This is a genomic window from Vibrio sp. ArtGut-C1 (assembly GCF_002105475.1).
GTDB classification, from domain to species: domain Bacteria; phylum Pseudomonadota; class Gammaproteobacteria; order Enterobacterales; family Vibrionaceae; genus Vibrio; species Vibrio diabolicus.
In genome coordinates this window covers 1-55,127 of sequence record NZ_NCTH01000029.1, presented here as the reverse complement: position 1 = coordinate 55,127, position 55,127 = coordinate 1, and the positions used below count along the sequence as shown (strand labels likewise).

The following is a 55,127-nucleotide window of genomic DNA, read 5'->3' as shown; positions in this document are numbered from 1 at the left end:
GTTCCTATAAGAACCATGCTTTCTTTCAGTTCACCCACATAATCTTAGATATTAACCATTATAATGGGTGTTACACCTTTAGGGATTCATAACAAATTGTATTGTCCTGATATTGCTGCGATCGAAGATATGTTGGCAGATGGCGTAAAATTTAAGTTTCAGTCTGCACAGGAAAGTCCTTACTTTGACTCTGAGCGCGATAACGAATTGTTTCGTCTTCAGTCAGGGTCTGATCTCCATCGAAGTTACGCGTTCAATCAAATTCAGAATAAGATTCTGATTGCTAATCAGTCACCTAATCGATTAGAGCGAAACTCTGTAGAGTTGTTCCGAAAAGCAAAAAATGATCTGGAAGAGGGTGGTTCGAATACGCTTTTTCTAGCGCTTGGCTTTTTGAAATGGAAAGAGAACCCAGAAGATACAAGAAGTTATAAAGCTCCTCTATTATTAATTCCCGTAAAGCTTACCCGTCGTAGTGCTCGTGCGTCTGTTTACGTCGAGCAACTTCAAGAAGAAGAACCAATTTTTAATCTTACTCTTATTGAGTTTCTGCAATCCGAGCATGATATCAACCTAAGTGAATTTCGAGATGAATTACCGATGGATGATAGTGGTATAGATGTACCATATGTATGGCACAGAGTAAGAGACGCCGTTAAGGAACAAGCTGGTTTTGAGTTAGTGGAAGAGCTAGTTTTAGGTTCTTTCTCTTTCGCTAAATATCTGATGTGGAAAGATCTTAAAGATCGGTTAGATGATCTCAAGGAAAATTTATTTGTTAAGCATTTAGTTGATAACCCTAGGGACCCATACCCTCAAGAGAGCTCGTTTATCGAACGAGAAGAAATTGATGAGAAATTAGATCCTGCCTCGATTTATACTCCTTTGAACTGCGACAGTTCTCAGTTGGTTGCAGTGGATGCTTCTGCTCGTGCACAAGATTTCGTTCTGGAAGGGCCACCAGGAACCGGAAAGTCAGAGACTATCGCTAATATCATTGCTCATAATATCGGGCTCGGGCGAAAAGTACTCTTTGTCGCGGAGAAAATGGCTGCACTGAATGTGGTATATCGCCGTTTACAGAAAGTAGGTTTGGATCATCTTTGCTTGGAACTACATAGCAATAAAGCGAACAAACGAGCAGTTCTTGAACAATTAAATAAGGCATGGCAGAAAAGAGAGGGTTTAAGCTCTGAAGAATGGGAAGCGAATATTATAGAGCTCAAGTCGAGGAGAGATGAGCTTAACAATTATGTTCGTGCTTTACATGGAAAGTCAGCATTTGGAATCTCAGCCAGAGACGCTATCTCTACCGTTGCTCTAAATGGTGAAACCTTAAAAGTCAAGCTAGATTGGCTCCCTGACATAACAGCAGCTCCTATTTCTACAAAAGAGGATTTAGTTAGGCTTAAAGAGTTAGTCGGGAGGCTAACACTAGCATTCTCTGATATTAAGAGCTTGAACATCAACGCATTTATGCCAGTTTTTGCTACTGAGTGGTCGAATGTTTGGCAGTCTAATTTACTTGCTGTTATTGATGACTGGTTAAAAAACTACGATGTCTTAATAGATTGGACACAACAGGTTCAATCGAGTTTTTCGCTTACCTCGATACGCCAAACGCTTAAAAATGTTGAAGCACTAGAAAGTGCTTATGAGTTGGCAATGATCGCAACGTATGAAGATATTGCATTCGCTGTAGATTCTGGTTCAAAAGAACGAATTGCAGCCATTCAAGAGTTGTCGGTATTAAAAGCAGATTACGACCAGCAGCTTAAAGACATATCGCATGGCGTGATTAGCGACAACTTGTCTAAGTTACCCACAGAGAGATGGCTGCAATTGGCTGAAGAAGCTAAAACAAGTTGGTTTAAAGCAATATTTCGCAAGCGTAAGATAAATCGCGAAGCGAAAGAGTTTGGCCTGTCTCAAATTGAAGATTTGTTACTTCTTGAAAAAATTGCGACGGTTCAGAAGCTCAAGAGCTCAATAGAAGAACATATCAACATTATTGGGGATTACTCGGTCTGGAAAGGTTGGGATACGTCTCACGAAATATTAGAAAGCACTGCAGTAACAGGGAAAAAAATTCGTGAGATTGTATCTAACCTGGTTAGCTTGACTGATGAACCCTCTGAAATATTGATTCCGATAAGAAAATGGTTTGTAGATGGGAGAGAGTTTTTAGAAGAGTCGAAAGTATATTCAAGCCTAAATAACTTTTCCAAGGCGGTAAAAGAATTCAAAAACTCGAATTCGATTGTTGCGGAACTTGGAGTCAGTATACCCGAGCAAGCTGAACTTGAATCACTATCTCGGAATTTTAATGATATAAAGACTCAGTCAAACAAGTTGAAAAACTGGTGTGAGTGGCAATCAGCCAAGCAAAAGGCGTATGACAATAAGCTTGATGTAATGGTTAAAGCTCTGGAATCAGGAGTAAGTAACCCTGAAGAGTTAAATGAACAATTTCGAGTTGCTTTTTCTTATTGGCTCGCCCCACTTCTTATTGATGCCAGCGATGAGCTTCGAAAGTTCAAAGCTTCAACGCATGAACAAACAATAAAAGAGTTTCAAGTGGTAGACGAACGTGTTGCTAAGATTACAAGCGATTACGTGGTTGCACTTGCTTCGAAGAGTGCTCCTACACAACAATCTACGGAGCAGAGTTCGAAACAATTTGGTGTATTAGCTAAAGAGCTTCAGAAAAAAACTCGGCATATACCAATCCGAAGTTTGATTAGTGAGCTAGGTCATTCGTTATTGGATTTGTGTCCATGTTTAATGATGTCACCACTGTCCGTTGCTCAGTTTTTGCCCTCTGATTTCAGAGGATTTGACTTGGTTGTTTTTGACGAAGCATCACAAATGACCACTTGGGATTCTGTAGGTGCTATAGCGAGAGGGAAAAACGCAATCATTGTCGGTGATCCAAAACAGATGCCCCCAACAAACTTTTTCTCTGCTCGAGGGAATTCTGATGATCCAGATGAAGAAGATCTAGAGTCTATTCTTGACCAAGCGCTTGCTGCGAGGTTACCGCTTATAAGGTTGATGGGGCATTATCGAAGTAGGCATGAAACCCTTATTGCTTTTTCAAATAATAAATATTATGAAAATTCATTAGTAACTTATCCTTCTTCAGAAACAAAAGATTCAGCAGTTTCTTTGCATCGAGTTAACGGAATTTATGCTAAAGGAGCGGGTCGCAACAATACGGCTGAAGCAAAAGCAGTCGTAAATGAAATTGTTCGAAGATTACTGGATAAATATGAACAAGATAAGTCTATAGGTGTAGTAACTTTAAATACTGATCAGCAAAGAACGATTGAAGATCTGTTAGACGACGCAAGAAGACAAAACCCTGCTATCGAAAAGTACTTTCAAGAGGGGTCAGGAAGAGATCCTGTTTTTGTTAAGAACCTAGAGTCAGTTCAGGGTGATGAGAGAGACGTAATCATGCTCAGTCTCGCGTATGGTCCTACGGAACCAGGAGCCAAAACGATGAGTATGAATTTTGGGCCACTCAACAAAAGCGGGGGAGAGCGCCGCTTAAATGTTGCGATTACTCGCGCAACCACGGAGGTTGTTGTCTTTAGTAGTTTTGACTCTTCAATGATTGATTTAAGCAGAACGAACTCGGTTGCCGTTGAGCACTTAAAACACTTCCTTGAATTTGCAGAAAAGGGGCCAATTGCTTTATCTGAGATTGCTTCTGCAGAGCATGGAGTCGATCAATTTGATAGTGATTTTGAAGAAGCGGTAGCTCAAGCTTTAAGAATTAAAGGTTGGAAAATACAAACACAAGTAGGAGTAAGTAAGTTTAGAGTTGATCTCGGAGTACTTCATCCAGACAAGCCTGGCAAGTACATAGCTGGTGTTGAGTGTGATGGGGCTACGTACCACTCTTCTCCTGCAGCCCGAGATAGAGATCGGGTAAGACAGATAGTTTTGGAAGGTCTAGGATGGAATATTGTTAGGTTATGGTCGACGGATTACTTTATTGATCCTGAATATGCAATTGAAAACATTGACTCAAAACTTAGAGAAATACTTGAAGTGGAAAGGGAGCGAGACATACTGGCAGAAGCAGAAGCAGAAGCAGAAGCAGAAGCAGAAGCAGAAGCAGAAGCAGAAGCAGAAGCAGAAGCAGAAGCAGAAGCAGAAGCAGAAGCAGAAGCAGAAGCAGAAGCAGAAGCAGAAGCAGAAGCAGAAGCAGAAGCAGAAGCAGAAGCAGAAGCAGAAGCAGAAGCAGAAGCAGAAGCAGAGGGAAAAGTAGTGTTAGCGAAAGGTCCTTCAACTTTAAACTCAGGCACAGGTTTTTGTCTTGAACAAACTGGGATCTCTGGTAAAGAATTTGATGAAATCGAGAACGCTTCATCGATTACATTGGATGCCGCAAATTATTTTAAACCTGAATACGTTGATAGGCTCACTCAACTTGCTAAAGACATCCTTATCGAACGCCCTGGTATTACGCTGCATGCACTTACCCTCGAAATAGCCAACCTACATGGCTTAACACGTACAAGCAAAAAGCAACTCGAGTATATGAGAAAAATACTTGATACTTTCGCTGGTATCAAAGAGAGCGATGGGTACTCTCCAACACTCTGGGTTTCGCCGAGTAATATGGTCGATTTGATTGAGTGGCGGGGTGTAGAGGCATTCGGTTATGAACGAAAGTGGAATGAGCTGTCGTATGAGGAGGCTTTGGGGCTTGCTAAGTTTGCGATTCAGAAGAACCCAGAAGCGCCAATAGATGTTATTTGCGATGAGTTAAATATTAAGAGACGTCATGAGACATCCTTGAACCAATTTGCTATTTGGCTAAAAACCGTTAATGAATTTGACGATCAGAAATAGCTAATACATATGCTTGTCAGGCCTGATGCCTCAAAGCTTAGGAACTGACAAGCTTTTCTCGAATACTTTATATACGCCGTTAGATTAAATCATTAACAAGGATGTGTAATGAGAAATAGAAAATGGATATTTGCGGCTATTTTGCTTATTGGAGGACCTTCATTATTGCCCTTTAGTTTGGAAGTGATCTCAATAATTGAGCTGTTTGGTCTTTTGGGCTTGTGGACAATTTATTCATCTTACGCTGAATATTTGGTGAATCACCCTTGGTTTAAAAGAGGTCTGCGTTTAGCAACCTGCTGGGAATTTCAGCCTCAAATGCTGTTCTCGCTGAGAGAGCTTAGGGCATGTCCACAGTTAGTTTTCCACATGCTTCCTGTTCAAAGTGTGATGATCTGGACTTTGATCATTATTTTTTGGGCGAGTGTGGCTTGGTGCTACAGAATTTAAGCGAACAAATTGTTCAAGAGGGGTTCGCAACGCATGGCATTTTTACTGTGCGTTGGTTTTAGTGATTAAGGCGGTATGCAGTGGTATCAGTATTGAGTCGCTCACCCGTTAACAAGACGCCAAACCGCAAGGATGATGGATGATTAAAGCGCAGATATATGATGTATTTTGTGATGAGTTGGCTCAAGGTAACCCTTGTGGCGTTGTCGAACTAAATCACTGGCTGAGTGATTCTGAGTTACTTCAAATCACTCATCAGGTCGCTCAACCTGTCACATCATTTGTGGTTCAGTCTGGCAGTGACTACCACATTCGCTGGTTTAGCCTAGCAGGAGAGCTCAACCTATGCGGACACGGAAGTTTGGGCGCAGGCGCTGCAATCATTTCCAACTATCATCAGAATGAGGTCATTCTAAAAAGCCAGTATGGTCATATTACCGTTACGGAACTGGGTGGAATGTACAGGATCGTGATGCCAAGTTGGCAAGCTAAGCCTCATGCCATCCCCTTGGATATTTCAGGCTTTTCCAATCGCCCCGTAGATGCTTTTACAACGCGTGATTTGGTTGTTGTTCTCGAATCCGAAGATGATGTTGTTCGCTATCAACCTAACTTTGATGAGCTGATTAAAATTGATGAGTTTCATGCGGTCATCCTGACGGCTCAAAGTTCTGATAGTGGCTATGTGCTGCGTTACTTTGCACCTAAAATCGGTATTTCAGAAGATCTTGCCACAGGCTCAGCTCAGTGCTCATTAGCGCCTTATTGGTTTGAAAAGCTGGGCAAAGAAAAATTGACGGCTCGCCAGCTATCTCGCGCTGGTGGCTATTTTGAAGTGGCTCGCGGTTCTGAATCTACTATCGTATTGTCTGCACACGTGAAAAGTCGGACTTGAATGTAAACGCCTCTAGCTCCTAACGCAAGAGCTAGAGGTCCCCATTTTTTATTGACTAAAAAGTACCGAGCTAAGATTTTAATCCTGCAGCGGTCATCATGGCGCGAAACAGCATTGATACGAACCCCAGAGCTAGCACACTGGCCGACCAGATCCCAATCATCCATGCCCACTGGCGACACCAATTTTTGATTTTCATAATCACTCCTCATTAACTCGTTAATGGTACGCTTCGCCTTCTTTCACTTTTCCAGAAAAGACGTAATAACTCCAAAAGGTGTAAGCCAGAATGATCGGGATGATGATCACCGCTCCAACGAGCATAAAGCGCTGACTGCTTGCAGGAGCCGCTGCTTCCCATATCGATATGCTAGGAGGAATGATATTTGGCCAGATACTGATGCCAAGCCCAGCGAACCCGAGAATCACGATCACCAATGCCATCACGAAAGGGCTGCGCTCTTTACGCTTTTTAACGGAGTCGGCAATCTTCAAACATACCAGCCCAGTAATGACAGGTACGGGCAGTAAGTAGAACAAATTAGGCAGAGAAAACCATCTTTCCGCAATGGCAGGGTAAGCAAGTGGAGTCCAAGCGCTCACAATGACTAATGCGGAGATCATCGCCAGTAGTGTTTTGTTAGTGAAGCGGTACATCGTGTTTTGCAGTTCACCTTCCGTCTTCATGATGAGCCATGTGCTACCAAGCAGCGCGTAGGTTGCGACTAAACCCAAACCACAAAAGATGGGAAAAGGGCTGAGCCAGTCGAGTTGGCTACCTACGAAGACGCGGTTTTCCACTGCAAAGCCCTGAATTACCGCGCCAACAACGATGCCTTGGAAAAACGTGGTTAAAATCGAGCCGACCATAAAAGAGCGGTCCCAGAACTTTAAGTGGTTTTCCAATGCTTTAAAGCGAAACTCAAATGCTACGCCACGAAAGATCAAAGCAATCAACATCAACGTTAAAGGGATGGTTAGCGCTTCAATAATCACCGCGTAAGCCATGGGAAAAGCGCCAAATAGAGATGCGCCTCCAAGCACAATCCAAGTTTCGTTGCCGTCCCAAACTGGCGCGACACTGTTGACCATGACGTCTTTTTGTTTTTCATCCTTGATGAATGGCATCAGTATTCCAATACCCAAATCAAAGCCATCCATGATGATGTACATCAAAGTGGCAAAAACGATGATCGCGAACCAAATCACGGATAAATCAAAATGCATATTCTTTACCTTCACTTTGTGACAAATTCTAGATGCGGCCTGAAACGGTCGTCATGTCGTGCTCATTGTGCTCGATTGCATCGGGGCCTTTCTTGATTTGGTGGATCATGTAGTAATACCCAAAACCAAACACCAAGCTGTACACAACAAGGAAACACAGCAGGCTGATGCTCATTTGTAGGTCTCCATGTGCAGAAACCGCATCACGCGTTTTTTGTACGCCATACACGACCCAAGGTTGCCGCCCAACCTCAGTCGTAAACCAGCCAGCGAGTACCGCGATAAGACCAGATGGCCCCATAAATAATGAAAATTTGAGGAACCAACGCGAGGTATAAAGCGTATTCTTTTTTCGTAACCACATGCTGTAGAAGCTTTGAAAAATCATCAGAAGTCCTAACCCGACCATGATTCGAAATGACCAAAAGACGATAGGTGAGTTCGGTCGTTCCTCTTTCGGGAAGTCTTTCAGCGCCGGGATTGGCTCAGTTAAACTGTGGCGTAGGATCAAACTTCCTAGAACAGGAATTTCTAAGGCATAGTCTGTGCGTTCTTGTTCCATGTTTGGCATGCCGAACAATATCAATGGGGTTGGTTTGCCATCGCTGTTATCCCAATGTCCTTCGATGGCAGCGATTTTGGCGGGCTGGTGTTCGAGAGTGTTTAACCCGTGTACATCGCCAATCACGGCTTGGAGTGGCGCAAGGAACACTAAGATCCCGAGCGACATCGAAAACATCGTTTTTACCGCAGTCGTTTGATTGCCTCTCAATAAATGCCAAGCGGCTGACGCGCCTACAAAGAGTGCTGAACTGACGAAAGCCGCGACGCTCATGTGCGCCAAACGATAAGGAAATGAAGGATTGAAAACGATAGCAAACCAGTCGATTGGCACCACACGTCCGTCGACAATTTCATAGCCTTGTGGCGTTTGCATCCAACTGTTGGAGGCGAGAATCCAGAACGTCGAAATGATCGTGCCTAACGCCACCATCGAGGTTGCCAAAAAGTGCAGCTTTTCGCCGACGCGACGCCACCCAAACAGCATTACGCCAAGAAATCCGGCTTCGAGAAAGAAAGCCGTTAACACTTCATAAGTCAGCAATGGGCCCGTGATAGAGCCAGCAAAGTCGGAGAAACCACTCCAGTTGGTGCCGAATTGATAGGCCATGACAAGACCAGATACAACACCCATTCCAAAGTTAACCGCAAAAATTTTCGACCAGAAGTGATAGAGCTTTTGGTAATCGGGATTACGTGTTTTTAGCCATAAGCCTTCCAGCACGGCGAGATAGGTGGCCAAACCTATGGTGATAGCGGGGAAAATAATATGAAAGGATACCGTAAAGGCGAACTGTATCCGTGCAAGCATAAATGCGTCGAGGCCAAACATTAAACTTCCTTTGATCTTTTAAGTTTTATGAGAGAGCTATTTTAAAAGGAGCGGAGTAGGGGAAGTAGGTACAGACAGTGACTATAAACCTATAACAGATTAAATGTTGAAGTGTTATTATTTTGAGTTCAGCTTTATGGAGGGGGATTTGCGTTTGGCGAAGTACCAAGAGTTAGTGGAACAGCTTAAAAGGCAGATAAAATCGGGGATATGGCATCCGGGTGACAAGCTGCCTTCTCTGCGTCGCCAATCTGAACATTCGGGTTTGAGCTTGATGACGGTATTGCACGCTTATCAAATTCTGGAATCTCAAGGCTGGGTAACGTCCCAGCCGCGCTCTGGTTATCGAGTCGCTCCCAATATTAAGAGTTCAAATGAACCTCAAGCACCAGCAGCGGTTTCGTGGACAGAGCAGGTAGACATCAATGAGTTTATCTTTGATGTGCTGCAGGCGAGTAAAAATCCATCCATGATCAATTTTGGCTTTGCCTATCCAGATCCAAGTTTATACCCACGCTATCACGTGAATCGGGCGATGAGCGCAGCCGCTCGCAATATGCCGATTTCCACCACCTTTGATAACTTACCGCCGGGAAACGAACAATTACGCACCATCATCGCGAAGCGTTATGCTGCGAAAGGCATTGAAATTTCACCCGATGAAATTGTCATTACGGCAGGCGCGCTGGAGGCGTTAACGCTCAGTTTGCAAGCCTGCACAAGACCGGGAGATTGGGTGGTTGTGGAGTCGCCTGCATTCTATGGCGCATTGCAATCCTTAGAGCGGTTAGGTTTGAAAGCGCTCTCAGTAAGAACAGACCCAGTCACGGGTATTGACCTAGACTCATTGGAACGAGCGCTGCAAACACACGATGTGAAAGCATGTTGGCTGATGTCGAACTTCCAAAATCCTCTGGGTTTTACGCTCTCCAACGAGAAAAAACAAAAGCTGATTGAGCTGACACAGCGATATAACGTGCCAGTGATTGAAGATGATGTGTACAGCGAACTGCATGCAGGGAATGACTCGGTTTACCCACTAAGAATGTTTGATGACACGGGCAATACCATGTTGTGCTCCTCATTTTCAAAATCATTAATCGCAGGGCTACGTATTGGGTGGGTTGCGGCGGGAAAGCGGGCGCTAGAGGTACAAAAGTTACAGCTAATGAGTACATTAGCGACGAGTGCACCAGTGCAAATGACATTGGTGCACTATTTAACAAGCCGCAATTATGAATCGCATTTGAAGCAGTTACGGAAAAAGCTGTTTGAACGCAAAAGTAAGATGACGGATCGGCTTAGTGAGCTGTTACCTGAAGAAGTCAAAGTGTTAAGCCAAAGCGGCGGGTACTTTATTTGGTTAGAGCTTCCCAAGCATATCGACGCCTTGCCGATATATCGAAAAGCGCTAAAAGATAATATCAGCATCGCACCGGGAAAGATGTTCAGCCTGACAGAACAATACGATCACTGTATTCGTCTTAACGCTTCTTTTGAGCTCAATGACAAATACGTCCATGCTCTCAATCTGCTTGCCAACATTATTCGCGATCATTTGGCGAAATAGCGACTTTCTTCAGTTTTTTGGTTTAATGGAGCGCGCCGGATTTCCAGCAACTCGATCGCCTGGCGCAACATCTTTGGTTACGACAGAGCCAGCGCCGACGACGGCCTCATCACCAATGGTCACGCCTGGCAGTATGATTGCGCCCCCACCAATCCAAGCGTTATTGCCGATTTTTACCGGTTTAGCGATCTCATCTCCGGCTAAGCGTCTTTGTGTATCCAGTGAATGAGCGGCTGTGTAAATTTGCACTCTAGGCCCAATCATGACGTTCGCGCCAATCTCAACCTGCCCATTGTCCAGAATAATGGCATCCCAGTTGATGTAGGTGTTTTCCCCGATGGACAAGTGGCAACCGTAGGTAAGTTGAAGCGGTGGCTCTATACAGGCGCTGTTTTCTAATTGGACGCCCATCTCCGCCAATAGTTGTCTACGGATACCTGGGTTTGGCTCGTGGTTAAATTGGAAGACAAGCTGCGCAGTTTTGGCGCGCATTAGCTTTAGTTCTTCATCCAGGCAATTATAGGTTTCTCCAGAGCGCATCCGAGTCAGTTCTGACATAACAATCATTCCATTAATGGTTTGCAGTTGAGGCCACAATGATAAGTGAGTGTTTCAGTCAATAGGAGGTTTTTGTTATGAAATCAGATGTTTATCACTGATTTATATTCAATAGGTTAGTTTTGAGTAAGCACTCGTTAAGAGTCATTCAAATAGAGAAGTGAATTGGGTAAGTTCCTTTTAGCAGGGGAGGAAAGTATAGATTGGATGTTGCTTTCCTCTCCACAGCTTGATTTGGAGCATTTATTGGCTGTCCCACATCACTTCGCACTCTTCTTTAATAGCCGATTTTAAAAGCTCAATAAGTGGAAATGCTCTGCGTCCTAAACTGACCGTTTGTTCCTCTTGCTCTTCATCTTCTTCCATTGCTTGACTGTTGTTCTTCTCTATCGCTTCTTGTGCTGCGAGAGCGGAGGTCAATCTAGATAGAGCATCAGGGATGTCTTGAGCGGAAATTGACCCTGGTACTGAGCCACTATGCCCCATCATTTTGATCATCTTTATCGCAATATCGCCAAACATAGTGACGTTCGAGTGGCTATGGCAACGAAATGTAATAAGCATTTACCTGCTCCTGTTGTAGGTGTTCATTTGAGTATAAATGGTATCTGAGACACGAGGCAATTTAATCCGATAATTCGCAATCTTTCAGATAGCTATCTATCTTTAACGAGAGACAAACATAAGGAGATGATTTTGTTGAACTCCCAATTAAAGACGTTGATTTGGCGGCTTCACAAGCGAATATTTACGTTGCTTATGGTGTTATGCATATGGTCACCTTCTGTCGTTGCTCAACCTTCCATTGTTTTTGGTGTCGTACCGCAACAGTCGGCGACCAAACTAGTGCAACAATGGCAGCCATTACTGCAACGCTGGGGAGATCTTGCTGGCGTTGAGATTAAGTTTGCCACGGCACGTGATATTCCCACATTCGAAGCTCGCTTGATGGCTGGAGCCTACGACATTGCATACATGAACCCATATCACTTTACGTTGGTGAATCAAAACCCAGGTTATATGGCTATAGCAAGAGCGAAAAATAAGCGCATCACAGGCATTATTGTAGCAAGGCGAGGGAAGCCGGTTTCCCTTGATGAGCTGCAAGACAAGACCATCGCTTTTCCTGCCCCACGAGCATTTGCTGCTTCTATCATCACACAATCAGAGTTGGCGCAGAAAGGCATCAAGTTTACGCCTAAATACGTCGGTTCGCACGACTCAGTCTATTTGGGGGTACTTAAAGGTTTGTACATTGCTGGTGGTGGCGTGAAGCGTACCTTTGAGAGCTTACCGAGTGAAATAAAAGACCAACTTAGCATCATTTATACAACTGCTGGTTATACGCCTCATGCTATTGCGGTTTCAAATAATGTCGATGAAGAGATTACTCTTGCCTTACGAAAGGCAATTTCGCAACTTAATGATGATCCAAAAGCACAGGAGAGTTTTACTTTACTCAACATTGACGGGTTACAGCTTGCACAAGACTAAGATTGGCAAGATGTTGTTCAATTGGGAATCTCAAGATAAATGGTTGTCCTATGACGCTGCGTTCGAAAACGATACTTGGCATTGCTCTTATTGAGGCCCTTGCGCTCGGTGTACTCATCATTAGTGGGCTTAATTGGTTGGAAAGTTCCAACGAGACTAGCCTCGAGGTTGGGAGCCAACACTTGGTGAGTGTATTTGCTCAGGCGTCGAGAGATGCGGTGATTGCGACGGACTTAGCCTATCTAGACAGTTTTGCTCGTTCTGTAGTGAGTGAGCACGAGCTGGCTTATATTCGTATTGTTAATCAAGATGGCGTCGAGCTGACGCTACAGGGGGATTACAGCGGTGTTGATACTGGTGTGAGACCGTTTGATGTGACCGATGGAGTTTACGATGTTGCGCAAGAGATTACTCTTGGAGAGCAGACTTTCGGTAAGGTTGAAATGGGTGTGAATGTTGAACATGTACATCAAGTACTTTCATTTGCGACTCATGCAAGTTTGGTTATCGCCTTTATTGAAATGTCGCTGGTGGCCATGTTTTCGTATGCTCTCGGTAGCTATTTGATGAAGCGGCTCGATCTTCTTCGTACTGGGGTAATCAAGGTTTCACAGCAAGGTTCGGGTTCGCAAATTTCGATTTCAGGCAATGACGAAGTTACACGTGTTGGCGAAGCGTTTAACCAAATGTCACGCTCTTTAGCACAAGCGCAAACTAAACTTCAGCAAGAGCATCAAACCCAGCAACAGTTATCGGCCAAAATATCGCAGCTTGCTGAGGTTGCTGAACATGCGCGTGATACCATCATCATTACTCACCCTGACGGCACTATTGCATGGGTAAACCCTGCGTTTGAACAGCTAACCGAATATACGTTGGAAGAAGTTATTGGCAAATCGCCGGGCGAGTTACTCCAAGGGCCAGACACAGACCCAAATACGGTGGCATTGCTCTCAAAAAGTGTCCGTAAGCACTCTCCTATTAGGGTTGAAATACTCAACTATACCAAGTCGAAGCACCCGTATTGGGTCGAGTTGGAGCTCTCTCCTGTGTTTGATGAAGATGGCGGGCTGTTACGTTTTATTGCGGTAGAGCGTGACATCACCGACAGGCGCAGGATGGAGAGGCGTCTGTCGTCTGCTTTAGATAAATCGAAAAAGGCGATGCAAGCCAAATCGGAATTTTTGGCGAACATGAGCCATGAGATTCGCACCCCAATGAACGCGATCATGGGGATCAGCGAGATATTGCTTGAGAACGAAAACCGTCGAGAGCCAAGGGAGTTATTACTCTTGCTGCACAAATCTGCCAACAATCTTGTGACCATCATTAATGACATCCTCGACTACAGCAAAGTAGAAGCGGGCAAGTTGACGTTAGTTGAAGAGGAGTTTGACTTGCGTTCACTCGTCGAGAGCTGCACCGCTTTGTGTGCCTATCAGGCGGATAAAAAGAACCTTAAGTTGTTGGTTGATATGCCATTGGCCATGAATACGATCGTGGTCGGTGATAAAGGTCGGATTAATCAAATCTTGCTTAACTTGATCGGTAATGCGGTGAAATTCACGGATGAAGGCCATGTGCTACTCAAAGTCAGAGAAAGTGAGCACGGTTTTGATTTTTCCGTGAGTGATACGGGCATTGGTATTCCCGAAGATCGATTGGCTCATATTATGGATAAGTTTGAGCAGGTCGATACCTCCGCGACAAGACGCCATGAAGGTACAGGCTTGGGGTTGGCAATCTCAAAACGTTTGATCAGCATGTACAACGGCGAACTTTGTGTGCATTCAGATTTTGGAAAAGGGTCGTGTTTTAGCTTTAGTTTGCAGTTGCCTAAGCAAAGTCAGCTTCTTTCCGATCCGATAGAGCTGAGTGCAAATCGACTATTGTTGATTGATGATTATCAACCGCGCGTGCAACACTTGATACATTTGGCTCAAGAGATTGGCATTGAAGTTACTCATGCCAACGATTGGTCAACTGCGCAGTCTTTGGGTAAAAATTTGGATGGTTTTGATCGTATCCTCGCGAGTGTAAACAATGCTCAAGATAGAGATGCGCTCTATGAGCTTGATGCGACAGAATCCGCCGTCAAACGGGTACTGTTCCTTGCACCTTGCGTGATGGAGGAAGGGCAGGCATGGTCGTGCGAGCGGGATCGTTTATTGCCGCAACCGGTCACGCAGCATAAACTGCAAGCTCTGTTTTCTACTAAGACACAAAAGCGTCGAGAACTTTCCTCAGATGAGAACCCTGACTTTTCTAGCCTGCACCTATTAGTCGCAGAAGACAGCCATATCAATCGAATATTGATTGAAAAAATGTTGCAAGACACTGGTGTTAAACTGACGTTGGCGGAAGATGGTGTTGAAGCCGTTGAACTTTATAAACAGCTTTCTCCGGACTTGGTGATTACCGATATTTCTATGCCAAACAAAGATGGTTTTGGCGTGACAAAAGACATTCGTGAGTTACAGGAAAGTGGTGCGTTTCCTTGGTGTCCAATCGTTGCGTTTTCCGCACATGCGATGCAAGAGCAGCAACAAAAAAGTATCGCATTAGGTATGGATGATTACCTGACAAAACCAGTTCAGAAAAGTGATTTGCTTAATATGATCGCGAAGTGGGGATGCCACACCCTTGCAGAGGAAAAGCACGCTTCTGTTTAGTGTTTCGGTTAGATTAAATCGGCTCAAAGAAAACGAGCATGTTATTAAACATGCTCGTTTGTAGTTGTTTATAGTAGGTTGAGCAATTTACAAGCTGTTTGGATCACCCAATGCTAACGCCACTTTCGACATCGGCCGTTTACCTAAGGCTCGGCAAATTTGCCAACCTGCTTGGTTGATGATTTTAAGATCAATGCCTGTTTCAATCCCAAGTTGCTCACACAGATAAAGCACATCTTCCGTTGCAACATTGCCACTGGCTCCTTTGGCGTAAGGGCAGCCGCCCAAACCAGCAACCGCACTATCAATGGTGTTGATGCCCATTAACAAGGCTTGGTAAATATTGGCTAGTGCTTGCCCGTAGGTATCGTGGAAGTGCACGGCTAACGCGTCTTTCGGCAGTTGCGTTAACAGCGAATCCAGCATGGCAATGACACGATTAGGCGTTGCTTTGCCGACCGTGTCACCGAGCGAAATTTCATAACATCCCATATCAAACAGCGCATTCGCTACCGCGGTGGTTTGCTCTGGTTTTATTTCTCCCTCGTAGGGACAAACCATAGTGCAAGACAAGTACCCGCGCACAGGTATGTTGTGCTGGTTCGCTAGTTCGATAACGGGCTCAAAGCGGGCTAGGCTTTCCGCAATACTGCAGTTGATGTTTTTTTGGCTGAACGCCTCCGAAGCCGAACCAAACACCGCAATTTGTTTTACGCCACTTTCTAGTGCTCGCTCCAAGCCGGCTAAGTTGGGCGTGAGCGCACTGTAAACAACGTCTGGTTGCTGAGTGATCCCTGCAAATACCTGATCAGAATCGGCCATTTGTGGTACCCATTTCGGCGAAACGAAAGAACCCGCTTCAATGTGTTTTAACCCGCTGAGGCTCAATTGATCGATCAAGCGGACTTTATCCACCAACGTCACTGCGGTTTCATTTTGCAGGCCGTCGCGAGCACCAACTTCGACGATATTAACCTTCGCTGGTAGCATATTCGTGCTCCTTATCTTCACAGACATTATCGGGTGCAGAAATTAAATGCAGCAGGATGGAACCGTGCTGTACTTGGTCTCCATGTTGATAAAACACTTCATCAACGGTCGCTGCTACCGGAGTGGTAATGGTGTATTCCATCTTCATCGCTTCGAGCACTAACAACGGATCACCAGCCGCTACTTTGTCTCCCTTATTCACCATGACCGCCGAGATCACGCCGTTCAGTGGCGCGGTTGGGCTAAGCTCATCGTCTTTGCCTTTTGGTGATTCAAAACTTGGTTGATGAGCGAACGTACGTTGCTGACCAAGATAAAACACGGTTGTCTTTTGTTCGTCGTTGAGCGCGTTAAAGGTGTAACGCACATTATCGATATCGACGATAAACGGGTTGTCACTTTCAAGCAGAGTGACCTGATGCAACTCCTCACCACATCGGACAGTGAAGTGAGCTTCTGTATCTTGCGATGATTGTTGCAAGCGTACTTGATGATTGGTATTGGCATCCGTGAAGTTAAATCGATAAACGTTGTCAACTGACAGCCTAAAACCTTGTTTGGCTGGAGAGGGTAACGTTGAGCTGCCTGATTTTGAAGTGAGAACATTCCAGCGAGCAACCGCTGCCAACGTTAGCCAGATAGAATCCGACACGTTTTGCTGAGCGCTAATGCCTTGCTGATGTTTAACTAGGAAACCAGTATCGAGCTCAATGTCGGCAAAGGCTGGCTGCGAAACAATGCTGTGCAGGTAACCGATGTTTGTCGTCACTCCACGGACGTGATATTGAGTTAACGCCTGTTTAAGCTGTTTTAGGGCGATGTCACGTGTTTGGCCCCAGACGATCAGTTTGCTGATCATCGGATCATAGTATTCGCTGATGGTATTGCCTTGGGTAACACCGCTATCAACACGCACATGAGCTAGGCGCACATTGTTGTCTGAAACGGGTTCATGCAAGTAATCAATTCGGCCAGTCGATGGCATAAAGTCATTGTCCGCATCTTCGGCGTAAATTCGTAGCTCGATTGAGTGTCCGTTATGAGTGATTTCAGATTGCGAGATCGGTAAATGCTCGCCAGCCGCAACTTTGAATTGCCATTCAACCAAATCAACGCCGGTGATCAATTCAGTGACAGGGTGTTCAACTTGCAGACGGGTATTCATCTCCATGAAGTAGAATTGACCGCGGCTATCGAGCAAGAATTCAACCGTACCAGCGCCAACATAATCGATCGCTTGAGCGGCCTGAACTGCGGCTTCACCCATTTGTTTACGCTGTTCATCACTAAGACCGGGTGCAGGTGCTTCTTCGACCACCTTTTGGTGACGACGTTGAATGGAACAGTCACGATCAGACAGATAAACACAGTTGCCATGTTGGTCAGCAAATACCTGAACTTCAACGTGGCGCGGTTGCAATATGCATTTTTCGACAAGAAGCTGCTTATCGCCAAAGCTTGAAAGCGCTTCACGCTGCGCACCGTCGATGGCCAACGGCATTTCGGCTGCGCTATTGACCACTCGCATGCCTTTACCGCCGCCACCTTGGGTTGCTTTAAGCATCACTGGGTAACCGATTTTTTCCGCTTCTGCTAATAAATGCTCTACGCTGTTGTCTGTGCCGTGATAGCCCGGAACCAAGGGCACGTTCGCCTCTGACATGATTGCTTTGGCTTGAGATTTAGAACCCATTGCCTCAATTGCGCTGGTGGAAGGGCCAATAAAGACGATGCCATTTTCGCTGCACGCTTTGGCTAGTTTCGGGTTCTCAGAAAGAAAACCATACCCAGGGTGGATAGCATCGGCTTGCCATTTTTTCGCTGCGCTGATAATCGCATCGATATCGAGATACGATTCACTTGCCGGAGCCGGGCCGATAAATTCAGCGAAATCTGCTTGTTTAACATGTAAGCTGCTGCGATCCGCTTCGGAATAGACGGCAACCGTCTCTATAGCCATGCTTTTTGCGGTTTTAATAATTCGGCATGCAATTTCACCGCGGTTTGCGATCAGTATTCTTTTAAACATGATTCCTCCAATTGGCGGCGCGCTTTTCAAAAAATGCACTCAGTCCTTCCTGTCCTTCGCTGGACACGCGGGCGGTTGCAATCGCTTGGCTGGTGTATTCAATTAATGAGTGATCGATAGGTTGGTTGTCACAACGTAAGCAGAGCGTTTTTGCTGCCTGCATGGCTTGTGGACCGTTGTTGAGCAGGTGATCAATGGTGCGATTGACGGCTTCACGTGGCTGAGCGTCTATCTGATGAAGAATACTCATCGATAGCGCGGTTTCGGCATCAATCAGTTCGGCGGTTAAAAAGTAGCGTCGGCTTTGTCGTTGTCCAATCGCTCGGATTACGTAAGGACCGATGGTCGCGGGCAATAAGCCGAGTTTCACTTCACTCAAACAGAAGCGACTTTCAGGTGTACCGATTGCGATATCGCAGCAGCAGATAAGCCCAAGTGCGCCGCCAAATGCAGCGCCGTGTACCATAGCAATGGTTGGTTTGCTAAAGGTATCCAGCGTATGCAAAAGTTTTGCTAGTTGCTTTGCATCTTGAAGGTTTTCACTCTCGGTTTTGGTGGCCATTGACTGCATCCAGCCAAGATCCGCACCCGCAGAAAAGTGTTTTCCCTGTGCAGTTAACACCAGTGCACGGAGAGAATCTTCCTTTTCGAGTTGTTCTAGTGTCTCAATCAGTGAGGCAATCAATTCGTTATTAAACGCGTTGTTTTTTTCTGGCCGATTCAGGCTCAACCAGGCAACGCCATTGCTGTCTTTTTCAAGCAGTAGTCCGGTCATGTGACTTCCTTTGTCTGACATTTCAGTCTGATATTCCAATACTCGCTAACCAGTACTCGGATAAACATCGGTGGATAGCGAGGAGTTAAGGCTTGCATTGCATCTGACTACATACGGAAGATGCCAAATTTGCTGTCTGGTATTGGTGCATTAAGCGCAGCAGACAGAGCAATACCCACAACATCACGGGTTTTCGCAGGGTCAATAATGCCGTCGTCCCACAAACGAGCACTGGCGTAATACGCATGGCTTTGAGTTTGGTACTGTTCAGCTATCGGACGCTTAAATGTTTCTTCTTCTTCAGTGCTCCAGTTTTCACCTTTGCGCGTCTTTATATCGCGGGTCACTTGAGCCATTACGCCTGCTGCTTGCTCACCACCCATTACGGAAATACGTGCGTTTGGCCACATCCACATCATGGTTGGATCATAAGCGCGACCACACATGCCGTAGTTGCCTGCGCCATACGAACCACCAATAACCACGGTAAACTTTGGTACGTCTGCACACGCCACCGCGGTCACCATTTTCGCGCCATGTTTGGCGATGCCTTCGGCTTCGTACTTCTGACCGACCATAAAGCCAGTGATGTTTTGCAAGAAAAGCAGAGGAATTTTGCGTTGTGCGCACAGCTCAATAAAATGCGCGCCTTTCTGCGCCGACTCAGAGAATAGAATCCCGTTGTTGGCGACGATACCAATCGGCATACCGTGAATATGGGCAAAGCCACAGACTAAAGTTTCACCAAATAGCGCTTTAAATTCATCGAACTGCGAATCATCAACAATTCGGGCAATGACTTCTTTTACATCAAACGGCTTTTTAAGATCGGTTCCGACGATGCCGTACAGCTCTCGCGCAGGAAAGCGTGGTTCCTGTGGCGTTTTTTGCTTGAGTTGGACGGGTTTCAAGTGGTTGATTTGAGAAACGGCCTGTCTTGCCAACTCTAACGCGTGGTGATCATTTTCTGCGTAATAGTCCGCCACGCCAGAGGTGCGGCAGTGAACGTCTGCGCCACCAAGATCTTCCGCGCTGACTTCTTCGCCTGTTGCTGCTTTTACCAGAGGAGGGCCAGCTAAGAAGATCGTACCTTGTTCTTTGACGATGATGGAAACGTCACACATGGCAGGAACATAAGCGCCGCCAGCGGTACAGAGCCCCATGACTACCGCAATTTGTGGAATGCCTTTGGCCGACATACGGGCTTGGTTGTAGAAAATACGGCCGAAGTGGTCTTTGTCTGGGAAGACTTCATCTTGGCGGGGTAGGTTTGCACCGCCAGAGTCGACTAAGTAAACGCACGGCAGTTGGCATTTCTCTGCGATTTCCTGTGCGCGTAAGTGTTTTTTCACCGTAAGTGGGTAGTAACTGCCGCCTTTTACCGTCACGTCGTTGGCAACGATCATACACTCGGTGCCGTCAATCACACCAACCCCCGCTACTACGCCCGCGCATGGAACGTAATCTGGATACACATCCCAGCCAGCAAACTGACCGACTTCTAAAAAGGATGAGCCAGGGTCGAGTAGGGCAAGAATACGCTCACGAACCGGAAGTTTGCCTTTCTTCTGCTGATGCTCGCGGGCTTTCTCACCGCCGCCATCTTCGATTTGAGTAGTCACGGTATAAAGTTGATCTACAAGCGACGCCATAGAGCGGTAGTTTTCCTGATACTGCTCTGAATGGGTATTAATATTGGTCGTCAAACAAGCCATAAATAGCCGATCTCCATTCGGTAGACGGGTGACACCACCCGTCTTTATCTATGTTGAATAAGATTTAGGTTGAATAAGGAAGTTATTTAGAGTCAGAGCGCCTAGGTATGATGATTAGGCGCTTTCGTTAAACAATTCGCGACCAATAAGCATGCGGCGAATTTCTGAAGTGCCCGCACCAATTTCATACAGCTTGGCATCACGCAACAAACGACCAGTATCAAACTCGTTGATGTAACCATTACCGCCAAGTAACTGAATCGCATCCAACGCCATTTTGGTTGCCAGTTCCGCACTGTAGAGGATCGCGCCAGCAGAATCTTTACGTGTGGTTTCACCGCGATCACAAGCAGCAGCAACGGCGTAAACATACGCTTTAGCGGCATTCATTTGCGTGTACATATCGGCGATTTTTGCTTGAACAAGCTGGAATTCACCGATGGATTTGCCAAACTGTTTGCGGTCGTGGATATAGGGCACAACGATGTCCATGCAGGCCTGCATGATGCCAAGCGGGCCTCCAGCAAGTACCACGCGTTCGTAGTCGAGGCCGCTCATCAATACTTTCACGCCTTGGTTTTCTTCGCCAAGAATATTTTCCGCAGGGACTTCGCAGTTTTGGAAGACCAGCTCACACGTATTCGAGCCGCGCATACCCAACTTGTCGAGTTTTTGTGCTTGAGTGAATCCAGGAAAGCCGCGTTCTACAATAAATGCCGTGATGCCTTTGGAGTGCTGGCTTGGGTCGGTTTTTGCGTAGACAACATAGGTGTGTGCATCTGGGCCGTTGGTGATCCACATTTTGTTGCCATTTAACAGGAATATATCGCCTTTACGTTCCGCTTTAAGCTGCATTGAAACCACATCGGAACCTGCGCCGGGCTCACTCATCGCTAGTGCGCCAATATGTTCGCCAGAGATGAGCTTTGGTAGGTATTTCTCTTTTTGTGCTTGTGTGCCGTTGCGGTGGATTTGGTTGACACAAAGGTTGGAGTGAGCGCCGTAACTTAACGCAACCGAAGCGGAAGCTCGGCTGATCTCTTCCATAGCGACAACGTGGGCGAGATAGCCCATGTCTGCACCACCAAACTCTTCGCTGGTGGTCACGCCTAAAAGACCCATGTCACCCAGTTTGGACCAAAGATGGTTTGGAAAGTCGTTAGATTGGTCGATAGATTGCGCTAGCGGCGCAATTTCTCTTGCAGCAAAACTATTGATTTGCTCGCGAAGCAAATCGGTATTTTCGTCATAAACAAAGTTCAGGGAAGAGTAGGTAGATTTCATTGCGTGTCCTTGCCTTTACGTCACCTACATCCCAGTGCTGAGGTGTCAGGTGACTTTTTCGCCTTTCATGGATCTCAGTGTGTTTTGGCATCGCAACTGTGCCGCGTTTAACTCCATCATTACCGCTTGAATGTCGTTTGCTTGCTGTTGCAATGCTGCCTTCTTCTCTTCGATCAACCGAATCATATAGTTCAACTGCTCAGTACTTTGATCGGTATCGTAGAGTTCAAATAACTCTTTGATATCTGCAAGAGAAAAGCCCAATCGCTTACCTCGCAAAATCAGTTTTAGTCGAATTCGATCGCGACCATTGTAGATTCGAGTGTTGCCTTTACGTTCTGGAGTTAGGAGACCTAAATCTTCGTAGAAGCGAATACTTCGGGTAGTAATGTCGAACTCTTTCGCGAGCTCGCTGATCTTAAATGTGTTCATTCCTTAACCTTACGACTTTCGTATAACATTCATACGAATATACAATTCGTTAACGTTAAAGTAAATAAACAACATCCACTCTTGAGCCTTGATATCACTCGCATTTACTCGAAATAAAAGAATCACTCGAACAAACAATAACCGCAAACTTGACGTTAACGTAAATGTTAGTATAGTTATGACATAAACGTCAACAAAAGGTTAATGGAATGAAAAATGAAACATGGATTGTTGCCGCCAAGCGAACGCCTATCGGCTCTTTTCAAGGTGCATTAGCTTCAACAGATGTCACGGAACTCGGTGCGAAGGCCATCCAAGGGGCACTAGCCGAAAGCCAACTCGATGTGCAAAAAATAGACGAAGTGTTAATGGGATGCGTTTTACCCGCTGGCGTGGGGCAAGCGCCAGCAAGACAAGCAAGTCTTAAAGCAGAAATGCCACAATCGATCGGTTGTACGACACTGAATAAAGTCTGTGGTTCGGGTATGAAAACCGTCATGCTGGCACATGATCTTATTCAATCTGGTAACGCGCACGCGGTTATCGCTGGCGGTATGGAAAACATGTCCTCTTCTCCTTATCTACTTAAGAAAGCGCGTGATGGTTTCCGCTTAGGCCATGAGCAAGTGCTTGATCATATGTTTTATGACGGTTTGCAGGATGCCTACCAAGGCGAATTGATGGGTGTCTTTGCCGAACAAACCGCGCAAAAGTATCAGTTCAACCGTGAAAGTATGGATATCTGGGCGCAGCAGTCGGTGACTCGTGCGCAGCAAGCGATTGAGCAAGGTTTGTTCAAAGAAGAGATCGTGCCTGTTAACGTAAAAAGTCGACGTGGTGACACCTTGGTTGTAGACGATGAGCAACCGAGCAAACTCGACATCACTAAAATTCCCACCTTACGACCTGCGTTTGCCAAAGATGGCGGTGTAACGGCAGCAAATTCCAGTTCTATTTCTGATGGTGCATCGGCAATGGTATTGGTTGATAGTGAATTTGGCCGTCAGGAAAACCTTCAACCTCTAGCCAAAATTGTCGCGTACAGCACGCATGCAAGACTGCCTGATGAGTTCACCATCGCACCCGTATTCGCGATTGAAACGCTGCTGGAAAAAACGGGCTGGGACAAATTAGACGTGGACCTTTGGGAAATCAATGAAGCCTTTGCCGTCGTGACACAATACGCGGTGAAAGCACTCGAACTGGACGCGAGCAAAGTAAACCCTCGAGGCGGTGCATGTGCTTTAGGCCACCCAATTGGTGCAAGTGGTAACCGAATCCTCGTTACTTTGATTCACGCTCTTAAACAAACAGGCGGTAAACGTGGCGTTGCATCGCTTTGTATTGGTGGCGGCGAGGCAACCGCCATCGCGATTGAAATCTGCTAAATCATTCTCAACAAAGTTTCACTTACATAACAGTAGTCAGTAACAAGCTGAAAAATACAAGGATGTCATCATGACAGAACAAGTAAAGCAGTATATCGGTGGTGAATTTGCCATCTCCGACTCAAAACAATGGCTAGATGTAACTAACCCGGCAACCAACGAAGTGATTGCGCAAGTACCTTGTGCCACGGAATCAGAAATGAATGCGGCGATTGCTAGCGCAACGGAAACGTTCAAGCGTTGGAAAGAAGTTGCCGCTCCGGAGCGTGCGAGATTGATGCTACGCTACCAACACTTGCTAAAAGAGCAACACGATGAGTTGGCGATACTGCTTTCAAGTGAGACAGGCAAAACTCTTGCGGATGCAAAGGGTGACATTTGGCGCGGGATTGAAGTCGTAGAACAAGCGGCGAACATTTGTAGCTCAATGATGGGCGAAACGGTGGAAAACGTCGCAACCAATATTGATGGTTACTCTTACATTCAACCGCTCGGTGTTTGTGCGGGTATTACTCCGTTTAACTTCCCTGCTATGATCCCTCTATGGATGTTCCCAATGGCGATCGCTTGTGGCAACACCTTTATTTTGAAGCCGTCGGAACAAGTTCCGCTGACTGCAATGAAATTGGCGGAGCTGTTTGAACAAGCAGGCGCACCAAAAGGCGTGCTGCAAATTGTCCACGGCACCAAAGAGCAAGTCGACCGCATTCTGACTGATCCAGTCGTTCGTGCGATCTCTTTTGTTGGTTCTGTGCCAGTTGGTGAGTACATCTACAAAACGGGTACGGACAACTTAAAACGCGTGCAGTCATTTGCGGGTGCGAAGAATCACATGGTCATCATGCCAGATGCAAACAAACAGCAAGTCATCAATAACCTAGTTGGCGCGTCAGTGGGTGCCGCAGGCCAACGCTGTATGGCGATTTCGGTGGCGGTATTTGTCGGCGAAACCAAAGAATGGATTCCAGAGCTTAAAGAGGCGTTAGCTCAGGTTCAACCTGGCGCGTGGGACGATGAAACCGCAGGTTATGGCCCACTGATTAGCCCTCAAGCGAAGCAGCGAGTGGTGAATCTGATTAATGAAGGCAAAGCGTCAGGCGCGAATTGTGTTCTGGACGGGACAGATTGCCAAGTACCTGGCTTCCCGAACGGTAACTGGGTGGGGCCAACACTGTTTACCAACGTGACCACAGACATGTCGATTTATCAGGAAGAAATTTTCGGGCCTGTACTGTTAACTATGGAAGTGGATGACCTAGATGAAGCGATTGAACTGATCAATGCAAACCGCTTTGGTAATGGTACGTCTATTTTCACGGCGAACGGCGCTGCCGCGAGAAAGTATCAACACAATATCGAAGTAGGTAACGTAGGCATCAACGTGCCGATTCCGGTGCCATTGCCGTTCTTCTCATTTACGGGGTGGAAAGGCAGCTTCTACGGCGACCTGCATGCTTACGGTAAACAAGCGGTTCGCTTCTACACCGAGACGAAAACTGTCACTGCGCGTTGGTTTGAAGATGACATTCCAAGCGGTCCAAATATGACCATTCAATTGAGCTAGTCACAGAAGTAGCGATACCTCTAGCCAAGCCTTTCAAACCTTTAGATGGCTTGGCTTCAAGTGCAACGAATTAGACCTTAGGACTTCAAGATGGATTTTGAATTAAACGAAGATCAACTCGCGTTTGCCGAAGTAGCAAAGCAGTTTGCAGACCAAATGTTAGCGCCGCACGCGGCCGAGTGGGATGAAAACCATCATTTCCCTAAAGATGTACTGCGTCAAGCAGGTGAACTTGGCTTTCTGAGCATCTATACGCCGCCAGAGCATGGTGGTTTGGGATTGTCTCGTTTGGATGCGGCGATCATTTTCGAGCAGTTGGCTATGGGTTGTACCGCGACTACTGCGTTTATGACCATTCACAACATGGCGACGTGGATGATCACCAGCTTTGCCAAAGCCGAAGTGGCGCAGCAGTTTAGCGCGGATCTAATTTCGGGTGAAAAGCTCGCTTCCTACTGTTTAACCGAACCCAATGCAGGCTCTGACGCCGCTTCACTGACGACCAGTGCAGTGCGTGACTGCGATGAGTTTGTCCTGAATGGCGCAAAAGTGTTTATCTCTGGTGCGGGTGATACGGACGTTCTTGTCGTGATGGCGCGTTCGTGCGGCGAAGGAGCGGGTGGCGTTTCTGCATTCGTTGTTCCTGCTGATTGCGAAGGCATTAGCTACGGTAAAAAAGAAGCCAAAATGGGTTGGAACTGCCAGCCAACTCGCATGATTACCTTCGAAAATGTTCGTATTCCGGCTGACTATCTGTTGGGTGAAGAGGGAGAAGGCTTTAAGTTCGCCATGCTTGGCCTTGATGGTGGTCGAATCAATATCGCTACTTGTTCCGTCGGTACTGCGCAACAAGCACTGAACGAAGCCAAGCAATACATGAACGAACGCAAACAGTTCGGCCGTTCACTGGCGCAATTTCAAGCGTTGCAGTTCAAGCTTGCTGATATGGCGACTGAGCTGGTCGCTGCGCGTCAAATGGTGCGACTCGCTGCCGCTAAACTCGATGCCCAGCACGCAGAAAAAAGTGCGTACTGTGCCATGGCAAAACGCTTTGCTACTGATGTGGGCTTTAAAGTCTGCGATCAGGCGCTGCAAATTCACGGTGGCTATGGCTACATCAAAGAATATCCAGTCGAGCGCCATTTCCGAGACGTTCGTGTTCACCAAATCCTTGAAGGTACCAACGAAATCATGCGTCTGATCGTCGCAAGACGATTACTAACGGAAGGCGTTGAGCTGCTTTAGTCAGCGAGACACAGCCTTACCTAAAGAAAATAAAAAGGACTGAAAGATTATGACGGCACAAATCAAATTGGAGCGCGAAGCGCATATCGCCAAACTCACGATTAGTAATCCGCCAGCGAACACTTGGACGCTTGAATCCCTAAATCAGCTCAAAGAGTTGGCGATTGAACTCAGTAATGATCGCTCTATTTATGCGTTGGTACTGACGGGCGAAGGCGAGAAATTCTTTTCTGCTGGAGCGGATCTCAACAACTTTGCATCCGGCGATAAATCGCAAGCAGCAGATATGGCATTCGCATTTGGTGAAGCCTTTGAAGCGCTGTCTGCGTTCGATGGCGTTTCCATCGCGGCAATTAATGGTTACGCGATGGGTGGCGGTTTGGAAGTGGCGATGGCGTGTGATATTCGCATCGCAGAAGAACAAGTACAAATGGCATTGCCAGAAGCATCGGTAGGCTTATTACCGTGTGCGGGCGGAACGCAAAACCTGACCGCGTTGGTTGGCGAAGGTTGGGCGAAACGCATGATCTTGTGTGGTGAGCGTGTGACGGCCGAGCGAGCGGAAAAAATTGGTTTAGTCGAAGAAGTGGTGGCGAAAGGCCAAGCACTGGAAGCGGCTATGGAACTTGCACAGCGTGTTGCGAGCCAATCGCCGAAATCCGTGTCTGCATGCAAAACGCTTATTCAAGGCCGACGCAGCCAAACTCACGCGGCCGGATTGGTCTCGGAGCGTGAACTGTTCTTACAGCTGTTCAATACACAAGATCAGACTGAGGGTGTGAATGCCTTCTTGCAGAAGCGTAAGCCACAATGGACAAACAGCTAGCGGAGGCCAAATGACAGGTACAGTAAATGTTTCACAGATAGAATGTGCTGACGGTTCTGCCATTGGTGTGTTGGAGCTTGATAATCCAACCGCCCTTAACGCGCTGAGTTACGTAATGATTGAGCAGTTGTACAAACAGCTTAATGAATGGCAAATGGACGACAGTATCGTCGCGGTCTTTTTGCATGCCAAGGGTGACAAAGCGTTTTGTGCTGGCGGCGACATTCAAGCGATCTACCGTGCACTTGAAAACAAAGAAGAAGATTTTGATTCTGCGTTTTCAGCGATGGAGACCTTCTTTGACCTCGAATATCGCTGTGATCATCTTATTCACACTTATCCAAAACCGATCATCGCGTGGGGGCATGGTTACCTGATGGGCGGCGGTGTGGGCTTATTTATGGGCGCAAGTCATCGCGTAGCAGAAACCACCACACGCTTTGCGATGCCAGAGATTAAAATCGGCCTTTACCCAGACGTAGGCGCGACGTACTTCCTAAATCAGTTGCCAAAACACTTGGCACTTTTTCTGAGTTTGACGGCTTGCCAAATCAACGCGACAGACATGAAAGCGTTGGGATTAAGCCAATGGATTGCAAAGCCAGGAAGCAAACAAGCACTGTTGGATCTGCTCGCATCGGTAAGTTGGAAAGGTGAAGTGAACATCAACGAAAAAATCGCCACTACGCTACGTTCGGTACAAGTGGACGAGTCAAGCGAAGGGATGTTGATGCCATATGCGGGATTGATTGAGCAGCTTTGTTCGGGTGATTTAGATTCGATTGTTCGCGCAATCAGCAGTGCCGACGTTGATGATAAGTGGTTCATCAATGCGCAAAAAGCATTGAATTATGGCAGTCCGTTGTCGCTCAGTATCACTTATCAGCAGTTAACGCAGTATCAAAACCTCTCTTTGAAAGCGTGTTTTGATATGGAATTTAACCTAACACTACGTTGTGGCTTAGAAGGTGATTTTAGAGAAGGGGTTCGTGCGCTGATTATTGATAAAACCAATCAACCGACTTGGCAACATCGCACGGTTTCTGACGTAACGCCACAAGTTTTGGAGCGCTTCTTCTCGCCAATTGACTCAGCAGAATACCCACTGACCGCATCGTCGGTTGCTATAGCGGCACTTTAGTACAAGGAAGAAATACGATATGGACAAAATTGCATTTATTGGCCTTGGCAACATGGGCGCGCCTATGGCTAAGAACCTACTCACAGCGGGCTTGAACGTCGAAGTGTTTGATTTGAATCCAAACGCTGTGGCAGAACTTACCGCACTTGGTGCGTCGAGTGCAGATTCGGTAAAACAAGCCGTTCAAGGTGCGAGCGTGGTGGTCACCATGCTACCTGCTAGCCAACACGTTCAAAGTGTTTATCTTGGTCAAGACGGGATCTTAGATAGCGTAGATTCTGGAACGCTGCTAATCGACTCTTCAACTATCGATCCAGCGACCGCTCGTTTGGTTGGCGAAAAGGCGCTGCAGCTTGGCATCAGCTTTGTTGATGCACCGGTATCTGGTGGCGTTGCGGGCGCAGCGGCAGGTACGTTGACTTTCATTGTTGGCGGCTCACAAGAGAACTTTGTTCAAGCCAAGGTGGTGCTTAGCCACATGGGCAAAAACATTTTCCATGCAGGTGATGCCGGAGCCGGTCAGGTGGCGAAGATCTGCAATAACATGATGTTGGGCATTTTGATGAGCGGCACTTGTGAAGCACTCAATTTAGGCATGGAAAACGGACTCGATCCCAAAGTGCTGTCTGACATCATGCTGCAAAGTTCAGGCCGTAACTGGGCGCTAGAGCTTTACAACCCGTGCCCAGGTGTGATGGAAAACACGCCTGCAAGCAATGGTTATCAGGGCGGCTTTATGAGTCAGTTAATGGCGAAAGATCTCGGTCTTGCGATGGAAGCGGCGGTTACCAGTCAAACATCAACACCAATGGGCAGCTTGGCTCGTAACCTGTTTAATTTTCACAACGGTCAGGGCAACGGACAAAAAGATTTTTCAAGCTTGTTTGAGTTCTACCAAAAGCAAAATCAGGCCTAAGGAGTGCTTATGGATCTAGCAAATAAGGTTATTGCGATCACGGGGGCCGGGCAGGGGCTTGGTAAACAGATGGCGCTGTCGCTAGCGGAAAGCGGTGTTCACCTTGCGCTTATCGACCTCAATTCAGACCAACTGGCTGAAACGAAAGCGGAGTGTGAATCTTTCGGCGTCACCACTCGTTTTTATGTAGCGAACGTGACGGAAGAACAAGAAGTGTGCGCTGCTTTTGAGCAAATTGAAGCGGATTTCAAACAGCTCAATGGCGTGATCAATAACGCAGGCATTATGCGCGATGGCATGTTCATCAAAGTTAAAGATGGTCAGGTTAACGCGATGTCGCTGGAACAATTTCGGTCTGTTATGGATGTGAATGTGACAGGCACTTTTCTGTGTGGCCGTGAAGCAAGCAAGGTAATGCTGAACACCGACAGTAAAGGCGTGTTGATCAACATATCGAGCGTCGCGCGTGCGGGGAATATTGGTCAAACTAACTATTCTGCATCCAAAGCGGCGGTAGCCACCATGGCGACGGTGTGGGCGAAAGAGTTAGGGCGTTTCGGAATTCGCTCAGTAGCGATTGCTCCGGGTGTCATCAAGACTGCCATGACGGACCAAATAAAACCTGAAGCGATGGAGCGTTTAGTTAAAATGATTCCTGTCGGACGCTTAGGTCTTGCTGATGAAATTTCTTCGACCATCAAATACGTGTTAACCAATGAGTTCGTGACTGGAAGAGTATTCGAAGTCGATGGCGGAATGCGAATGTAGCCCCTCTTCATATTAAAAAGGGGAGCGAGCTTGATTGTCCGCTTCCTTCCTCCTTTCTTATATTGTTTCTATCGATAATTTTTAATGGATGTTTTAGCAACGGCTGCTGTACCGATTACATTTACAACTCTTTTGTATTTTTGGTATGAATAAGTGCTCTCGTGTTAATTTTTATGGAAATACATTAATTCACAATCAAGACAATTATTTGTCTCATTGATGAGATTTTGCTTCTTGGGGTATGAAAAACACTCTTATTGATTATATTGTGACCGAAAACCATTTCGACATCTAAAGATGGTGATTTATTATTCAGCGCAAAATACATGGGAATATGAGGCTGGCTGAATAACCTTCAGCTACCTTAATAATAAAATAACCAGAATTCTCTATTACACTGAAGTAACTACCCATTAGGGAAGAGCAATAATGTCACTATTTCATTCGCTTAGGACGATGCCACTACTATTGGGGTGTCTGTGTCTTTCTATTCAGGCATCCGCAGAAAAGGTTGAACAAGAAGGTAAGTTTTTACAGTCGCTAGAAGGCATTGAAAATCAAATTTACGCATTACCTCAGAGCTCTTTGGCTTTGATTGAGGCGTTAGAAGAAGACTCTCTACTACAAAATCAACCAACAGAGCTACTGGTACGTTATTGGCTTGCAAAGTCCACGGTTCTAGAGCTACTTGGGCGCGCGGAAGAGAGCCAAAACGTCGCACAAAAAGGGTTGGAACTTGTGCGTCCACAAAGCCATGAGTATCTCTTATTTAAGTTGATTCAGATGCGAACTATGGTCGGAAAGAGCGATATCGATACCGCGCTTTCTTCGTTGGATAGTTTGTTGGAAACATCGCGTGAAAATGGCGATAAGCAGCTCGAGTCGGAGATCCTGTTGCTAAAAGGACGTTACTACGATGAGCAGGGCGAGTTTAAAAAATCCTATGCCGCAATTATGTCGTCAATGGATGCGGCTGAGTCCTCTGGCGTTCAAGGATTGGTCGAACGGGCGGCGCTAGAGCTTGGTGACGTACTGGTCAAAATTCAGGGCTATGACCGTTCAGAAGCATTGTTGGAACAAGCGTACCGTTATTTTAGGGATAGACGCATGTCGTTCAATGAGCTGCTGAGCGTCTTAACGATAGCAAAGCTTCATAAGGCACAGTTCCAATACGAAGAGGCGATTGTATCGTATCAGAGAGCGCTAAAGCTCGCGCAAATCATTGGTGACGGGCGCTTTAGGTTTCGAGTTAACCTTGAGCTTGCTGCGTTATACCGTGAGACGAACCAAGAAAATAAGATGGTTCGCCACTTAAAGTTGGCGGAGAACTTACAGTATAGAGAAACCTCTAGCGCCTACTTAGCTACATTTAAGCTGTTGCAAGCCGAATATATGCTAGAACAGAAGCAGTTTGAGACACTTCTAGCGATGATCGCGCCTATGTTGCCGGAAATTATCGAGAGCCGATATGTTAAGCAACAGCAAATGGAACTACTAAAAGTGGCTGCCATGGCCTACGCGGGAAGCAATGACTTTAAATTAGCGTATAAAACTTACGGCAACTATCACGATAAATTCATCCAATTTAGCAACCAAAGAGAAGTTGAAAATCTTGAGCGTCAGCAGACGCTATTTGAGCTAGAAAGACTTGAATATGAGAACGAAGATCTCAACTGGAACAACGTGTTGCAGCGTATGGAACTGGAAAATAACCGTCGTACCTTTTATCTATTGGGTGAAGCGCTACTAGCACTCATTGGTGTTCTCTTTTTGATGGCAGTGGTATTCCTTGTTGTGAATCGATCACGTTTAAGAATGCGCCGCCTAGCAAAGACAGATACGTTGACAGGCTTATTCAATCGCCGTTTTTTAGAAGATTGGTTCACTAAACCCGTAGAGACGAAACGTGAACGCAAAGAAAAGCCGACGCCTCAATCTAAGCAAGAAAAGGTGCAGTATTTTGTGTCTGAGCAAGTCGAGCAAGTTAAGTACGGCTACCTAGCTTTAAACAAATGGGTGGATAGCAAACTCGATAAACAGAAAATGGTGCCAAAGAAGCCGCAGTCGGGGCCGGTAAGTTTAGCGCTAATCGATGTAGATTATTTTAAACAGGTAAATGATACCTATGGACATGTGTTCGGTGATGCCGTACTAACAGGCGTTGCCAAAGTGCTAGAAGAGACGGTGCGTGAAAATGACATTGTTGCACGCTTTGGTGGTGAGGAGTTTGTTGTTGTGATGCCCAATACCGATCATGAAGACTCTCTCATTACCGCTGAACGATTACGTAGCGCTTTATCCTTACATGGGTTCGTCACGGAACAGAATGAAGAAGTGAGAGTGACCTGTAGTTTTGGTGTTGTGACGATTGAAGATAGTGAGATGAATTTTAAATCACTCTGTGATCAGGCAGATAAATTACTTTATCAAGCTAAAGCGGATGGACGTAACTGCGTGAAAGGGCGCAAGCTGACCTAATAAAATCAAGAATGCAGGCTCATCAAACGGTGAGCCTGAACTCATCCTTCCTACTGATTACTTCAAAATCGCTTAAGAGTATCGAATTACATACTCATAGCGTTCAGTATTATCTACTCGTTTTATCTCCCACATTTTCAAAGTACTAATGTCACTTGTGTATACGAAGCTATAACACACGAGTATGTCTGTTTTTTATACAAACAAAGCCGATACAGGTGAAATGATTAGTGGTCGATGTAAAATTTTTCTGGTGTGGATTTTTGTGGCACGAAAAACAATTCTCTGAAAGGTGTGTTAAAAATTGACACTTAAATAAGTTATTGGTTTGTTTGTGTTTTTATTTGGATTTTTAAACGCATCTTTGACTTTTACGACAAGTTATCGCATAGAAATTTTGCGTACACCATCAACTTTCCTTCCTTTGTTAATAACCCTTTTCTTAAAAAATGATTTGAGTTCGAACTAATTTTAAGGCATTTTATATTTAACTAACCGTTCAATTAAAAATAACAAGGACGCAAAATGCCAAAGGTGGGGATGCCTGAAATCAGAAAACCACAGCTGGTGAAAGCGACAATGTCAGTGATTGATAGAGTCGGTTTACACGCTGCGAGTATTTCGTTAATCAGCAAAGAAGCCGGAGTATCAACGGGGATTATCAACCACTATTTCGGTGGTAAGCACGGATTGCTGGAGGAAACGATGCGCGAAATCTTGCGTCAGCTTTCGTCTACTATCACACAGAAGTTACGTGAGCTGCCAAGTGATGCTCATCACCAAAGAATTAATGCCATCATTGACGGTAACTTTGTCGGCTATCAGGCAGAAAACCAAGTTGCTAAGACTTGGCTAGCGTTCTGGTCGTACTCAATGCATGACGAGCAGCTTAAGCGTTTGCAGCGTGTCAATGAACGACGTTTATTGTCCCACCTAAGAAAAGAACTCAAAGCATTATTAAATGCAGAGCAGGCCGAACTGGTTGCTCATGGTATTGCGTCACTTATTGATGGTATTTGGCTGCGCGGAACGCTCAACCCGCAAGGTATTGATGCCGAAAGAGCGAGAATCATCATCAACGACTATCTCGACAAACAACTTACGTTTTATTCTGAAAAAATATAAAAGTCACAGGTCTTCAAAATGGAAATGAAAGCACACTATATCAATGGTGCGATGTACAACGGGTGTTCAGATGAGCACTTCACCACTTACAATCCGGCGAATGGTGAGCCATTGGCCAACATTAAACAAGCGAACCAAGACGATCTCGAAGCGGCGATTGAGTCGGCAAAGAAAGGTTTTGCTGCATGGTCAGCAATGACTGCGATCGAGCGTAGCCGTATTTTACACAAAGCCGTTGCCATTTTACGTGAGCGTAATGACGAGCTGGCTGCATTAGAAGTGGCAGATACTGGTAAGCCAATTCAAGAAGCTATCGCGGTTGATATAACGACAGGTGCCGATGTTCTTGAGTACTATGCGGGTCTTGCTCCAAGCTTGCAAGGTGAGCAGCAGCCACTCAGCGAAGACCAGTTTTTCTACACACGTCGCGAGCCATTGGGCATTTGCGCAGGTATTGGCGCTTGGAATTATCCAATTCAAATTGCGATGTGGAAATCGGCGCCAGCACTGGCTGCGGGCAACGCTATGATCTTCAAACCATCAGAAGAAACACCATTAACAGCGCTTAAGCTAGCAGAAATTTATTCAGAAGCGGGCATGCCAGATGGCGTATTTAATGTCGTACAAGGGGATTACCGAGTAGGGCAGATGCTAACGGCGCATCCTGAAATCGCAAAAGTATCGTTCACGGGCGAATCAGGCACCGGTAAAGTCGTCATGAGTGACAGCGCTAAGACACTAAAACAAGTAACGATGGAGCTGGGTGGTAAGTCTCCACTGATTATTTTTGATGATGCGAAGTTAAACGATGCCGTTTCTGCGGCCATGGTGGCGAACTTCTATACGCAAGGTGAAGTTTGTACGCACGGTACACGCGTGTTTGTTCATGAAGGTATTTATGATGACTTTATTGCACAACTTAAAGCTCGCACTGAGTTGTTAGTCGTCGGCGATCCACTTGATGAGAACACGCAAATTGGCGCGCTGATCTCTAAAGATCATGAATCGAAAGTACTAGGAGCGATTGAAGCTGCGAAAGCGAGTGGCGCGACGTTACTGACTGGCGGCTACAAAGTAACAGACAATGGCCTAGCCAATGGTAACTTTGTTGCTCCTACCGTATTTGTCGATTGCGATGATGACATGAGCCACGTTCAACAAGAAATCTTTGGCCCGGTAATGTCAGTGCTGAAATTCCGCGATGAGTCGGAAGTGATTGCGCGTGCAAATGGCACAGATTATGGCTTAGCGGCAGGTGTATTTACTCAAAACCTATCTCGTGCCCACCGTGTGATCCATCAAATTCAAGCTGGTATTTGTTGGGTGAACACATGGGGTGACTCACCTGCGGAAATGCCAGTTGGCGGCTACAAACAATCAGGTGTTGGCCGTGAAAACGGTGTCGAAACCCTTAAACATTACACGCAAACGAAGAGTGTTCTGGTTCAGCTAAGCGACTTCGAAAGCCCTTACAAATGATACCAATCGTAGTAGATAACTGACCACTTTAGCTTGTTAAAATGCTCGATAACTGCGTTGTCAATTTTGATTGTAGGCTAACTACTTATCGAAAATTTCCGCCTTGTTCTCAAGCATTTTTCCTACGCTAATTTCGTTCACTTATCTACTGTGATTGGTATTAACTCCTAGGAGAATCAAATGCAACAACACTACGATTATATCATCGTCGGTGCGGGTTCGGCCGGCTGTGTGTTAGCGGATCGCTTAAGTGAAAGTGGTCAATATTCGGTCCTATTACTCGAAGCGGGTGGGTCGGATAAAAGTATTTTTATCCAAATGCCGACGGCGCTTTCTTACCCGATGAACACTGAAAAATACGCGTGGCAGTTTGAGACAGTTGAAGAGCAAGGGTTGGATGGCCGTCAACTTCATTGTCCTCGCGGGAAAGTTCTGGGCGGTAGTTCGTCGATCAACGGCATGGTTTACGTTCGTGGACACGCTTGTGACTTTGACCAGTGGGAAGAGGAAGGAGCTAAAGGCTGGAATTATCAATCGTGTTTGCCTTATTTCCGTAAAGCAGAGTCTTGGGTCGGTGGCGCAGATGAATACCGAGGCGATAATGGCCCAGTCGGCACATGTAACGGCAACGATATGAAGCTCAATCCGCTGTACCAAGCTTTTATTGATGCAGGTAAAGAAGCGGGCTACCCAGAAACAAAAGATTACAACGGTTATCAGCAAGAGGGCTTTGGCCCAATGCATATGACCGTTGACAAAGGCGTACGCGCTTCAACCTCTAATACATACTTAAGCCGTGCTAAAAAACGCAAAAACTTCACCCTAATGAAGCGAGTGACGGTTCATCGCGTTTTACTAGAAGAAACAGGCGCAGAAGGCAAGAAAGCGGTTGGTGTTGAATTCGAAAAGTCAGGTTCAGTTCAGCAATGTTTTGCGAACCATGAAGTGGTTTCGAGTGCTGGCTCGGTAGGCTCGGTGCAGCTACTACAACTTTCAGGCATTGGCCCTAAAGCAGTATTAGAAAAAGCGGGCATTGAGGTGAAACACCCGTTGGAGGGGGTAGGTAAAAATCTGCAAGATCACTTAGAAGTGTACTTCCAATATCACTGTAAACAACCTATTACGCTCAACAGCAAATTAGGTTTGGTGAGCAAGGGCTTGATTGGCACCGAATGGATATTAACTCGCAAAGGCCTTGGGGCTACTAACCACTTTGAATCATGTGCGTTTATCCGTTCTCGTGAGGGACTAAAGTGGCCAAATATTCAATATCACTTTTTGCCAGCGGCAATGCGTTATGACGGACAAGCTGCTTTTGACGGTCATGGTTTCCAAGTGCACGTTGGACCTAACAAGCCCGAAAGTCGTGGCTCGGTCGAAGTTGTCTCTGCGAATCCGAATGATAAGCCGAAGATTGAGTTTAACTACATTTCCACTGAACAAGATAAGCAGGATTGGCGTGATTGTATTCGCCTTACTCGCGAGATCCTCAATCAGCCAGCCATGGATGAGTTTCGTGGTGATGAGATCCAGCCGGGTCTGAATATCACAACGGATGAACAAATTGATGAATGGGTGAAGCAGAATGTCGAGAGTGCTTACCATCCATCTTGTACCTGCAAAATGGGCGCAGACAATGACCCATTAGCGGTTTTGAATGAGCGATGCCAAGTACGCGGTATTCAAGGCTTGCGTGTGGTGGACTCTTCTATTTTCCCAACCATTCCGAACGGTAATTTAAATGCGCCAACGATTATGGTGGCAGAACGTGCCGCGGACATGATTTTGGATAACGCCCTGGAAACGTCGAACAACGCACCAGTTTGGATTGCACCGAACTGGCAAGAGATGCAACGAATGCATCCGCCAAAAAGAGATCTCGATTCGATCTCATAAAAACGAAAAAAGTCAGTAATCATTACAAGGAATTCAATATGTCTAAGATGACAAAAATCTTCTCAACAATCGCACTAAGTACTTTAGCAACAGGCGCTTATGCCAACCAATGTGAAACGGTACGTTTTGCAGATGTAGGTTGGACCGACATTACGGCGACCACCGCCGTGACATCTGAGCTGCTAAAAGGGTTGGGGTACAAAACGAAGACCGATCTACTATCGGTACCTGTTACTTACTCTTCTATGGCCAATGGTGATATCGACATTTTCCTAGGTAACTGGATGCCAACGATGGAAGGTGACATCGCGAAATACCGTGATGCAGGTACCGTTGAAACCGTACGAGCGAACCTCGTCGGCGCAAAATACACACTCGCGGTTCCAAAATACGTTTATGACGCAGGCGTGACCAACTTCGCTGATCTAGTAAAACATGCCGACAAATTTAAAGACCGCATTTACGGCATTGAACCAGGTAACGATGGTAACCGCTTAATTCAATCAATGATTGATAGCAACGCATTCGGCCTAAAAGACTTCAGCCTAGTTGAATCCAGTGAAGCTGGCATGGTGTCTCAAGTATCACGTGCTGCGCGCCGCAACCAATGGATTGTGTACCTAGGTTGGGCCCCGCACCCAATGAACAGCAACGTTGAAATGGAATACCTAGCGGGTGGTGACGACTTCTTCGGCCCTAACTACGGCGGCGCGAATGTGTACACAAACGTACGTAAAAACTACCTTGCTGAGTGTCCAAATGTAGGTCAGCTAGTGAAAAACCTAGAATTCAACCTAGAAATGGAAAACGAATTGATGGAAGCGATTCTCAACCAGAAGCAGAAACCGTCGAAAGCAGCGCAAGCATGGTTGAACTCAAACCAAGAACAAATTGAAGCGTGGCTAGAAGGCGTTAAGACGGTGGATGGTCAAGACGCAGTAACAGCAATTACAAACTATTTAAAAACTAACGCTTAATTAAGCAGTTTTTAAGCGCGTTTTTTTGAAAAAGAAAGTGGGCAGTCATGCCCGCTTCATTAACACAAAGGTTTTATTTTGAATTTTATTACGGACAACAAACTACCGTTGGGCCAATGGATGGAAACTGGCGTCGATTGGTTAACCATCAATGCATCGGGTTTCTTCGATGCAATCTCTATTACACTTGAAACGATCATTCTTTTCGTGGTGGACATTTTTAAATGGATGCCACCTGCAGCGCCAATCATTATGACGGCGGCAATTGCTTGGTTCTTACACCGCAGCATTCCGCTTGTTGTATTCATCGTGTTGGCCTTGCTCGCAATTCTCAACCTTGGTTACTGGCAAGAAATGCTGGAAACCTTTGTCCTTGTGTTTGCAGCGACAACGATTTCCGTATTAATTGGCGTGCCGTTGGGCATTATGGCGGCACACCGTCCTTGGTTATACACCTTGTTGCGACCAATCCTCGATTTGATGCAGACCGTACCGACATTCGTTTACCTAATTCCAACTTTGGTTCTGTTTGGCTTAGGTATTGTCCCTGGCCTAATCTCGACCATCATTTTCGCTATCGCTGCGCCAATTCGATTGACGTACCTCGGTATTATTAAAGTGCCGGAGGAGCTACTTGAAGCGGGCAAAGCATTTGGTGCAAGCCGCATGAAGCTGCTGTTTAAGGTAGAGTTACCTGCGGCATTACCAAGTATTATGGCCGGTGTTACGCAATGTATTATGTTGTCTCTCTCTATGGTGGTCATTGCGGCACTTGTTGGTGCTGATGGACTTGGTAAGCCAGTCGTACGTGCACTGAATACCGTAAACATCTCGCAAGGTTTTGAAGCGGGTTTAGCGATTGTACTCGTCGCCATCATTCTTGACCGCTTGTGTAAAGCACCAAACCAGAAGGAGGCTTAATCATGGACGCAATTACTATTCAAAATCTTGATGTGGTTTTTGGTCAGCAGCAGTCACAAGCGTTAGCACTACTAGACCAAGGCAAGTCTCGACAAGAAATCATCGACGAAACTGGCCAAGTGGTTGGGGTTGATAATGTTTCGCTGAACGTGAAACAGGGTGAGATCTGTGTTTTGATGGGGCTTTCAGGCTCGGGTAAATCAAGTTTGCTGCGAACAGTTAACGGGTTGAACGAAATTTCTCGTGGCTCTCTGAAAATTAAAGACGGCGACGACATGGTTGAGCTCTCTAACTGTGACGAACAGAAGTTGCGCCACCTTCGTACTCACCGCGTATCCATGGTGTTTCAGAAGTTTGCATTGATGCCATGGTTAACGGTATTAGATAACGTTGCGTTTGGTCTAGAAATGCAAGGCATTGGCAAAGCAGAGCGCCGTAAAAAAGCGCGTGAACAGCTCGAAATGGTCGGTTTGTCTGAGTGGGAAACGAAATTCCCGCACGAGCTCTCTGGTGGTATGCAGCAGCGTGTTGGCCTAGCGCGAGCGTTCGCGATGGACACAGATATCTTGTTAATGGATGAGCCGTTTTCAGCGCTTGACCCATTGATTCGTGCTCAGCTTCAAGATGAATTGATTCTGCTTCAAGAAAAGCTAAACAAAACCATTCTTTTTGTGAGCCACGACTTGGATGAAGCGCTTAAAATCGGTAACAACATCGCCATTATGGAATCAGGAAAGTTGATTCAACACGGCAAGCCAGAACAGATCATTCTTGCTCCAGAAAACGATTATGTGGCTGACTTTGTTGCCCACACTAATCCATTGAACGTACTTAAGGGACGCTCTTTGATGCGTGACGACCTAGTTCGTGAAGATGAGCGTGTTCTAATTTGCCCTGACAAAGATATTTGGGTGACCCAAGAGAGCAAAGGCTTAAGCTTAGCGGGTACAGATAAGTCGTTGGTTCAATGGAAGAGCGATTCTTCGAACCTTGATGAGGTAAACGAAAATTCGCTGGTTCAGGTTAGCCCGGAAATCAGTATGCGAGAAGCGATTGAGCTTAAGCAGCGCAGCAATCAGCCTCTGCTTATGGTGGAGGACAATCAGTTAGTTGGTGTGTTAAGCGACAACGAGCTTTACGATGCATTGCTTGGTAACTTTAAGTCCGAGCAAGTGGCATAAAGTTAGAGTAGAGTTGAAGCCAAGCTAAAAAAGAGCCGCATATTAGTGCGGCTCTTTTTGGTTTAAACAATGAGTTAAATAGTTAAGCTAAGGAAACGGTCGATTATAGAGTTGTAATTACATCATCCATCGCAAGGCGAGCTTTTGGTAGACCATGATTATAATCTTCCCCGTCTTTGTGGTAGCCAATCGCCAGTGCAACTTCACAGACATGGCCTTCTAATTCTTCTTTGAATACTTCTCCAATCAGTGTTGGATCTACGCCTTCCATCGGCGTTGAGTCAATACCCAGACGAGCCAAGGTGTGTAGTAGATTGCCTAGCGCTAAATAGACTTGTGCTTTTGTCCAGTTTCCGTTAAAGCCATTTTCATCCGTATTTGCATCGGCAAAAGCGTAGGCGCCCATAAAGTTGTTGTACATTTCCGCCGGTAGGTGGCCAGACGTTACTTCGGCATCCACACGTTTCGCGAACTTCTCTTTGGTGAAGTTTGGATCGTACGCAAACAGAATCGTATGTGACGCGGCTTTCGCGTGTGGCTGGTTAAACTGGTGCATATTTGCAAATGTATCGTGGAAGCGTTGCTTGGCCTCATCACTTTCAATCACGATGAATTTCCACGGTTGCGAGTTAATCGAAGACGCTGAAAGACGGAGTGCTTCTTTGATGATTGTCATATCTTCTTGAGAAACGCGTTTGGTTTCGTCGTATTTTTTAGCAGTGTAGCGGCTGTTTAGATCAGTAATGATTTGATGAGACACGTTTGTATCCTTTTTATTTTTGTGACAAATGAGGATGCGCTTAGCATCGACAACCATGCGTACCTCGAATATGGATTCATAATACGGGATATTTTTTCATTGATAAGAGGGCGTTTATTTGAATCACTTTTTACTTTTTATTGAAAATTGGCGTGCTTCATAGGGTTAGGCATCATCATTTAGATGCTTTTGATGATTATTAAATTACACTCATATTAAGAGAGTAATGGAGAGCAACATGAACGTGATTCAAGTTTTCAACGATAGTTATGAACGTTGTATCGCGAACCAAGGCTTTTTCGACTTGTTTTACAAGAATTTATGGTCAAAAAGTACAAGCTTTAGACAAAAGTTTGATGGTGTCGACATGCACCAACAGGTGCGAATGCTTAGAGGATCTATCGTGTTTTTTATGATGGCCGATACCTCTAACGAGGCGCACAAGATGGTGGAGAAATATGGTAAGAAGCATGCGAGTTCCGATATTGGCATTGAACCACAGGATATTGATGTTTGGTTTGAAAGCCTTATCGAAACGGTTCAAGAGTGTGATTTTGAATACGACGATGATGTCGAAACAGCGTGGAGAGCTTGTTTTAACACAGGTTTGTCGGTAATGAAGCGGGAGTGCTCCAAACACTAAAAGAGAAACTAAATGCTCTTCGAAAACAAGCAAGTTAAAGCAAGGAAGTAACGTTAAACAGCTTACTTCCTTGAGTATGGCTTTTATTTGTCTTGTGTCTCTTTATTCTTTTTTACCGCTTCGGCGATATCACTGACGGCTTCGACAAGGTTGATCGGCATAGGGAAGATAATAGTCGATGTTTTGTCTGTCGTGATTTCCGTGAGTGTCTGCATGTAACGCAATTGCAGCGCATTCGGCGCTTCGTTGAGCATTTGAGCTGCCTCTTTTAATTTATTAGAAGCTTCTAACTCACCGGTAGCGTGAATGATTTTCGCACGACGGTTACGTTCTGCCTCAGCCTGACGCGCTAGCGCTCTGACCATGCTGTCATTTAAATCAACATGTTTGACTTCAACCGTGGCAATCTTGATGCCCCAGTCATCAGTCTGTTGATCGAGGATGGATTGTAAATCCTTATTGAGACGCTCGCGCTCTGAAAGTAATTCATCCAGTTCATGCTGGCCTAATACTGATCGCAGCGTGGTTTGCGCTAACTGGCTGGTGGCATCGCTGTAACTTTCAATGTTGTTAATTGCCATTTGAGGATCGACTACGCGAAAATAAACAACTGCATTGACGCGCACAGACACGTTATCTTTGGTTATCAAGTCTTGTGTCGGCACATCCAAAACGACAGTACGTAAATCCACCCGTACCATTTGTTGGATAAATGGGATAAGAATGATTAAGCCAGGGCCTTTTACTTCTTGAAAGCGACCAAGAAAGAATACAACCCCACGTTCATACTCTCTCAAAACCTTAAACATTTGGGTCGCAAGTGCGAACAACAGCACCACGATCACCGCAACAGTATAGAGCATCATAAAGCGCCTCCTATTTATTTTGGCGGTCATCAGGCATCACGGTTAAGGTCAGCCCTTTCACATTCACAATGGTGACATGATCACCTTGTTTGAGTTGTTGATGGTCTTTGGTTTTGGCTCGCCATAGCGCACCGTCAAGTTGAACGCGCCCTTCGCCATCGATAAAGTCATCGCTCACGACAGCGATTTTCCCAGGGTAAGTTTCTAAACCTGTTGTCACACGTCGTCGGCGTATTTTGAGCAGCAGGCCGACAGTTAACACGATCAGCGCGACAGAAAAGATGGAAATACCGAAAATTAAAGGAAGGGCGATCTGAAATCCTGGCAACTCACTGTCCATGAGGAAGATGGAACCGAGCACAAAGGCGACAACGCCACCTAAGCCCAAAATGCCAAAGCTCGGACTGAATGCTTCTGCGATCATCAGTGCAATTCCGAGTAACAGCAGACCAAGCCCAGCGTAGTTCACAGGCATCATTTGTAACGCGTACATGGCGAGGAGCAAACAAATACCACCCAACACGCCGGGTAAGCCAATGCCTGGGTTGTAAAACTCAAGAAGCAAACCGTAGATGCCAATGAGCATCAGGATGTAGGCGACGTTTGGGTTTGTGATAACGGCTAGCATTTCTGCTCGCCAATCGGGTGTTCTTTCAATCCATACGGGATTTTCCAGTGACAATGTCACATCACGATTGTTAACTTTAACTGTTTGTCCATCAATGGCTTTGACTAAATCCTCTGGTGAGTTGGCTATATAATCAATAACGTTTAATTCCAATGCCTCTGTGGCGTCCAAACTCGCTGCTTCGCTCACTGCTTTCTCTGCCCACTCTGCATTTCGGCCATGAAGCTTTGCTAAGCCTTTAATATAGGCTCTAGCATCATTAATCACCTTTTTCTCCATCGCGGTTTTCGCAGGAACTTTCTCTGAACTTTCGTTGGTTCCTTCTGACGTTTCTTCCGCGTTTTGATCTTTGCCATCATCCGATGAAGGGGGCTGAGGGGCACCACCTAACGCGACGGGTGTTGCCGCGCCAAGGTTAGTGGCTTCAGCCATGGCAGCAACGTGGCTGGCGAGTAAAATGTACGTCCCTGCGCTAGCCGCTCTAGATCCTGACGGGCCAACCCAAGTTGCAATTGGAGTGGAGGAGGTGGTAATTGCGTGAATAATATCTCTCATTGCGCTGTCTAAGCCGCCAGGAGTGTCCATCTCTAAGATCACTAAACTGACACCGTTGAGTTGTGCCTCTTCTATCTCACGAGACAAATAGTCGCTAGTAGCAGGACCTATAGCGCCTTTGACGGGAACAATCCAGACAGTATTGGCCAGTGCTTGACTAGCAAACAAAAGTAAAGGTAAGACCCATATCCATAGTCGTTTCATGCAGTCCTCCTTGTGCGGTCACAGGGACTTTTTGAAAACCTAATTCAAGTATATACGCAGTAATACTAGTGCAAATAAGTAATTGATCACTCGAATTAGTCATATCAGCATTTATCATGGCACATCTGAGGCTACGGGCCTTAATATGAATATCGGTAGTCACGAATCGTGGGGCGTCTGGTGTGAAGAGGCTCAACAAAAAGGCAAAGTGACGGTAATCACTTTGCCTTCCTAATGTGTTTTAGAGGAGAGAGACTAACTGTTTACGTGGCGAGAAAATTGAACGAGTGCTTGCTCGGCAGGCATCGGTTTGTGGAAGTAAAACCCTTGCAACTCATCAATATTCCAAACTTTAAGCTTGCGTACTTGGCTCGCGGTTTCAACACCTTCGGCGACAATAGTTAACCCTAGTTCTTGAGACATGTTAGCAATGTTTCTTACCAGTGTTTTTGCTCTGTCATTGGTTTCAATCTCGTCGATATAAGATTTATCCAGCTTCACAATATCCAATGGAAAATTACATACGCTACTGAATGATGCGTATCCAGTACCAAAATCATCCAAAGCGAGTCCAACACCAAGTCGCTTGATGTCTTGAATGCTTTGGATTGATTCTATTTCTCCGCCCATCAACATACTTTCGGTAATTTCAAGCACAAGCTGGCCCGCAGAGAGGTTGTATTGAGCCATCACTTTTTTTAGGTAGGGCATCAGTCCGGAATGATAAAAGTGCTGCGCACTTAAGTTCACATGCACGCTTAACATCGACAGACCTTGCGCATGACGAACTCCGTTGAGCCGACTGATAAATTCGCACGATTGTTTGAGAATGGACTCTCCCAATTCGACGATAAGTTTTCCTTGTTCTGCCATCGGAATAAATACTTCTGGTGAAATCATCCCTAATGTTGGATGTTGCCAACGAGCAAGTGCTTCGAAGCTAATGACTTCAGTGGTTTTAGCATCCACGATAGGCTGGAAAAAAGGTTTAATCGCATCTTGTCTAATGGCATTTTCTAAATCGCGATTGATCACCATGGACGTTTCCGCTTGCTCTGATAGTTCTTCATCAATGACTAATACTTCGTGAGAGTGACGACCCTTAGCGGATTGCGATGAGAAACGTGCTGCAAGCAGCAAATGCTCGACAGATTGGTGAGTAATGTTTAGGTCCATCATCACCGCTTTACTGTCTAATGACATCATGATCCCAGAGAGCTGGACCTTATGTGACAAATGATTCAGTAATCGATTGGTAGCATCTATCGCTTTTTGGTGGTGCTCGATATCTGGAATCAAAACGATAAATTCATGCTCACTAATTCGGCCTATTTGGAATGCCCCTAATTGCTCGCGTATTGCGGATGCGATGTATTGAATCACTTCATCAAAAATGAGGTGACCGTATACCCCTGCAATTTGCTTGAGAGTCTTACTGTTAATGTACACAAACGAAAAATGGTTTGGTCGTGTCTCTACGAGCTCGTGCAGCGCATTGAGAATGACAGGACGATTACAGAAACCGGATACCGGATCAAAGTCGGTGAGTTTTTGGATCATTTCTGCTTGCTGTTTTGTCTCTCTCATATCCTGAAGCAATAACATCAGCGCACTTTGACCATGATGTTGAATGAGCGTGGCTTCTATCAAACAGTCGATTTCTTCGGTATTGCTATCGAGCACTTGCGCTTCGAATTGTGTTTTACCGTTTTTCAGCTCTCTGAACATTGCGTCAACTCGACATTCATCGTCCTCAGATGGGCACAAGGTGTCTAGAGGACGATCTATCAATTGCGATTTGCTGTAGCTCAACAGATCTAACGCTCGTTGGTTGACATCGACAATTTTACGATCGATAACAATTAGCATGCCCAGTGAGGAGCTATGGTACAGAGCACCAAACTTTTCCATTGAGTCTTTCAATTGCAGTTGGGTTAACGATGTATTTTCAGAGAGCTTTTGTACCAGTTTTGTCGCTAACTCTAATTCGTCTACTTTTACAGAATGCAGCCCTTCAAGTTGGTATTGAGAGGCGATTTCGCTTATTCCTTCAGCAAAATGATTAAAGCGAGTGGCGACCTTATTTTTAAACGTGATGTAGGTACCCGCAGCGATGATTGATGCCACAACGCCAACCGTTGCAAACAGGTACATGAATAGCGTATTACCTTTCGCATAATGCTCTCGCTGTGTTTTCGTTTTTAGCCATGCGATTGGTTCACCAGATAAATCAGAGAGTGAGGCCCATTTTGTTATTGACCGCGAGGTCTTCTCTATATCCCGCATCTCACTACTGTCTGATCCACTTACCATCTGCGTCTCTAATGAGTTTTCCGCAGTTAAAATGGATTTAAAGTCTCCAGGAAAGCGCAAAGATAGGTTTCTTCCCCAAAGCATCCATCCGTTAGAAGGGCGGTCGCCTTCACTGTTTCTAACTGGGCTGAGGCTAAGACCCCAAATAGTATCGTTGATTTTAAACAACCCTGAGATGCTCTCTCTATGGATATCAAGCTTGTGATTCATGGACTTGATGTAATCTTGAAGAGTAGGTTGATTCGCCATTTTAGCGGTGAGTTCTGAAGAAGTGTCGGGGTTATCCTCACGAGTTAAGGAGAGCAGGGTTTGCCCATTAGTCGTGATAAACGCCATCATATCGAGGTTTAACGCATCAATGCTCTCTGTGTAAAGGTTTCGCTCGGTATATTTCGCAATATCACGATCAACAAACAGATCGTACGTTTCGTCCCAGTACGCCCAGTCGTATGAGGCGCTTTCTTGCTGGCTCACCATCATGTCGATGACAGCTAGTGCTTGCTGATTCGCATGGTTAATTTCCATGTCTTCTAGCTCATCTAAGCTATACAGGAAAAAATAACGGCTAATAAAAAGGAAGCTGATGACCATGCCCAGCAGTCCTAATGAAAAGTATAGGGCGGTTTTATAGCGAAGATTCAAGTTAAACAAGCGAAGTGTTTTCATTAAAAAATAGTTATAGATGTTAATTCACTGAAAGTGTACGACATGTTCTAACAGAAATTGTTGATATAGATTCAAATTATAGAGATAAAATGAAGGATTTGCTGAGCTGATATGGTAAGTGAAACGTTTGCCCTAATTACTAGATTTTCGTGTTTGCAATTAAAATGCTCAATAACGTACCGCGCATTCAAATTACGGTTTAATCGTGCAGCTAGTAAAGGTATAAATCTTTTTATAAAACAGTCTATTAGTGTAACTAGTGCTTTTCTTCTGTATCTAAACTTCTTTTGTAATAGTAAACTGCGAAAAAATGATGGGTAATTATGATGTTTATTGTTCAACGCTTGGTCAAACTGGCCATTATCTGTGCCATTTTCTTTACTATCTTCGATCTCATCTCCTATGGTGAGATTACTTGGGTTCAAAGGTTGCTGGCTTCTATAAGCTAAAATATGCACACATAACTCCACGAAGCGAGTCAATTTTTCGTTACTCGCCTTCGTCATTTGCTCCTTATCTGAGCTTTAAATAAAAGTCCCTCCGCGTGCAGTTCTGGTAACCGTTTTCCATTAATGGAAAAAACCTAAAAATGCAACTAACTTCATACTAATGGCAAGTGTAAGGTATGCAGTTGATGAGGCAATTCAGCATAATCACATTAGTTGTTGTGGCACTCATTTTGAGCCAAGCAACAATCGCAAGAAATGCTAAGGTGCTAGGTGATATTTCGTTAGTTCAGCCGATAGAAGGTGACCCTGTCGTAGATATTAAGCTGGCGAGAATTGGCTGGCATCTCTTTCGTGATCCTCAGCTATCTTCAAACGGTAGAGTCAGTTGTGCGACGTGCCACAACTTGCAAACCAATGGCGCTGAAAATACCCCCGTCTCTACAGGGGTGAAAGGTGATGGAACTCGAAATTCCATCACAGTGTTTAATGCAGCGTTAAATTATCGTTTTTTATGGGATGGTACCGAAAACACCTTGATGGCTCAGATTGATGGGCCAATCCACAATCCAATAGAAATGGACTCAAACTGGCAAACAATAGAGCAGTACGTGAAAGGAAGCGAACGTTATCAAGCGCTATTTAGTCGTGATGGTGAGCTACCGATTAATATTAACAATATTAAGTCCGCCATTGTGGAGTTTGTCGAAGGGCTCCAAACTCCAGGTGCACCATTCGATGCCTACTTACTGGGTTACACCCATGTCCTCAGTGAGCAGCAAATTAGGGGGTGGAAAACATTTCAGTCTTCAGGTTGCGTACAGTGTCATCAGGGCAAAAATATTGGCGGAGCGATGATACAAAGGTTCGCCTATTTCAAAGATAAGCCAGTAGTAGAGGATTCGGGACGGCACCTGATTACGACGGAAAGTGAAGAACAATTCTATTTTAGAGTCGCCAGTTTACGTAATGTCGCCCTAACAAGCCCTTATTTTCATAACGGACGAGTTGACCAGTTATCTGAGGCGATACAGATTATGGCGAAAACGCAGCTCGGAATTACGATGAGCGATGAAAGTGTCGCTGATATTGAAGCGTTCTTACAGTCCTTGACAGCACCCAGACCCGTGATTTTAGAGGTGTTGGAAAATGAGTAAATTCAAACTGGTTAATCTCTGCTTTTTTATTGCCATGCTGACGTGTTGTGTATTGGCGTACATGTCACATGTGAATTCAAAAAGTGCACAAGAATTCCACGCGGAGTTGACGGATATTGGGCACAAGTTGATTGAAGAGCGCGATGTTATCGTGAATCGATATGCGGTTGAAGATAGGAAGAACTATGAACTGACGACATCTTTAGTGGATATAGAAGTCGCTGCAGAGAAATTGCTAAATTCATCAAGGGAGTCAGTTTGGTTCCCTGTGACGCCCAATCATAAAAAAGTTGAGGATACGCTCAATCTATTCAAAAACCGTGTGCTTGATACAACGCTGAAGCTCGATATGTTGATTGGCGTTCAGGTAGAGAATCAATACGCGTTATTAATGCTATTCAACTTATATCAGCAAGATATTTCTACCGATACCGGAAAGACGTTGAGTGGGCATCACTATTTTGAGTTTCTCAACCAACTGCTTTTGACACAAAACGTAGTTGAGAGTGAAAGTGAAGCCAATTTCTTAGATCGGCTTCAAGCGAGCGATAAAAGGATAGAACTACTCACGAATGAACTGCTTGATCATGGATACTTTGTTTTTATCGAAGATGCGGAGCATCGGCTGCTCAATATTGCCCAAAGTGAAGCGCGTTTTACTTGGTTGTTTGTTTTTATTGCCGTGATGTTGTTAGTCAGTGCATTCTTGTATCAGTCGCAATATCGAATGTACAACTTGAAACAATTGAACCTCGAAATCGAGGAGGCGCGAAATAAAGCCGAGCGAGCAGCAAAAGCCAAATCAAGTTTTCTCGCCGCAATGAGTCACGAATTAAGAACGCCGATGAATGGTGTATTAGGCCTTTCTCAAATGATTGCAGAGGAAACCAAAGAGCCGACGACTAAAGAGTACGTGAAAGTCATTCTTGATTCTGGCCAACACTTGATGACGATTCTCAACGATATTTTGGATTTCTCTAAAGTTGAAGAAAACAAACTGGAATTTGAGCAGGCTAAGTTTAATTTAGACCAAGTCATTTCTCCTGTGTGTAGCGCAATAAAACCGCTCATCGATGAAAAAAATATCGAATTGATCGTGGAAAATGAAGTGCCTGAATACGTTGAATTTACCGGAGACTGCGCACGTTTACGACAGATCTTGTTTAATCTTGCTGGCAACGCGGTGAAGTTTACCAGTGAAGGGCATGTGTTAATCAGAACAGAACTTGATAAGGTAAATCATTGCTTGGTGATGATTGTGAGTGATACTGGTATTGGTATCGCGCTAGACAAGCAAGAACATGTTTTCAACTCGTTTGAGCAAGCCGACTCTTCAACCACCCGAAAATTTGGAGGCACAGGGCTTGGTTTGGCAATAGTTAAAAAATTAACTGGCTTGATGGATGGCAAGATTACATTGAAAAGTGTGGAGGGCGTCGGAAGTCAATTCATCGTCGAACTGCCCATTCCTTGGGTTGAATGCGAACTTCCAAAGGCACAAGAGCCCCCCAAAACGCGCAAGAAAACACACAATTTGCAGATATTGCTTGCTGAAGATAATCGAGTGAACGCCATTGTGGCGAAAGGGTTTTGCGAAAAGTTGGGACATGAGGTCGATGTTGCTGAAAACGGATTGGTGGCGGTTAAAAAGGCGAGAGATAACGAATATGATCTGATTTTGATGGACAATCACATGCCTGAGATGAATGGTGTTGAAGCGACGCGTGTGATTCGACAAGAGTTAGGTATCAAAACATTACTCTTTGCGTATACGGCAGATGTCTTTCGTGAGGCGCATGATAGCTTTATTGAAGCCGGAGCGGATCATGTGCTTACAAAACCGCTACAGCAAGAGAGCTTTTCTGACGCTCTTAAACAGTTTGCGGCGAGGCTCGAACCAAAAGAGAATCTACCATTAACGAATGACAACAACGTTCTCCAGTTGCAGCGCAAGCCAATAGAGAAGTTACGGCTGACAGAAGAAGAGTTATCCAGTTCAGAGATGCTCATTTCTTTGCAAGAAGCGCCGGAAGCAATAGATGAGCTACTAAAAAGTATTATTGTCGATTTTGAATCATCGGTTGATGAACTTATTGATTATTTTATGGCTGAAGATTTCGCGTCTCTAGAAGACACGTTGCATAAAGCAAAAGGTATGGCATTGAACCTTGGTTTGCCGATTTTAGCTGGACAAACGGAGGCGCTAGAAAACAAGCTCAAAGCGAAGCAAACTCCTGAAATTGAGCGGTTACAGATGCTAATCAACCGATTACAAGTTAACATCCATCAGGCTAATCGACTTCTGGATGACATACAGAAAAAAAACGTCGATCCTCAACAAATTTTGTAACCTCTCTGAGTTCATACGTTCCTTACCTTGTTTCGTTGTGGTTTACTATGACGTGAATGGATGTGTTGATTCGTCAATGAGAAAATCAGGGAGTTAGAATGAGTAAGCATTCCGCTTTAATCGAATGGCATCGCGAAGCTGACGAAGTATTCAGTGATAACCAGTATAGTCGCGCGCACATTTGGAAGTTTGATGGAGGGTTGCAAGTCCCTGCGTCACCATCTCCACACGTAGTGCCGTTGCCGCTATCTGTCGAAGAAAACGTTGACCCGGAGGAAGCATTTGTTGCGGCACTTTCCAGTTGTCACATGCTTGTTTTTCTCTCTATTGCGGCGAAACGACGTTACGTTGTGGATCGCTACCTAGATGAAGCAGTAGGGGAGCTGAAAAAAGGTGAAAATGGAAAAGAATGGGTGTCTAAGGTAACACTAAACCCTAAGATAACATTTGCTGGTGATGATCAACCGACACGATCTCAATTAGAAAAAATGCACCACATGGCTCATGAGAATTGTTTTATCGCCAATTCGGTTAAAACTGAAGTGACGACGCTTATTGCAGATTAAATGAAGCTCTTTGTCAAAGCGCAGTGTATCGCCGAATAGTGTTAAGCCAGCAGTCCGGCTGCTGGCTATTGTGAACTAAACGATGCCTTGCTCGATCATCGCATCAGCGACTCTTCTAAAGCCGGCAATGTTTGCGCCTAAAACTAAATTACCAGGCTGACCAAACTCTCGACTGGTTTCGTTTGCATTAATAAAGATGTTTTTCATGATGGTCTGTAACTGGCTATCGACTTGCTCAAAGGTCCAGTTTTGCATGCTGGCATTTTGTGCCATTTCAAGCTGACTGGTTGCAACGCCGCCTGCATTGGCTGCTTTCGCTGGCCCATAAGCCATTTCGGAATCCACGATGATATTGGCCGCATCACGAGTGGTTGGCATGTTTGCGCCTTCACTAATCAAAACACACCCATTATCGATAAGAGCAAGAGCATCGTTTGACGTCAGTTCATTTTGGGTCGCGCAAGGGAATGCGGCGTCAGCTTGATATCGCCATACAGCATGCCCTTCATTAGGATAGTCACCCAACGGCGTATACTCTGCTTCAGGGTAAGTGTCTAAATACTCTTCTAAACTTGCTCTTTTCACTTCTTTTAGTTGCTTGAGGAGCTGCAGATCAATACCGTGTTCATGATAAATCGTGCCTCTAGAATCGCTGCATGTTACTGGGGTTGCTCCCATGTGGTATAGCTTTTCAATTGCATAGATAGCGACGTTACCTGCGCCTGAAACGAGGCAAGTTTTGCCTTTTAGTGAATCATTACGGTCATTGAGCATGCATTCCGCAAAATATACGGTTCCGTATCCCGTTGCTTCTTTTCTAACAAGTGAGCCCCCCCAAAGAAGGCTCTTGCCTGTAAGTACTCCTTCGTAGCGGCCCGTCAATCGCTTATATTGACCAAACATATAACCAATTTCACGCGCACCGACGCCGATATCGCCAGCAGGAACATCGGTAACAGGACCAATGTGGCGGTATAACTCGTTCATAAATGATTGGCAAAATCGCATGATTTCACCGTCAGATTTTCCTTTAGGATCGAAATTTGAACCGCCTTTTCCGCCACCAATTGGAAGGCCAGTAAGCGCGTTTTTAAAAATCTGTTCAAAGCCGAGGAACTTTATGATGCTCGCGTTCACTGAATGATGGAACCTCAGTCCGCCTTTGTATGGACCTAACGCGGAGTTAAACTCGACGCGGTAGCCTTTGTTTACTTGCACATTCCCTGCGTCATCGACCCAAGGAACTCGAAACATGATTTGACGTTCTGGTTCTACGATTCTTTGGATAATCGCTTGTTCTTTATATTTATTATTGCTTTCTATGACTGGAGCGAGAGAAGTTAATACTTCTTCTACGGCTTGGTAAAACTCTTTTTGAGCCGGGCTACTGTGTTGCAACGCAACAATAGTATCGTGTATGTGTGACATAGATCTCTTCCTTGATATGAATAAGCAATCAGTTTATATGAATTTATTCCCATTAAATAGTGATTTTGACCAATTCTCAATGGCTATAATGGTCTTTCCTGCGGATGAGAACGCTCAATTTCCAACTTCTGGTCGTATTGATGAGGAAGATTAAGTGAGTGACATGATTGGATGGTTGAGTGATCGGTTTCACATATAGCGAGCAGAAGCCAAATTAGTCGATATTGTTGTGCTGTCACGCAAACTGTTTTTGTTAACTCGGTGTTAACATTTGAGCGTGTTGACTCGAAAAAGATAAAAATATGCATGAGCTTAAGACTCTGGACTCGTTTATTCAGCAAAACGGTCTACCAGTGTTTGGCCATCTTGATGGGATTCCCACATCTTTACAGTTAGATAAGTTTACCTACCTTGATGAGATGGATAAGCCAGCGTCTAAGTGGCGCCGTTACTGTGACTATAAGCAGTTTCAGTTCGTTAATTTGGTCACACCTAACTACGTGATTGGGGTTGCGATTGCGGATATTAGGTATTTAGCATCTGGTTTTTGCTATCTGTTTGATATTCAAAATAATGAGTTAGTGGAGCAGCAGTGGTTAAAGCCTTTTAATATTGATTATCAAACTCAGCCTTCCAGTTGGTCTAGTCATGCCCATCTTGCTGACAAAAGTATTCAGTTTTCTATTCAGAATGGTATTTGGCACGTCCACTTTGTGACGAAATATGTCAATGCTGATCTCTACTTACGTCCAGAAAGTATGAGTTTGCCATTAATGTTATGTACACCAACCGGTTATGCGGGTTGGACTTATACGCAGAAGCACAATGCGTTAACGGTAGATGGCAATTTATTCATATTAGGAAAGGAACAAGATCTCTCAGAAGTGGCTGCTGGTTACGACTTTTCCGCTGGGTACATGCGACGGGAGACAAGCTGGCGGTGGGCGAGTATTAATTGCTTTGAAAGCGGCAGACGGTTGGGGCTGAACTTAGCTGCGGGTGTCAATGAAACGGGCTACTGTGAAAATGTATTCTGGATTAATGGTGAACGGCATTTTTTACAGCCTGTTCAGTTTCAATTTTCACGAAATGATGAAGGACAAAGGTGGCATATCACGTCGGAAGATAAACGGATTGACCTAGTATTCACGCCTTTAAATCGACGTTCAGAAAAGAAGAACTTTTGGTTTCTCAAAAGCAATTTTCGTCAATATATCGGCTATTTCTCTGGCTACATCGTTGATGGGAATGGTATCAAACATCAGTTAGAAGAAGTCATAGGTCTTACTGAAGACCACTATGCAAAATGGTAGAAACACAATGGATTGGACACAGTTGATGGAACGCCCTGAATTACTTCTGATGATTTTGGCGCCAGTTTTCTTTTTATGTATGGTTGCAGAGTACTGGTTTGGACAACGAAGGGGACGTTTGCCTGAAAGCGCGATGTATTATATTCCGGAAGTTGTATGTAATTTTGTACTTGCGGGCTTACACCAAGCGACAGACATACTCACGGGTTTACTGATTGCTCAGTTATATTTGTGGTGGTTTGATTGGCGATTGTTTGATATCGAAATGAGCGTTTCAGCGTTTTTGTTACTTGTCGTCCTGCAAGATTTTTTCTATTACTGGTTTCATCGAGCTAGCCACCGTATTCGTTGGATGTGGGCTGCGCACGTGGTCCATCACAGCTCGGAGAGAATGAATTTCAGCACCGCGTTTCGTCAAAGCTTGATGTATCCGTTAGCGGGGATGTGGATTTTCTGGTTGCCTTTGGTGATTATTGGCTTTGATCCTAAGTGGGTCGTCTTCGTTGTGCTGTTTAATCTGGGCTTACAGTTTTTTGTTCATACTCAATCAATTCGCTCGCTTGGACCGCTAGAGTGGGTATTTAACACGCCATCTCATCATCGTGTTCATCATGGTATAAACCGTCAGTACATCGACAAAAATTACGCGGGAGTGTTGATTATCTGGGATCGGATGTTTGGAACGTTTGAACCAGAAGTGGAAACCGTTAGGTATGGAATTTCTAAACCGGTAAACAGTTTTAATCCCATTCGAGTGACGTTTGCAGAATGGAAAGATATGTTTTATGACGTAACGCGACCAAATTTAACGTGGAAACAACGTTGGCGCTGTCTATTTGCTCCGCCATCGGATTCTTTTGAGTAGATTGAGATAAAAGAGATTGGAGCGGGCAGCGGGAATCGAAAAAGGTAGACCTAAAACGATATACTTTATGTTGCCCTATACTCTCCGCTTTAGAAACTTCAAAGCGCTGAGA

42 protein-coding genes are annotated in these 55,127 nt (G+C 45.3%); 26 read left to right on the top strand and 16 right to left on the bottom strand.

The features are described 5' to 3' along the window. Positions 1 to 63 precede the first annotated feature (63 nt). From B7360_RS19985 to B7360_RS19970, 3 genes are all read left to right on the top strand, one after another. A complete protein-coding gene (locus B7360_RS19985; RefSeq protein WP_085344438.1) occupies positions 64 to 4,866 on the top strand; it encodes a DUF4011 domain-containing protein in 4,803 nt (1,600 codons plus the stop codon). A gap of 108 nt (positions 4,867 to 4,974) precedes the next feature. Further along, on the top strand, positions 4,975 to 5,316 hold the full coding sequence (locus B7360_RS19980) for a hypothetical protein (protein ID WP_085344437.1): 342 nt from the start codon (positions 4,975 to 4,977) through the stop codon (positions 5,314 to 5,316). A 139-nt stretch (positions 5,317 to 5,455) separates the two neighbouring features. Next, positions 5,456 to 6,211 carry a PhzF family phenazine biosynthesis protein gene (locus tag B7360_RS19970; RefSeq protein WP_085344435.1) on the top strand — a complete coding sequence of 252 codons (756 nt, stop codon included), beginning with the start codon at positions 5,456 to 5,458 and terminating at the stop codon, positions 6,209 to 6,211. Between the two features lie 70 nt (positions 6,212 to 6,281). On the opposite strand, the gene B7360_RS19965 is transcribed toward B7360_RS19970, so the two are convergent. The 3 genes from B7360_RS19965 to B7360_RS19955 are packed head-to-tail and all read right to left on the bottom strand — an operon-like array spanning position 6,282 to position 8,831. Beyond that, the gene (locus B7360_RS19965; RefSeq protein WP_085344434.1) at positions 6,282 to 6,410 is read right to left on the bottom strand and encodes a DUF2474 domain-containing protein; all 129 of its coding nucleotides are present in this window, start codon (positions 6,408 to 6,410) and stop codon (positions 6,282 to 6,284) included. Positions 6,411 to 6,430: 20 nt separating this feature from the next. Beyond that, on the bottom strand, positions 6,431 to 7,438 hold the full coding sequence (cydB, locus tag B7360_RS19960; RefSeq protein ID WP_074190544.1) for a cytochrome d ubiquinol oxidase subunit II: 1,008 nt from the start codon (positions 7,436 to 7,438) through the stop codon (positions 6,431 to 6,433). 28 nt (positions 7,439 to 7,466) lie between these two features. Then, entirely contained in the window at positions 7,467 to 8,831 is a 1,365-nt protein-coding gene (locus B7360_RS19955; RefSeq protein ID WP_085344433.1) for a cytochrome ubiquinol oxidase subunit I, read from the bottom strand. A gap of 136 nt (positions 8,832 to 8,967) precedes the next feature. On the opposite strand from B7360_RS19955, the gene B7360_RS19950 reads away from it, so the two are divergent. Further along, a complete protein-coding gene (locus tag B7360_RS19950) occupies positions 8,968 to 10,401 on the top strand; it encodes a PLP-dependent aminotransferase family protein (protein WP_085344441.1) in 1,434 nt (477 codons plus the stop codon). Positions 10,402 to 10,410: 9 nt separating this feature from the next. Here the strand turns inward: B7360_RS19950 and B7360_RS19945 are convergent, their stop codons facing one another. Both B7360_RS19945 and B7360_RS19940 read right to left on the bottom strand, forming a co-directional pair. Continuing rightward, positions 10,411 to 10,959: a sugar O-acetyltransferase gene (locus tag B7360_RS19945; protein ID WP_085344432.1), complete on the bottom strand. Its 549-nt coding sequence runs from the start codon at positions 10,957 to 10,959 to the stop codon at positions 10,411 to 10,413. 243 nt (positions 10,960 to 11,202) lie between these two features. Next, the gene (locus B7360_RS19940) at positions 11,203 to 11,523 is read right to left on the bottom strand and encodes a DUF1840 domain-containing protein (protein WP_005392576.1); all 321 of its coding nucleotides are present in this window, start codon (positions 11,521 to 11,523) and stop codon (positions 11,203 to 11,205) included. Positions 11,524 to 11,655: 132 nt separating this feature from the next. On the opposite strand from B7360_RS19940, the gene B7360_RS19935 reads away from it, so the two are divergent. After that, a complete protein-coding gene (locus B7360_RS19935) occupies positions 11,656 to 12,453 on the top strand; it encodes a phosphate/phosphite/phosphonate ABC transporter substrate-binding protein (protein ID WP_085344440.1) in 798 nt (265 codons plus the stop codon). Positions 12,454 to 12,503: 50 nt separating this feature from the next. After that, positions 12,504 to 15,125, top strand: coding sequence for an ATP-binding protein (locus tag B7360_RS19930; RefSeq protein WP_085344431.1), 2,622 nt, complete (start codon positions 12,504 to 12,506; stop codon positions 15,123 to 15,125). A gap of 87 nt (positions 15,126 to 15,212) precedes the next feature. On the opposite strand, the gene B7360_RS19925 is transcribed toward B7360_RS19930, so the two are convergent. From B7360_RS19925 to B7360_RS19900, 6 genes are all read right to left on the bottom strand, one after another. After that, complete coding sequence (locus B7360_RS19925) at positions 15,213 to 16,115, bottom strand: hydroxymethylglutaryl-CoA lyase (RefSeq protein WP_085344430.1); 903 nt, start codon at positions 16,113 to 16,115, stop codon at positions 15,213 to 15,215. Next, positions 16,096 to 18,144, bottom strand: a complete 2,049-nt coding sequence (locus tag B7360_RS19920; RefSeq protein WP_085344429.1) for an acetyl/propionyl/methylcrotonyl-CoA carboxylase subunit alpha — start codon at positions 18,142 to 18,144, stop codon at positions 16,096 to 16,098. Before B7360_RS19920 ends, B7360_RS19925 begins: the two co-directional genes overlap by 20 nt. Next, the gene (locus B7360_RS19915; protein ID WP_085344428.1) at positions 18,137 to 18,919 is read right to left on the bottom strand and encodes an enoyl-CoA hydratase-related protein; all 783 of its coding nucleotides are present in this window, start codon (positions 18,917 to 18,919) and stop codon (positions 18,137 to 18,139) included. Before B7360_RS19915 ends, B7360_RS19920 begins: the two co-directional genes overlap by 8 nt. A gap of 107 nt (positions 18,920 to 19,026) precedes the next feature. Then, entirely contained in the window at positions 19,027 to 20,634 is a 1,608-nt protein-coding gene (locus B7360_RS19910; protein WP_085344427.1) for a carboxyl transferase domain-containing protein, read from the bottom strand. Between the two features lie 114 nt (positions 20,635 to 20,748). Further along, on the bottom strand, positions 20,749 to 21,918 hold the full coding sequence (locus B7360_RS19905) for an isovaleryl-CoA dehydrogenase (protein ID WP_047008228.1): 1,170 nt from the start codon (positions 21,916 to 21,918) through the stop codon (positions 20,749 to 20,751). Positions 21,919 to 21,963: 45 nt separating this feature from the next. Continuing rightward, on the bottom strand, positions 21,964 to 22,350 hold the full coding sequence (locus B7360_RS19900; RefSeq protein ID WP_005373242.1) for a MerR family DNA-binding transcriptional regulator: 387 nt from the start codon (positions 22,348 to 22,350) through the stop codon (positions 21,964 to 21,966). Between the two features lie 209 nt (positions 22,351 to 22,559). Between B7360_RS19900 and B7360_RS19895 the strand changes: the two genes are divergently transcribed. The 14 genes from B7360_RS19895 (at position 22,560) to choV (ending at position 40,255) form a co-directional block, all read left to right on the top strand. Then, positions 22,560 to 23,738 (top strand): thiolase family protein, encoded by a 1,179-nt coding sequence (locus B7360_RS19895; protein ID WP_085344426.1) that lies wholly within the window; start codon positions 22,560 to 22,562, stop codon positions 23,736 to 23,738. 70 nt (positions 23,739 to 23,808) lie between these two features. Beyond that, complete coding sequence (locus B7360_RS19890; protein WP_029798081.1) at positions 23,809 to 25,302, top strand: CoA-acylating methylmalonate-semialdehyde dehydrogenase; 1,494 nt, start codon at positions 23,809 to 23,811, stop codon at positions 25,300 to 25,302. 90 nt (positions 25,303 to 25,392) lie between these two features. After that, positions 25,393 to 26,547: an acyl-CoA dehydrogenase family protein gene (locus B7360_RS19885; RefSeq protein ID WP_085344425.1), complete on the top strand. Its 1,155-nt coding sequence runs from the start codon at positions 25,393 to 25,395 to the stop codon at positions 26,545 to 26,547. Between the two features lie 49 nt (positions 26,548 to 26,596). Next, positions 26,597 to 27,373, top strand: coding sequence for an enoyl-CoA hydratase (locus B7360_RS19880; RefSeq protein ID WP_021449495.1), 777 nt, complete (start codon positions 26,597 to 26,599; stop codon positions 27,371 to 27,373). Between the two features lie 10 nt (positions 27,374 to 27,383). Beyond that, the gene (locus B7360_RS19875; protein ID WP_085344424.1) at positions 27,384 to 28,514 is read left to right on the top strand and encodes an enoyl-CoA hydratase/isomerase family protein; all 1,131 of its coding nucleotides are present in this window, start codon (positions 27,384 to 27,386) and stop codon (positions 28,512 to 28,514) included. Between the two features lie 19 nt (positions 28,515 to 28,533). Further along, a complete protein-coding gene (gene mmsB, locus B7360_RS19870; protein WP_085344423.1) occupies positions 28,534 to 29,430 on the top strand; it encodes a 3-hydroxyisobutyrate dehydrogenase in 897 nt (298 codons plus the stop codon). 9 nt (positions 29,431 to 29,439) lie between these two features. After that, entirely contained in the window at positions 29,440 to 30,198 is a 759-nt protein-coding gene (locus tag B7360_RS19865; protein ID WP_085344422.1) for an SDR family oxidoreductase, read from the top strand. 456 nt (positions 30,199 to 30,654) lie between these two features. After that, positions 30,655 to 32,676, top strand: coding sequence for a tetratricopeptide repeat-containing diguanylate cyclase (locus tag B7360_RS19860; protein ID WP_085344421.1), 2,022 nt, complete (start codon positions 30,655 to 30,657; stop codon positions 32,674 to 32,676). Between the two features lie 525 nt (positions 32,677 to 33,201). Next, entirely contained in the window at positions 33,202 to 33,801 is a 600-nt protein-coding gene (gene betI / locus B7360_RS19855; RefSeq protein WP_005392557.1) for a transcriptional regulator BetI, read from the top strand. A gap of 18 nt (positions 33,802 to 33,819) precedes the next feature. Further along, positions 33,820 to 35,280 (top strand): betaine-aldehyde dehydrogenase, encoded by a 1,461-nt coding sequence (gene betB, locus B7360_RS19850; protein WP_085344420.1) that lies wholly within the window; start codon positions 33,820 to 33,822, stop codon positions 35,278 to 35,280. Between the two features lie 180 nt (positions 35,281 to 35,460). After that, positions 35,461 to 37,176: a choline dehydrogenase gene (betA, locus tag B7360_RS19845; protein ID WP_085344419.1), complete on the top strand. Its 1,716-nt coding sequence runs from the start codon at positions 35,461 to 35,463 to the stop codon at positions 37,174 to 37,176. A gap of 38 nt (positions 37,177 to 37,214) precedes the next feature. Further along, positions 37,215 to 38,153: a choline ABC transporter substrate-binding protein gene (locus B7360_RS19840; RefSeq protein ID WP_085344418.1), complete on the top strand. Its 939-nt coding sequence runs from the start codon at positions 37,215 to 37,217 to the stop codon at positions 38,151 to 38,153. A gap of 78 nt (positions 38,154 to 38,231) precedes the next feature. Continuing rightward, a complete protein-coding gene (gene choW, locus B7360_RS19835; protein ID WP_005392552.1) occupies positions 38,232 to 39,074 on the top strand; it encodes a choline ABC transporter permease subunit in 843 nt (280 codons plus the stop codon). A 2-nt stretch (positions 39,075 to 39,076) separates the two neighbouring features. After that, positions 39,077 to 40,255 (top strand): choline ABC transporter ATP-binding protein, encoded by a 1,179-nt coding sequence (choV, locus tag B7360_RS19830; protein ID WP_005392551.1) that lies wholly within the window; start codon positions 39,077 to 39,079, stop codon positions 40,253 to 40,255. Between the two features lie 103 nt (positions 40,256 to 40,358). Here choV and B7360_RS19825 read toward each other — a convergent pair whose 3' ends face one another. Then, a complete protein-coding gene (locus B7360_RS19825) occupies positions 40,359 to 41,015 on the bottom strand; it encodes an NAD(P)H-dependent oxidoreductase (protein ID WP_074190712.1) in 657 nt (218 codons plus the stop codon). A gap of 238 nt (positions 41,016 to 41,253) precedes the next feature. Here B7360_RS19825 and B7360_RS19820 point away from each other — a divergent pair, with 238 nt between their 5' ends. After that, positions 41,254 to 41,658: a globin gene (locus tag B7360_RS19820; RefSeq protein WP_005392547.1), complete on the top strand. Its 405-nt coding sequence runs from the start codon at positions 41,254 to 41,256 to the stop codon at positions 41,656 to 41,658. Between the two features lie 83 nt (positions 41,659 to 41,741). On the opposite strand, the gene B7360_RS19815 is transcribed toward B7360_RS19820, so the two are convergent. The 3 genes from B7360_RS19815 to B7360_RS19805 all read right to left on the bottom strand — a co-directional run bounded on the left by B7360_RS19815 (position 41,742) and on the right by B7360_RS19805 (position 46,815). Further along, a complete protein-coding gene (locus tag B7360_RS19815; RefSeq protein WP_005373196.1) occupies positions 41,742 to 42,524 on the bottom strand; it encodes a slipin family protein in 783 nt (260 codons plus the stop codon). A 10-nt stretch (positions 42,525 to 42,534) separates the two neighbouring features. Further along, positions 42,535 to 43,911 (bottom strand): nodulation protein NfeD, encoded by a 1,377-nt coding sequence (locus B7360_RS19810; protein WP_085344417.1) that lies wholly within the window; start codon positions 43,909 to 43,911, stop codon positions 42,535 to 42,537. Between the two features lie 255 nt (positions 43,912 to 44,166). After that, positions 44,167 to 46,815: an EAL domain-containing protein gene (locus tag B7360_RS19805; RefSeq protein WP_085344439.1), complete on the bottom strand. Its 2,649-nt coding sequence runs from the start codon at positions 46,813 to 46,815 to the stop codon at positions 44,167 to 44,169. 709 nt (positions 46,816 to 47,524) lie between these two features. On the opposite strand from B7360_RS19805, the gene B7360_RS19800 reads away from it, so the two are divergent. The 3 genes from B7360_RS19800 to B7360_RS19790 all read left to right on the top strand — a co-directional run bounded on the left by B7360_RS19800 (position 47,525) and on the right by B7360_RS19790 (position 51,409). Then, positions 47,525 to 48,493: a cytochrome-c peroxidase gene (locus B7360_RS19800; protein WP_085344416.1), complete on the top strand. Its 969-nt coding sequence runs from the start codon at positions 47,525 to 47,527 to the stop codon at positions 48,491 to 48,493. After that, positions 48,486 to 50,843, top strand: coding sequence for an ATP-binding protein (locus B7360_RS19795; protein ID WP_085344415.1), 2,358 nt, complete (start codon positions 48,486 to 48,488; stop codon positions 50,841 to 50,843). The genes B7360_RS19800 and B7360_RS19795 overlap by 8 nt, the downstream gene beginning before the upstream one ends. A gap of 98 nt (positions 50,844 to 50,941) precedes the next feature. Next, entirely contained in the window at positions 50,942 to 51,409 is a 468-nt protein-coding gene (locus B7360_RS19790) for an OsmC family protein (RefSeq protein WP_085344414.1), read from the top strand. Positions 51,410 to 51,484: 75 nt separating this feature from the next. Here the strand turns inward: B7360_RS19790 and gdhA are convergent, their stop codons facing one another. Next, the gene (gdhA, locus tag B7360_RS19785; RefSeq protein WP_039437518.1) at positions 51,485 to 52,837 is read right to left on the bottom strand and encodes an NADP-specific glutamate dehydrogenase; all 1,353 of its coding nucleotides are present in this window, start codon (positions 52,835 to 52,837) and stop codon (positions 51,485 to 51,487) included. A 302-nt stretch (positions 52,838 to 53,139) separates the two neighbouring features. Here gdhA and B7360_RS19780 point away from each other — a divergent pair, with 302 nt between their 5' ends. Further along, positions 53,140 to 54,150, top strand: coding sequence for a DUF2804 domain-containing protein (locus B7360_RS19780; RefSeq protein WP_085344413.1), 1,011 nt, complete (start codon positions 53,140 to 53,142; stop codon positions 54,148 to 54,150). Positions 54,151 to 54,157: 7 nt separating this feature from the next. Then, positions 54,158 to 55,015 carry a sterol desaturase family protein gene (locus B7360_RS19775; protein WP_085344412.1) on the top strand — a complete coding sequence of 286 codons (858 nt, stop codon included), beginning with the start codon at positions 54,158 to 54,160 and terminating at the stop codon, positions 55,013 to 55,015. Positions 55,016 to 55,127 lie beyond the last annotated feature (112 nt).

Excerpts from the sequence above, each read along its gene's own strand:
- B7360_RS19985 (WP_085344438.1), top strand. The coding sequence starts at position 64 with ATGGGTGTTACACCTTTAGGGATTCATAACAAATTGTATTGTCCTGAT.
- B7360_RS19980 (WP_085344437.1), top strand. The coding sequence starts at position 4,975 with ATGAGAAATAGAAAATGGATATTTGCGGCTATTTTGCTTATTGGAGGA.
- B7360_RS19970 (WP_085344435.1), top strand. The coding sequence starts at position 5,456 with ATGATTAAAGCGCAGATATATGATGTATTTTGTGATGAGTTGGCTCAA.
- B7360_RS19965 (WP_085344434.1), bottom strand. The coding sequence starts at position 6,410 with ATGAAAATCAAAAATTGGTGTCGCCAGTGGGCATGGATGATTGGGATC.
- cydB (WP_074190544.1), bottom strand. The coding sequence starts at position 7,438 with ATGCATTTTGATTTATCCGTGATTTGGTTCGCGATCATCGTTTTTGCC.
- B7360_RS19955 (WP_085344433.1), bottom strand. The coding sequence starts at position 8,831 with ATGTTTGGCCTCGACGCATTTATGCTTGCACGGATACAGTTCGCCTTT.
- B7360_RS19950 (WP_085344441.1), top strand. The coding sequence starts at position 8,968 with ATGGAGGGGGATTTGCGTTTGGCGAAGTACCAAGAGTTAGTGGAACAG.
- B7360_RS19945 (WP_085344432.1), bottom strand. The coding sequence starts at position 10,959 with ATGTCAGAACTGACTCGGATGCGCTCTGGAGAAACCTATAATTGCCTG.
- B7360_RS19940 (WP_005392576.1), bottom strand. The coding sequence starts at position 11,523 with ATGCTTATTACATTTCGTTGCCATAGCCACTCGAACGTCACTATGTTT.
- B7360_RS19930 (WP_085344431.1), top strand. The coding sequence starts at position 12,504 with ATGACGCTGCGTTCGAAAACGATACTTGGCATTGCTCTTATTGAGGCC.
- B7360_RS19925 (WP_085344430.1), bottom strand. The coding sequence starts at position 16,115 with ATGCTACCAGCGAAGGTTAATATCGTCGAAGTTGGTGCTCGCGACGGC.
- B7360_RS19920 (WP_085344429.1), bottom strand. The coding sequence starts at position 18,144 with ATGTTTAAAAGAATACTGATCGCAAACCGCGGTGAAATTGCATGCCGA.
- B7360_RS19915 (WP_085344428.1), bottom strand. The coding sequence starts at position 18,919 with ATGACCGGACTACTGCTTGAAAAAGACAGCAATGGCGTTGCCTGGTTG.
- B7360_RS19910 (WP_085344427.1), bottom strand. The coding sequence starts at position 20,634 with ATGGCTTGTTTGACGACCAATATTAATACCCATTCAGAGCAGTATCAG.
- B7360_RS19905 (WP_047008228.1), bottom strand. The coding sequence starts at position 21,918 with ATGAAATCTACCTACTCTTCCCTGAACTTTGTTTATGACGAAAATACC.
- B7360_RS19900 (WP_005373242.1), bottom strand. The coding sequence starts at position 22,350 with ATGAACACATTTAAGATCAGCGAGCTCGCGAAAGAGTTCGACATTACT.
- B7360_RS19895 (WP_085344426.1), top strand. The coding sequence starts at position 22,560 with ATGAAAAATGAAACATGGATTGTTGCCGCCAAGCGAACGCCTATCGGC.
- B7360_RS19890 (WP_029798081.1), top strand. The coding sequence starts at position 23,809 with ATGACAGAACAAGTAAAGCAGTATATCGGTGGTGAATTTGCCATCTCC.
- B7360_RS19885 (WP_085344425.1), top strand. The coding sequence starts at position 25,393 with ATGGATTTTGAATTAAACGAAGATCAACTCGCGTTTGCCGAAGTAGCA.
- B7360_RS19880 (WP_021449495.1), top strand. The coding sequence starts at position 26,597 with ATGACGGCACAAATCAAATTGGAGCGCGAAGCGCATATCGCCAAACTC.
- B7360_RS19875 (WP_085344424.1), top strand. The coding sequence starts at position 27,384 with ATGACAGGTACAGTAAATGTTTCACAGATAGAATGTGCTGACGGTTCT.
- mmsB (WP_085344423.1), top strand. The coding sequence starts at position 28,534 with ATGGACAAAATTGCATTTATTGGCCTTGGCAACATGGGCGCGCCTATG.
- B7360_RS19865 (WP_085344422.1), top strand. The coding sequence starts at position 29,440 with ATGGATCTAGCAAATAAGGTTATTGCGATCACGGGGGCCGGGCAGGGG.
- B7360_RS19860 (WP_085344421.1), top strand. The coding sequence starts at position 30,655 with ATGCCACTACTATTGGGGTGTCTGTGTCTTTCTATTCAGGCATCCGCA.
- betI (WP_005392557.1), top strand. The coding sequence starts at position 33,202 with ATGCCAAAGGTGGGGATGCCTGAAATCAGAAAACCACAGCTGGTGAAA.
- betB (WP_085344420.1), top strand. The coding sequence starts at position 33,820 with ATGGAAATGAAAGCACACTATATCAATGGTGCGATGTACAACGGGTGT.
- betA (WP_085344419.1), top strand. The coding sequence starts at position 35,461 with ATGCAACAACACTACGATTATATCATCGTCGGTGCGGGTTCGGCCGGC.
- B7360_RS19840 (WP_085344418.1), top strand. The coding sequence starts at position 37,215 with ATGTCTAAGATGACAAAAATCTTCTCAACAATCGCACTAAGTACTTTA.
- choV (WP_005392551.1), top strand. The coding sequence starts at position 39,077 with ATGGACGCAATTACTATTCAAAATCTTGATGTGGTTTTTGGTCAGCAG.
- B7360_RS19820 (WP_005392547.1), top strand. The coding sequence starts at position 41,254 with ATGAACGTGATTCAAGTTTTCAACGATAGTTATGAACGTTGTATCGCG.
- B7360_RS19815 (WP_005373196.1), bottom strand. The coding sequence starts at position 42,524 with ATGATGCTCTATACTGTTGCGGTGATCGTGGTGCTGTTGTTCGCACTT.
- B7360_RS19810 (WP_085344417.1), bottom strand. The coding sequence starts at position 43,911 with ATGAAACGACTATGGATATGGGTCTTACCTTTACTTTTGTTTGCTAGT.
- B7360_RS19805 (WP_085344439.1), bottom strand. The coding sequence starts at position 46,815 with ATGGTCATCAGCTTCCTTTTTATTAGCCGTTATTTTTTCCTGTATAGC.
- B7360_RS19800 (WP_085344416.1), top strand. The coding sequence starts at position 47,525 with ATGAGGCAATTCAGCATAATCACATTAGTTGTTGTGGCACTCATTTTG.
- B7360_RS19795 (WP_085344415.1), top strand. The coding sequence starts at position 48,486 with ATGAGTAAATTCAAACTGGTTAATCTCTGCTTTTTTATTGCCATGCTG.
- B7360_RS19790 (WP_085344414.1), top strand. The coding sequence starts at position 50,942 with ATGAGTAAGCATTCCGCTTTAATCGAATGGCATCGCGAAGCTGACGAA.
- gdhA (WP_039437518.1), bottom strand. The coding sequence starts at position 52,837 with ATGTCACACATACACGATACTATTGTTGCGTTGCAACACAGTAGCCCG.
- B7360_RS19780 (WP_085344413.1), top strand. The coding sequence starts at position 53,140 with ATGCATGAGCTTAAGACTCTGGACTCGTTTATTCAGCAAAACGGTCTA.
- B7360_RS19775 (WP_085344412.1), top strand. The coding sequence starts at position 54,158 with ATGGATTGGACACAGTTGATGGAACGCCCTGAATTACTTCTGATGATT.